Below are 56,926 nucleotides of genomic sequence, written 5' to 3' on the forward strand. Positions count from 1 at the left end.
GGCCTGGATCACCGCGGGTCGCTCGATGGTCTTGAGACGATGCAGTTCTTGCTTGAGTTGTTCCGCGCCTTTGCGCGTCATGGGGGTCGCCATGATTGGGCCTCCGTTTAACCAGGAAAAAAACGAGCACCGCAGCCTGCGGCGTCGAATCGCCTGGGTGCGGTGCTCAGATGGAACTGATTTTACGCGTTTGCGAATGATTGCAAGGGGTAAACCGCGATTTTCTGCAGTTGTTTCATCCCCTCGACCGCGGCAAGTGCGCCGGAAATGGTGGTGTAGGTCGTAACCCGCGCGGCCAGTGCCGAAGTGCGGATGGCGCGCGAGTCGGTGATGGCATTGCGGCGCTCTTCCACCGTGTTGATCACCAGCACGATCTCGTTGCTCTTGAGCATGTCCACGATATTCGGGCGCCCCTCGGTGACCTTGTTGATCACCTGCACTTCCACCCCCGCCTCGGCGATGGCGGCCGCGGTTCCGCGGGTAGCCACCACGCCAAAACCCATGGCCACCAACTGACGCGCGACTTCAACGGCGTCCGGCTTGTCGCTTTGCTTGACCGACAGGAACACCTTGCCGCCGGCCTGCGGATCGGGCAGGCGGGTACCGGCCGCGAGCTGCGACTTGACGAAGGCCTCGCCAAAGGTTCGGCCCACACCCATGACTTCGCCCGTCGATTTCATTTCAGGCCCGAGGATGGGATCGACACCCGGGAATTTGTTGAACGGAAACACCGCCTCTTTCACGCAGTAGTAGGGCGGCGTGATTTCCCTCGTGATGCCTTGCTGCGCCAGCGTCTGGCCGGCCATGCAGCGTGCGGCGATTTTGGCGAGTTGCAACCCCGTGGCCTTGGAGACAAAGGGCACGGTGCGCGAAGCCCGCGGGTTCACTTCCAGCAGGAAGATGCGATCCTCCCCGTCGAGCTGCTGAATGGCGAACTGCACATTCATCAGGCCGACGACCTTGAGGCCATGCGCGAGCTTGACGGTCTGCTCCTTGATGCGTGCCACCGTGGCGGCCGATAGAGAGTATGGCGGCAGCGAGCAGGCCGAGTCGCCGCTGTGCACACCGGCCTGCTCGATGTGTTCCATCACCCCGCCGATGAACACCTCAGTGCCGTCGCAGATGGCATCGACATCGCATTCGATGGCGTCATTCAAAAAGCGGTCGAGCAGCACCGGCGAATCGTGACTCACCTTCACCGCTTCGCGCATATAGCGTTCGAGGTCGCGCTGTTCGTGCACGATTTCCATGGCGCGGCCGCCCAGCACATAGCTGGGACGCACCACCAGCGGGTAGCCGATTTCCTCAGCCTTGGTCAGCGCTTCAGCTTCCGAGCGCGCGGTGCGGTTGGGCGGCTGCAGCAGGCCGAGTTGTTCGACCAAGTGCTGAAAGCGCTCGCGGTCTTCGGCCATGTCGATCATGTCCGGGCTGGTGCCGATGATGGGCACGCCGTTGGCTTCAAGATCGAGTGCGAGCTTGAGCGGCGTCTGCCCGCCATACTGCACGATCACACCCGTCGGCCGCTCCTTATCGACGACTTCCAGCACGTCTTCCAGCGTGAGCGGCTCGAAATACAGTCGGTCGGAGGTGTCGTAATCGGTCGACACCGTCTCCGGGTTGCAGTTGACCATGATGGTTTCATAGCCGTCGGCCCGCATGGCCAGTGCCGCGTGCACGCAGCAATAGTCGAACTCGATGCCCTGGCCGATGCGGTTGGGCCCGCCGCCGAGCACCATGATTTTTTTGCGCGTGGTAGGCGCGGCTTCGCACTCTTCGTCGTAGGACGAGTAGAGATAAGCCGTTTGCGTGCCGAACTCGGCCGCGCAGGTATCGACCCGCTTGAACACCGGCCGCACCTGCAGCGAACGGCGGCGGTTGCGCACCGCCGTCTCGGTGGTGTGCAGCAGCTTGGCAAGGCGGCGATCAGAGAAGCCCTTTTGCTTGAGCGCGTAGAGATGCTCGCGATCGAGCTGGTCGAGGGTGAAGTTGCGCTCCAGCTCCAGCTCGGTCTGCACGATGTCTTGAATCTGCGCCAGAAACCACGGGTCGATGCGGGTGAGCTGGTGCACTTCGTCCAGGCTCATGCCCTGCGCGAACGCGTCGCCGACATACCAGATGCGCTCGGAGCCGGGCTCGCCCAGCTCCTTCTCCAGCACCTCGCGGTCTTGCGTCTTTTCGTTCATGCCATCGACGCCCACTTCGAGCCCGCGCAGCGCCTTCTGGAAACTCTCTTGAAACGTGCGGCCCATGGCCATCACTTCGCCGACCGACTTCATCTGCGTGGTCAGACGCGAGTCGGCTTGCGGGAATTTCTCGAAGGCGAAGCGTGGCACCTTGGTGACCACGTAGTCGATGGTCGGCTCGAACGAGGCCGGGGTGACGCCGCCGGTGATGTCGTTGCGCAGCTCGTCGAGGGTGTAACCGACCGCCAGCTTGGCGGCGATCTTGGCGATCGGAAAGCCCGTGGCCTTGGACGCCAGCGCCGAAGACCGGCTCACCCGCGGATTCATCTCGATGACGATCAGCCGTCCGTCCTTGGGATTCACCGCGAACTGCACATTGGAGCCGCCGGTATCGACCCCGATCTCGCGCAGCACCGCGATGCTGGCGTTGCGCATGATCTGGTATTCCTTGTCGGTCAGGGTCTGCGCCGGGGCGACGGTGATCGAGTCGCCGGTGTGCACGCCCATCGGGTCGAGGTTTTCGATCGAGCAGACGATGATGCAGTTGTCGGCGCTGTCGCGCACCACTTCCATCTCGAACTCTTTCCAGCCGATCAGCGATTCCTCGATCAGCAGTTCGCTGGTGGGCGACGCCTCGATGCCGCGCTTGCAGATGGTCTCGAATTCCTCAGGGTTGTAGGCGATGCCGCCCCCAGTTCCGCCCAGGGTGAAGCTGGGTCGGATAATGACCGGAAATCCAATGGTCTTCTGCACGCCCCAAGCCTCTTCGAGGGTATGCGCAATGCCCGAACGCGCCGAACCCAGACCGATGCGGGTCATGGCCTGCTTGAACTTCTGACGGTCTTCGGCCATGTCGATGGCTGCGGGCTTGGCGCCGATCAGCTCCACCCCGTACTTGCCCAACACCCCGTTGTGGTGCAGATCGAGCGCGCAGTTCAGCGCGGTCTGCCCGCCCATGGTCGGCAGGATGGCGTCGGGCCGTTCTTTCTCGATGATGGTCTCGACCACCTGCCAGGTGATGGGCTCGATATAGGTGACATCGGCCGTTTCCGGGTCGGTCATAATGGTCGCCGGATTGCTGTTGACCAGAATGACCTTGTAGCCCTCTTCGCGCAGCGCCTTGCAGGCCTGGGCGCCGGAGTAGTCGAACTCGCAGGCCTGGCCGATGACGATGGGGCCGGCCCCGATGATCAGAATGCTTTTAATGTCGCTGCGCTTGGGCATGGGCGAGTCTCTTTATGCGGTTGAATCAGGTGAAAAATCAGTGTGTTCTTGCGGTAGCCGCCAGCGCCAGTTTCACGCCGAAGCCAAAAAATCCGGCCCCGGTCGCGCCCATCGTCAGCGCGGAAAGGCGTCGGCGGCGGCGGAAGGCATCCGCCACACGCACGCCGCCAAAGATCAGCACCGACAGATAGAGCAGGCTGAAGAACTGGACGATAAGGCCCAGCAGCAGAAACGACAGCGCCGGATGCGGGTAATGCGGATCGACGAACTGGATGAAAAACGACACAAAAAACAAAATCGCCTTGGGGTTGAGCAGACTGATGAACAAGGCTTTTTGAAACGGGTTTTCCAGCCTCTTTCCGGCCTGCGCGGTGTGGGCATGAGGCTGCGGCGCCTGGGCATGCAGCCCGGTGTCAGGCGTATGCCAGCGCTTCCAGGCCGCGCGCAGCATATTGATGCCCAGCCAACCCAAATACAGCGCTCCCGCCGCTTGAACCAGGTGATACAGGGCCAGATTGGTTTCCAGCAACGAGGCTGCCCCGGCTGCGGCCAGCACCATCAACACCGTGTCGCCCAGAAACACCCCGAACGCCCCCCGATAGCCCTGGCGAACCCCGCGCTGCGCCGCCACACTCAGCACATAGAGCGAGTTCGGCCCGGGCAGCAGGACGATGAAGATCACCCCGAGCACATAGGTCCACAGATTGACGACGCCGAACATGTGATCCATGGGCAGTCTCAGGCGCGATCCATCAGAGCGACAAAACGGTCGAACAGGTAGCCGATGTCATGCGGCCCGGGACTAGCTTCCGGGTGGCCCTGAAAGCAGAAAGCCGGTTTGTTTTTCCAGGCCAGCCCTTGCAGCGTGCCGTCGAACAGCGAGACATGCGTGGTGCGCACGGTGTCGGGCAGGCTGGCCGCGTCCACCGCAAAACCGTGGTTCTGGCTGGTGATGGACACGCGGCCGCTATCGAGGTCTTTGACCGGGTGATTGGCGCCGTGATGGCCGAATTTCATCTTGAAGCTCTTGCCTCCAGCGGCCAGCCCCATGATCTGATGGCCGAGGCAAATGCCGAAGGTCGGCATATCGGCGGCGATGATGCTCTGGGTCGCGGCAATGGCGTAATCGCAGGGTTCGGGGTCGCCCGGGCCGTTGGAGAGGAACACGCCGTTGGGCCGCAGCGCCAGCACGTCGGCGGCAGAGGTTTGCGCGGGCACCACGGTGACGCGGCAGCCGCGTGCCGCCAGCAGGCGCAGGATGTTGAACTTCACGCCGAAGTCGTAGGCCACGACATGACGCAGCGGCTGGGTCATGTCGCCATAACCTCGCTCCAGCGACCAGTCGGTCTGCGTCCACTCGTAGGGTTGCGACGTGGTGACGACGCGGGCCAGATCCAGACCGGCCAGACCGGCAAAGCCGCGCGCGCCATCGAGCGCCGTCTGAATCACGGCATCGGTGATGTCTTGCCCCGCCTCCAGGGCAATGACGCAGCCGCTCTGCGCGCCCTCGGTGCGCAAGTGGCGCGTCAGCCTGCGGGTGTCGATCCCGGCGATGGCGACCGTCCCGTTTTGGCGCAGATAGGCGTCGAGCGTCTGTTCGCCGCGATAGTTCGACATCTGCAGCGGCAGATCCTTGATGATCAGCCCGGCGGCATGCACCTGGGCCGCTTCCACGTCCTGTGCGTTGGCGCCGACGTTGCCGATATGCGGATAAGTCAGGGTGACGATCTGGCGGCAGTAGCTGGGATCGGTCAGGATTTCCTGATAGCCGGTCATCGCGGTGTTGAACACCACTTCGCCAACCGTCTGCCCACTCGCGCCAATGGAAAGGCCGCGAAAGATCGAGCCGTCGGCGAGAACCAGAACGGCTTTGGGCAGCATGGACAGCATGAGAATTCTCCGGTGAGCGCCCGGATATTGGAATGGATCGCCAGCCTGGCCGACAATCTGGGGCGCGGCGCGCAAATAGCTGTGAGGCCAATTTGCCCGACCATCACGCCCCTTGGGGGTCACCGCAGGGCGGCAACACTTCAGGCGCACAAAATTTGTCAGATTATATTCATGAGGTTTGTCTGCGCAGCGTCTCAAGGAAACGCTGGGCCGCCCTAAGTTTCCTTGACCCCCACGGGGGGCGGGCTGGGCCTAGCCCGGCCCAGGGGCCGCTCAAAGCGCCCGGACACGCCGACTTGTCGTAATGAACACCCTTCCCTCTCTGACGCCCCCGCCTCGGCTCATCCCCCTGCTCGCCCTCGCACTTGGCGTTCTGCTCGCGCACGCCTTGCTGCTCGCCTGGCTGGTGTTCACGCCCACCCAGGCGCCCAACAAGCCGGAACAGCGGATTGAATGGATCACCTTGCAGAAAGCACCGCTGCCTGCCGCGCGGCCCCCTGCGCCCCCCCAGGCGGCTGCGGCCGTGCCGCCACCCGAAAAAACGCAGCCCGCCCCACCGAAAAAGCACTTCACCCGCCCCGCTCCGCCGCATCCGACCTCGCAGATCCCACCGGCACCCCAGCGCCCGCAGCCAACGAAGCCCGTCTTGCCACGCGCGAACACGCCGTCGATCGAGCCGACCGTAGCGCCTGCGGTCCCTCCTGCTCCCGACCTCCCGGCGATAGCTGCCACGCACAGTGCGGCCCCGCAGGTCGCCACGCCGACAGTGGCACCTGGCCCGCCCCATCCCGGGGCGGCGGCCTCCGCTGCGCCCGAGCCCGTCATGGAAACTGCCGCCTCGTACAAGGCGGAGTATCTCGACAATCCGCCGCCGCCTTATCCCCGGCTGTCGCGCCAATTGGGTGAGGAGGGCACGGCCCTGCTCAAGGTGCAGGTTGGCCCGAATGGGCGCCCGCTGCAGATCAAGCTCATGTCGTCCAGCGGCTATCCGCGGCTGGACGAGGCCGCCGAGGCGACTGTGGCGCAATGGCGCTTTGTGGCCGCCACGCGCAACGGTCAGTCGGTCGCATCCTGGGTGCTAGTGCCGATCAAGTTCCGCATTTTGAATTGAGACCACCCCGAAAACCTTCGCTTCGCTCGGCTCTCCCCTCAAGGGGCAAGAAGCTCTAGGGGCGGCCCAGCGAGCCTCTTGAGATCTCTGCTCACGCCGTTTGCAGCGCTCGACTGAGCAGCAGATCGAAATCCGTCGCCTTACTCAAGGTGCCGAAGCCTCCGCCCCACTCACCCCCGAGCCGGGATGCGCAGAAAGCCTGGGCGATCGGCTCCGGTGCGTGCCGCAGCAGCAAAGCGGCCTGCAGAGCCAGCACGAGGTCGTGGGTCAGCGCCCGGGCGCGCGATTGCTGCGCGTCGGTATCTCGCAGAGCCGCCGAGAAGCGCTGCAGGTGCGCGTCGAAATGGGCGTTGCGCCCCTGCGCCTGGGCGAGTTCAGCCATCAGGGCATCGGCGGTGCGCGGGTTTTTTCCCAGGGCGCGCAGCACGTCCAGACACATCACATTGCCCGATCCTTCCCAGATGGAATTCACCGGCATCTCGCGGTAGATGCGCGCCTGCATATCCTCTTCGACATAGCCGTTGCCGCCCAGCACCTCCATCGCCTCGGCGGCGAGTTCGGCGCCGCGTTTGCAGATGCGAAACTTGCCCGCCGGCGTGAGCAGGCGCCGCAGCAGCGACTGCGCCTCGTCGTGCTGCGAGTCGAAGGCCTGCGCCAGCCGCAGGGCCAGCGCGATCGCGGCTTCGACCTCCAGCGCCATGTCGGCCAGCACATTGCGCATCAGCGGCTGATCGATCAGCGCGGCGCCGAAAGCCTGGCGGTGCCGCGCGTAGTGCACCGCCTGGCTCAGGGCCTGGCGCATCAGCCCGGTGGTGCCGAGCACGCAATCCAGCCGGGTATAGGTGCCCATTTCGAGAATGGTCGGCACACCGCGCCCTTCTTCGCCGAGCAGATGCCCCCAGGCCCCCTGAAATTCCACTTCGGACGAAGCGTTGGAACGGTTGCCCAACTTGTCTTTGAGCCGCTGGATCAGCACCGGGTTCTTGCTGCCGTCCGGCGCCCAGCGGGGCACGAAAAAGCAGCTCAGGCCGCCCGCGGTCTGCGCCAGTACGAGATGGGCGTCGCATTGCGGCGCGGAAAAAAACCACTTGTGCCCAGTCAGGCGGTAGCCGCCCGCGCCGTCGGGTTCGGCGCGGGTGGTGTTGCTGCGCAAGTCCGACCCGCCCTGCTTTTCGGTCATGCCCATACCGATCAGGCCGCCGCGCTTTTGCGCCGGCGGCAGATCGCGCGGATCGTATTCCGGGCGCATTAGCGTAGGTAGCCAGTCGCGCGCCAGCAGGGCGTCGCGCGACATCGCGGGAATCGCGCCGTAGGTCATGGTGGTGGGACACATCGACCCGGCTTCGATCTGCGTTTGCAGAATGAAGCCCGCCGCCCGCGCCACATGCGCCCCCGGCTGCGGCCGCGCCCAAGGGCCGGTGTGCAGGCCGCGCCGGGCGATGTCGCTCATCAGCGCATGCCAGGCCGGGTGAAACTCGATCTGGTCGCGGCGAAAGCCCCTGGCATCGAAAGCGCGCAGAACTGGCGTGTTCTGGTTGGCCAGTCGCCCCTGCTTGTAGCTGGCGGCGGTGCCAAGCTCCGCGCCCTGCCGCGTGAGTTGCTCCTCCGCCCAGCCGCCGCCAGCACGGGCGAGCGCCTCGCGCAGCGCGGGATCGGCGGTGAACAGGTTGTAATCCTGCAAGGGCGGGGCTTGATTGGTCACATCATGGGTGGGCCAGGTCATGAGAGTCTCCGGTTCAATTTCGTGTGCTCTGCATTGCAGCACCGACCCACAGTGGCGTGCAAGGAACAGCCCGTTACCATGCTCGACTATCCGTCCGAGCCTCACCCATAACACGCTTGCCCCATGTCGCAATCCACACAAGACTTTTCCGATTCAGACACCGGCCCCGGCCGCGGCCTGACCAGGCTGCTGTTTGCCGCCCTCGTCGTTCTCTGGCTGGGCACGCTGGGCTGGCGCGATCTGGTTCCGACGGACGAAGGCCGCTACGCCGAAATTCCGCGGGAAATGGTGGTGACGGGCGACTGGGTCTCGCCCCGGCTCGACGGTTTCAAATACTTCGAAAAACCGCCGCTGCAATACTGGGCGACTGCGGTGACTTATGAAGTGTTCGGCTTCGGCGAATGGCAGGCGCGTCTGTGGACAGGGCTCACCGGCCTGTTCACGGTGCTGTTCACCGGCTGGGCCGGAACACGGCTGTTCAACCGGCGCACCGGGGTGTTTGCCGCAGGCGTGCTGGCGAGCATGTTTTACTGGAACGCGATGAGCCACATCAACACGCTGGACATGGGCACCGCAGCCACCATGTCCGCGAGTCTGATGGCCTTTCTGCTGGCGCAGCGGCCAGGCGCCAGTCGCGCCCAGACCCGTTGGTGGATGTGGGCCACCTGGGCCTTCATGGCGCTTGCCGTGCTGTCCAAGGGACTGATCGGCATTCTGCTGCCCGGCGCCGCGCTGGTGCTCTACACCCTGATTTACCGCGACTGGAAGCTGTGGACGCGGCTTTATATCTTCAGCGGTCTGCTCATTTTTCTGGCCATTGCCGCGCCCTGGTTCGTCTGGGTGCAAGCGCGTAATCCCGAGTTTTTCGACTACTTTTTCATCTATCAGCAGTTCACCCGATTTCTCACCAGCGAACTCAAACGTCCCGGTCCGTGGTGGTACTTCTTTCCCATCCTGATCCTGGGCGTGCTGCCCTGGCTGGGCAGTCTTGTTCCCGCTCTCTGGCGCGGCGCGGCGCGGCCCGCGCAGCGCGGTGCGGCATTTGGCAGCGCACAGGGGCGCACCCTGCATGCACAAGGCATGCTGGTGATTTGGGTGGTGTTCATTTTTGTGTTTTTCAGCATTTCCAAATCCAAGCTGCCGTCTTACATCCTGCCCATCTTCCCGGCCATTGCACTATTGATCGGCGACTATCTCGACCGGGCGCGGCCCAGAGTGCTGCGCTGGCAGTTTGCTCTGCTGGCGCTGCTCGGGCTGGCGGCGGTGATCGGCTTCACGCAGTTGTACCGATTGGGCAACGCCACCACGCCCGGCGCGCTGTATCAGCAGTTCGGCTGGTGGCTCGAAGGCACCGCAGCGCTGGCGCTGATCAGCGGGCTTGTGGCTTGGCGCTGGGAGGCGCAGGGGCGGCGCACCGCGGCCGTGCTGCTGGTCAGCGTGGCGATGACGCTGGGGTTCTCGCTGGGCATCCAGCAGTTCCAGATTCTGGGCCGCACCGCATCGACCAAGGATGTGGTCCACGCCATCCGGCCCTGGATTCTGCCGGGCCAGCCGTTCTACGCCGTGGGCACTTATGACCAGACTTTGCCCTTCTACATCGACCGCACCGTCACCTTGGTTGAGTATCAGGGCGAGCTGCATTTCGGCATTACTCAGCAGCCCGGTCTGTGGGTGCCGACCTACGCCGATTTCGCCCGGCGCTGGAACGAGGACAAGCAGCCTCTGGCGCTGATGTCGCCGTCCACCCTGCCCGCGCTGCAGGCGCTGCATATGCCGATGACGGTGATCTACCGCACTTCCCGCTTCGTCGTCATCGCCAAACCGGGGCAAGACTACGCCGCGGCCGCCCAAGCGGCAGCGGCGCTGCTGCCCGCAGATTGGAACGCAGGGCCGTCGCTGGTTTCCCCGCAAGCTGAAGCCGGAGCCCAGCGATGAGCGCGGTCGCCTTTGGCCTGGTGCTCACCGGCGTGCTGCTCAACGCGGCGGCGCAGTTGCTCATCAAATCTGGGGCCGAAACCGTGGGGCGCTTCAGCTTCACCGCGAGCAATATCTGGCACGCCGGGCTGCACTTCGCCCTGCAATGGCAGATTCTGCTGGGGTTGACGTTCTACGCGGTCTCCGTGGCGGTGTGGATCCTGGCGCTCACGCGCGTGCAGGTCTCCATCGCCTATCCCATGCTGTCGCTCGGCTATGTGGTGACCGCCTTTGCCGCGTGGTGGCTGTTCGGTGAGGCACTCACCGCGCAGAAACTCGTCGGCATTGCCGTCATCATCGTGGGCGTCATCATCGTCGCCCGAGCCTGAATTCAACTGTATGAATCCGCAAGACATTCTTCCCTTCACCCGCCCGGACATCGACGAAGACACCATTGCCGGTGTCGTCGAAGTGCTGCGTTCGGGGTGGATCACCACCGGCCCCTGGTGCGCTCGCTTCGAGCAGGCACTGTCCGATTACTTCGGCGGACGCCCGGTACTCGCCTATTCCTCCGGCACCGTCACCATGGAGATCGCGCTCAGGCTGCTGGGCGTCGGCCCGGGCGATGAAGTCATCACCACGCCGCTGTCCTGGGTGGCGACGAGCAATGTGATTCTGGCGGTGGGCGCCACACCGGTTTTCGTCGACATCGATCCCGCCACCCGCAATATCGACGCCAACCGCATCGAAGCGGCCATCACGGCGCGCACCCGGGCGATCCTGCCCGTTCACCTCGCCGGCTTGCCGGCCGACCTGGATGCGATCTATGCCATCGCCGCCCGCCACGGTCTGCGCGTCATCGAAGACGCGGCTCAGGCCATCGGCAGTCTGTGGAAACACCAGCGCATCGGCAGATTTGGCGACTTTGCCTCGTTCAGCTTCCATCCGAACAAAAACATCACCTCCATCGAGGGCGGCTGTCTGGTGCTTCCTGCCGACGCCGACGTCGATCTGGCCCGCCGCCTGCGCCTGCAAGGTGTGCAGCGCAGCGGCCTGGACGGCATGGACGTCGATGTAGTGGGCGGCAAGTCCAATCTCACCGATGTGGCCGCGCGTGTGGGCTGGGGGCAGTTGCAGCACATCGAACGCTTCAACGCCCGCCGCCGAGATCTGGCGCAGCGCTATTTCGCCGCGTTCGATGCGCTGGGCGTCGAGGCCAGGGGCGTGCAACTGCCGCCGCGTGATTTCATTCAGAGCAACTGGCATATGTTCCAGATCGTGCCGCCGCCGCAAGTGCAACGCGCCGCCCTGATGCAGGCGCTCAAAGACCGCGGCATCACCACCGGCGTGCACTATCCGCCCATCCACCTGTTCAGCCTATACCGCAAGCGAGGCTTCCAACCCGGCGGCTTTCCACACGCCGAAACCGTGGGCGCTTCCATTCTCACCCTGCCGCTTTTTCCTGGGATGCAAGACAGCGATGTGACCCGGGTAACTGACGCCCTCGACGCCGTGCTGCGACAATTCGGCCTATGACTCTGCATGCTCACCCCGCCGTTTCGGTGGTCGTTCCCGTCTACAACGAAGAGGCCGGACTCGCCGCGCTGTTCTCCCGCCTCTACCCCGCTCTCGATGCGCTGAACGAGCCCTACGAAATTCTGTTCGTCAACGACGGCAGCCGCGACCGCTCGGCCGCGCTGCTGGCCGCGCAGCAACGTCTGCGCCCGGATGTCACCCGCGTGGTGCTGTTCAACGGCAACTACGGTCAGCACATGGCCATCCTCGCGGGCTTCGAGCACACCCGCGCGCCTATCGTCGTCACCCTCGACGCCGATCTGCAGAACCCGCCCGAAGAGATCGGCAAACTCGTCGCCAAAATGCGCGAGGGCTACGACTATGTCGGCACCATTCGCCGCATGCGCCAGGACAGCCGGTTTCGCCGCTATGCCAGCCGGGCGATGAACTGGACGCGCGAAAAAATCACCAACGTGCGCATGACCGACCAGGGCTGCATGTTGCGCGCCTACGGCCGCGACGTGGTCGATACCGTCAACCGTTGCACCGAGTCCAACACCTTCGTGCCCGCGCTGGCCTACACCTTCGCGCTCAAACCCACCGAAATCGAAGTGGCGCACGAAGAGCGGCAGGCGGGCGAGTCCAAATACTCACTGTTCAAGCTCATCCGCCTGAACTTCGATCTGGTCACCGGGTTTTCTCTGGTGCCGCTGCAGCTCATGTCTTACTCGGGCATCTTGCTGTCGCTCGCCTCGGGCGCGCTATTCCTCTACCTCATGGTGCAGCGCTTCGTCGAAGGTTCGCAGGTACAGGGGGTCTTCACCCTGTTCGCCATTACCTTCTTCCTGCTCGGCGTGGTGCTGTTCAGCATCGGCCTGCTGGGGGAATACATCGGCCGCATTTATGAGCAGGTGCGCGGACGTCCGCGTTATCTCGTTCAGGCCGTGTTACAGGATCTGCCCCCCGAGCCCGGCGTGTTCGTGCCGCATATCGCGCAGGCGGCCAACGCTACGCAACGAACCCCCGCCCCGCTGCCGTGAACGCCGTCGTCTTCGCCTATCACAACGTCGGCGTGCGCTGCCTCAAAACGCTGCTCGCGCGGGGTGTGCAGGTGCAACTGGTCGTCACCCACCCGGACAGCCCGACCGAAACCCTGTGGTTCGATCGCGTGGCCGACGTGGCGGCAGAGGCCGGCATTCCCGTGGTCTATGTGGACGACGCGGTTGACGCGGCGCTCATCGACCGGGTCGCGGCGCTTTCGCCCGACTTTCTGTTTTCCTTCTACTTCCGCCGCATGCTGCCCGCGCGGTTGCTGGCCGCCGCAAAAATCGCCGCGCTCAATATGCATGGCTCGCTGCTGCCCAAATACCGCGGCCGGGTTCCGGTGAACTGGGCCGTGCTGCACGGCGAAACCGAGACCGGCGCCACCCTGCACATTATGGAAGCCAAGCCGGATGCGGGCGACATCGTCGCGCAGCAGGCCGTACCCATCCTGCCTGACGACACCGCCAAGGAGGTGTTCGACAAGCTCACCGTGGCCGCCGAAATCGCGCTGTGGAACGTCCTGCCGCAGTTGATGCGCGGGGAAGTGCCGCGTCGCCGCAACGATCTGTCCGTCGGCAGTTATTTCGGCGGTCGCAAGCCCGAAGACGGTCGCATCGACTGGAACCAGTCAGCGCAATCGGTTTACAACCTCATCCGCGCCGTGGCCCCGCCCTACCCCGGCGCATTTTTCGATCACCAGGGCCGGCGTTTCATCGTGGCGCGCGCCCGCATCGCGTCACCATCACTGCGTGCGCGAATCGCCGACAAAAGTACGGTCGGCCTGCATATCGCAGAGGGGCAACTATTGGCCCGAACCGGCGATGGCGGCGCACTCCACATCGTCGAACTATGGGATGCCGACCAACCTGGCATTCCCCTGAACGATCTACAAATTTCGGAACTCGCAACACAGCAATCATGAAAAAAGTCCTCATCCTCGGCGTCAACGGCTTCATCGGTCATCATCTCTCCATGCGCATCCTCGCCACCACCGACTGGCAGGTGTACGGCATGGACATGAACGCCGACCGCGTGGAAGACCTCACCGCCAACAAGCGTTTCAAATTTTTCGAAGGCGACATCACCATCAACAAGGAGTGGATTGAGTACCACGTGCGCAAATGCGACGTGATCCTGCCCTTGGTGGCCATCGCCACGCCGGCGACTTATGTGAAGGCGCCGCTGCGGGTTTTCGAGCTCGACTTCGAGGCCAATCTGCCCATCGTGCGCGCTGCGGTGAAACACAAGAAGCATCTGGTGTTCCCGTCCACCTCCGAGGTGTACGGCATGAGCGGAGATGCCGAATTCGATCCCGAGAACTCGCCGCTGGTCTACGGCCCGATCAACAAGCCGCGCTGGATCTACGCCTGCTCCAAACAGTTGATGGATCGCGTCATCGCGGGTTACGGCCAGCAGGACGGCCTGAACTACACCCTGTTCCGCCCGTTCAACTGGATCGGCGCCGGACTGGACAATATTTTTTCGGCGAAGGAAGGCAGCTCCCGCGTCGTCACCCAGTTCTTGGGCCATATCGTGCGCGGCGAAACCATCAGCCTGGTCGATGGCGGTCACCAGAAACGCGCCTTTACCGACATTGACGACGGCATCGACGCGCTGATGAAAATCATCGAAAACAAGAACGGCGTGGCCAGCGGCCAGATCTACAACATCGGCAATCCGGCCAACAATCATTCGGTGCGCGAACTCGCCGACATGATGTTGCGCCTGGCTGCCGACATGCCCGAATACGCCGAATCGGCCAAGAACGTGAAGGTGGTGGAAACCAGTTCGGGCGCGTATTACGGCGCGGGTTATCAGGACGTGCAAAACCGCGTGCCCAAAATCACCAACACCATGCGCGACCTCGACTGGGCGCCCAAGGCCGACATGCAGACCGCACTGCGCAAGATTTTCGAGGCCTATCGCGGCCAAATCGCCCAGGCGCGGGCGTTGATGGAAGAAACGGGCGATTGACTCGGCGCCCCGCCACACGCGCTGCAGTGATGGCCCTGCGATTGCCCCTACAATACCAATCGACGGGCCGCCTCGCATCGCGGCGCGGTGAACTTGGTCAGGTCGGGAACGGAGCAGCCACAGCCGTTTACCGTGAGTGCCGGGGGAACGGCTCGTCACCCCAACACTCTGCCTGCCCGCTGCGTCTGATGCGCGCTTGTTCATCGGCAACCCAAAGGCTTTTTGTCGCAGCGCTGATTCCGCAGCCACCACACGCGTTCAGCGCCACAGCGGCAACTTGTGTCAAAATCCCCATCAAATCTTTCTATCGAGGTGACCATGGCTAGCGAACTGATCAAACACACCAATGACGCCGATTTCGAGCAAGACGTGCTGAAGTCCGGCGTTCCCGTTCTCGTGGACTTCTGGGCCGAGTGGTGCGGGCCTTGCCGCATGATCGCGCCCACGCTCGACGAGATGGCCAGCGAATACCAGGGCAAGCTCGCCATCATGAAGGTCAATGTGGACGAGAACCGCAGCATCCCCGCCAAGTTCGGCATTCGTGGCATTCCCACCCTGCTGCTGTTCAAGAACGGCGAACTGGCTGGCAACAAAGTGGGCGCTGCCTCCAAGTCCCAATTGACAGCTTTCGTCGACGCCCATCTATAATTTTTTATCGCGCGGTGCAGTTCGCAATCCTCAAGCATCGCACCGCGCAACAGTCAGGTTGAACCGCCGCGCCAGGCAATTCAATCGCCGTGACACCCCGCCGTGCACCCTTGGCACGGCCCACATTCCCTCACGATTCTTTTAGCTGCTTGCGCGTGCTGCTCTGATGCACGCACCGTCTGACGACGGATATTGCGCAGCCTCCCCTTCCCGAGTTTTTCATCATGCATCTGTCCGAACTCAAAGCGACGCACGTCTCCAAGCTGCTTGAAATGGCGCAGTCGTTCGAGATTGAAAACGCCAGCCGCCTGCGCAAGCAGGAACTGATGTTTGCCATCCTCAAAAAGCACGCCCGCACTGGCGAGCAGGTGTTCGGCGACGGCTGCCTTGAAGTTCTGCCAGACGGCTTCGGCTTTCTGCGGGCGCCCGAGTCGAGCTATATGGCGTCACCCGACGACATCTACATCTCGCCCAGCCAGATCCGCCGTTTCAATCTGCACACTGGCGACTCCATCGAGGGTGAGGTACGTGTACCCAAGGATGGCGAGCGTTACTTTGCTTTGGTGAAGGTCGACCGCGTCAACGGCGTGACCCCTGAGGAGAACAAGAACAAGATCATGTTCGAGAACCTCACGCCGCTGTTCCCCACGGAGCACATGCGTCTGGAGCGCGACATCAAGGGGGAAGAGAACATCATCGGCCGTGTGATCGACATCGTGGCCCCGATCGGCAAGGGGCAGCGCGGCCTGCTGGTCGCCCCGCCCAAAAGCGGCAAGACCGTGATGCTGCAGGCGCTTGCGCATGCCATCACCAACAATCATCCTGAAGTGGTGCTCATCGTGCTGTTGATCGACGAGCGCCCGGAAGAAGTGACTGAAATGCAGCGCTCGGTGCGGGGAGAAGTGGTCAGTTCCACTTTCGACGAGCCCGCCGTGCGGCACGTGCAGGTCGCCGAAATGGTGATCGAAAAGGCCAAGCGTCTGGTAGAACTGAAAAAAGATGTGGTCATTCTGCTCGACTCCATCACTCGCTTGGCGCGGGCATACAACACCGTCATTCCAACCTCCGGCAAGATTTTGACCGGTGGGGTCGATGCCAACGCCCTGCAACGCCCCAAGCGCTTTTTTGGCGCGGCACGCAATATCGAAGAGGGTGGATCGCTGACCATCATCGGCACCGCGCTGGTCGATACTGGCAGCCGCATGGACGAAGTGATCTACGAAGAATTCAAGGGCACCGGCAATATGGAAATCCATCTGGATCGCCGTCTGTCGGAGAAGCGCGTTTATCCCGCCATGCTCATCAACCGCTCGGGCACACGCCGCGAGGAACTGCTGCTCAAGCCTGAAATCCTGCAAAAAGCCTGGATTCTGCGCAAGCTGCTCTATCCCATGGACGAGATTCAGGCGATGGAATTTCTGCTCGATAAGATGAAGCAGACCAAGAACAACGCCGAATTCTTCGATCTGATGCGCCGAGGCGGTTGATCGCCCGAAAAATCTGCGACAATGTTGCATTTTGCCAAGTACCGACTGTTTGCAACAGCCGCATGCAGCGCTCGTTTGCAACAAGCCCAGGCGTCGGCGGCTAGCGTTTGATCGTCAAGATCGTTACCCAAGGAACCCCCATGAAATCAGGAATCCACCCCCAGTACCGCGAAGTCTGCTTCCTCGACCTGTCCACTGGTTCGCAGATTCTCATCTCGTCCACCGCGCAGACCCGCGAAACCATCAAGCTCGACGACGGCCGTGAGGTTCCCCTGTACAAGGTGGAAACCAGCGCCGAATCGCATCCGTTCTATACCGGTCAACAAAAGAGCATCGATACGCTGGGCGGCCGCGTCGAGAAGTTCCGCCAGAAGTTCGCCAAGGCTGCGGGCAAGGCCTGAGGCGCATCGCGCGCCTTTCGCGCCACGGGGTTGTACGCAGCAACCCCTGAGTTTCAACCCATAACGGGCAGCCTGGCTGCCCGTTGTTGTTTCCCACGCATCCGCCCTTCTCATCCGCCATCGCACTCGCCATGAGTTCGCCGTTTTCTCACGGACAGACCCGCAGACCGCGGGTGCGCCCCTCGCTGCAGCCCGGTGCGGTGGGCAAACTGTCGCGGCCGCTGCTTCTGCTTCTGTGTGCGGCCTACCTTCTTCCGGGATTCATCGGTCGCGATCCCTGGCGCACGGATGGCCTGAGTTTTGCGGTGATGTGGCAGATGGCGCAGGGTCTCACGTCCTGGGTTCATCCCACGCTTTACGGGCAGGCGGTCAGTGGAGGCTGGCTGGCCCACTGGCTGGGGGCGGGATCGATACAACTCCTGGGTTCCTGGCTGGGACCGGTGCTCGCGTCGCGGCTGCCGTTCATGCTGGCATTAGCGGCGAGCATGAGCCTGACGTGGTACGCCGCCTTTCACTTCGCCCGCCACGACGACGCCCAACCGGTGCGGCCCGCGTTTGGCCCGCCCATCGCTCCCAACGACTATGCCCGCGCCATTGCCGATGGGGTGCTGCTGACCTTGCTGGCCACGCTGGGCCTGTTGGGGCGCGGTCACGAAGCCTCGACCCAGGTCGTGCAACTCGCCGCGGTGAGCGGCATCTTGCTGGGGATATCACTGCTGCCGCGAAAACCCTGGAAATCGGCCAGTCTGATCGCCACGGGCTTGCTGTGTCTGGCGCTGACGGCGGCGGGATGGTTTGCCCTGCTGCTGAGTTTTACGCTCGGTCTCGTGCTGTGGGGCAGTCTGCGCCGCGCCAACTGGGCACTCATGCTGGCGTTGGCGATCGGTGTGTTGTCAGCGCTGTGGGCCGAATCGCAGATGGGGTGGATGCTGCGAGGCAAATGGCCTGATCTGGATACTCTGGCCAACTTCTTTCGCATCGGGCTGTGGTTCACCTGGCCGGCCTGGCCGCTGGCCGCGTGGGGTTTGTGGCGCTGGCGTGAGTCCCTGATGGCCTGGCATCTGCGGCCCGCCTGGGCTCTTGCAGCCCTGGCCTTGCTGAGCGCACTGGCGCTGGGCAACAACGACAAGGTTTTTCTGTTGGCCCTGCCGCCCCTGGCCATTCTGTCGGGATTCGCGCTGCCGGTGTTGCGCCGCGCGGGCCTGGCAGCGATCGACTGGTTTGCCGTGCTGTTCTACAGCCTGCTGGCCTTGGTGGTCTGGGTCATGTGGCTGGCCATGTTTATCGGCTGGCCGGCCAAGCCGGCCGCCAATATTGCACGGCTGGCGCCCGGCTTTCAATTCAGTCTCGACCCCGTCGCCCTGGCGATTTCGCTGTTCGCCACTCTGGCCTGGGGTGCGGTGGTTGTTTGGCGTACCGGCCGCCACCGTCACCCCTTGTGGAAGGGCATGGTGTTGTCGGCCAGCGGCGTGACCCTGGCCTGGGTGCTGGTGGGCAGCTTGTGGATGCCAGTTCTGAACTATGCGAGCACCTACCGCAACGTGGGGCGCGAGGTCGCGCATGCAGTGCAGAGCGCCAGCGCGCTGTCGATGCAGGTCGGCTCGCCCTGCTTGCAGCCTGTGGCCATCGATCTGACCACGCAGGCGCTGATCGGCTACTGGAGCCGGCTCGATTTCTCCGCCTCACGCAAGGCGCAATGCACCTATGCGCTGGGGGCACGCGCGCCGCTGCCTGCGTCGCAGTGGCGTCTGATCTGGCGTGGCGGCCGTCCGGGGGATCGCGGCGGCACGCTCTATCTGTACCAACGTCTCGCGCCTTCACGCCCCTGAGCCGTTTCCCATGCGTCCTCTGCGCAATCTGTTGCGGCTGGCGGTGAGTGTGCTCATCGGCCAGCTTGCCGTCATCGGCTTCGGTGTGGCCGATACGGTGATGCTGGGGCACTTCGCCTCCACGGCCAGTCTGGCCACTCTGTCCATCGGGCAGGCAATTTACATCACCTTATTCGTCTCGCTCTCCGGCGTCACCCAATCCCTCTTGCCCACGCTCGGGCGAGGGTTCGGGGCGGGTCAGCCCGGCGCGGTGGGGGCCAGTTTCCGCCAGGGACTCTGGCTGGCCGGAGGTCTTTGCGCTCTGGGCATCGCGGTGCTGCTCTGGCCGCAGCCACTGCTGGCGTTGACCAGTCAGGCGCGCGATGCGACGGTTGATCGCTATCTGGCGATTCTCGCTCTCGGCCTGCCGGCGGCTCTCGCCTTTCGGGTGCACGCCGCGCTCAGCCAGGCCATTTCGCGCCCCTTGCTCACCGCCGCGCTGCAGATCGGAGGCCTGGGCGTCAAGCTGTTGCTCAATGCTGTGTTTCTATTGCCCGGTCAATTTGGCCTGCATGGCATGACGCCGCTGGGTGCGCAGGGCTGCGCCGCCGCTACCGTGTTGACTCAATATGGGCTGCTTGCCGTGGCGCTGCTGCAGCACCGCTACAGCGCCGCGCTGCGCCCCTATGCCGCGCTCTCGCGTTGGGAGTGGCCCAACTGGAAGGCGCAAGCGCATTTGCTGCGTCTGGGCGGGCCGATCGGTCTGAGCCTGCTGGTCGAAGTGTCGGCCTTCACCTTCATGGCGCTGTTCATCGCCCGGCTGGGAGACACCGTGCTCGCGGCCCACCAGATCACCGCCAACTTCGCCACCGTGCTCTATATGTTGCCGCTGTCCATTTCCATCGCTACGGGCTCGGTAGTGGCCCAGCATCTGGGCGCCGGCCATACCCGGGCCGCGCGGCACACGGCCTGGAGCGGCGTGGGGGCTGCTGCGCTGCTCTCTGTCATCATCGGCCTGGTCGTCTGGCTGGAACGTGGGCGCATCATCGGCTGGTACACCTCCGACCCGCAGGTGCAGGCCGTGGCTTATCACCTATTCCTGTTCATCGCGCTCTATCAGGTGTTCGACGCGGTGCAGTCCACCAGCGCCTTCATCCTGCGCTCGTACCACATCGCTCTGCTGCCCAGCATGTTGTACGCGCTGTCACTATGGGGGGTCGGCCTGGGGGGCGGCTATCTGCTGGGATTCAACACGCTGGGCATCACCCCGCCCGCGCTGCAAGGCGCCGCCGGATTCTGGATGGGCAACACCACGGGATTGGCGATCGCAGCAAGCTGCTTTTCCGCGCTGTTGTGGCGCGCGGCTCGCAGGGCTCCAGGGTAGTTTTTCGGCACACAAAAAAACGCCGCGGACTTCGCAGTCGCGCGGCGCCTTGGTCAGGCTGAAAGGGCCGGAGCCGACATCAGTCTTTGTTGTGCAGGCCCTTGGTCCAGGCTTCCATGGCTTCGTTGGCAGGGGCCATCGGCGCCTCGAGGAAGGTGACCACAAACTTGTCGCCCATATCGGCAATGCCGATGGAGCGGGGACGCACCGCCAGCACCATGGGATTGGGCAGCGCGATGCCGAAGCAGAAAATCACTTCGGCTGCGGCCTTGATCTCCGGCGCAATGGTGCCGCCGATGTTGGTGGTGTGTTCGAAATGGTCGAACACGGCGATGAATTTCACCTTGGGGTTGGCCGCGATCTTTTCCTTGAAATACGCCACCACTTCATCGACCGTGGTGTAACGCGTTTCGGATTTGGAAACTTCGGCAACGTAAACGGGGTATTTTTCCTGCAGCAGGGTTTGTTTCATGGGTACTCCGGGATGGCGCGCAGACAGGTCGGCGCTGAGGTGAATGAACAACCGAGTAATTTACTCGGATAGAAACGTCCGCATATCAGCATGGATCAAATTTCGCGGCGGGCGCGCATGAGAAAACGTAGGGCCGTCCCAAGTTTTCTTGCCCACCTCGCGGCTTGCAAGCCGCTCGGATTCGGCTCCGTCCAAGCTGCCGCAGGGCAGCTTGGAGCCGCGGGCCTCATCCCCCTCGGGGGGCCTGGCGCGAAAGCGGCAGGTCTGGGGGCTCTCAAACCGATTGCAAAGACTCCAGCTGTTCGCCCAGTTCGAGCCAGCGCTCTTCCAGCGCGCCGATGCGCTCGGCCAGGGCGTGATGCCGCCGACCCTGCTCCACCCGTTCGGCAGCTGGCGTGTCCGGGTGCGCCAGCGCGGCCTCGATGGCGGTGCGCTCGGCTTCGAGTTGACGCAGCTCTTGTTCGACCCGAGTGAACTCAGCCTTGACCGGCTTGAGCTGTTGCGCGCGCTGCTGCCGCTGCTCGGCCTGCAGGCGGCGCGCTTCTTTGCGGTCGGCGGCGGGCAAGGGTTCGTCTGCGGCGGCGCCAGACGGCTGCGGCCTGTCTTGCGCCGCGCTCTGCCGCTGCGCGGTGCGCGAGAGCGCCCATTGCTGATAGTCGTCGAGACTGCCGTCGAAATCTCGAACCTGACCGTCGGCCACCAGCCAGAATGCGTCGCAGGTGGCGCGCAGCAAGGCCCGGTCGTGCGACACCAGCAGCACGGTGCCCGCGAAGTCCTGCAAGGCCATGGCGAGCGCCTCGCGGGTGGGGAGATCGAGGTGGTTGGTCGGCTCGTCGAGCAGCAGCAGATTGGGTTTGCGCCAGATCACCAGGGCCAGCGCCAGCCGCGCTTTTTCGCCGCCGGAAAAGCTGCCGCAGGCACGGGTCATCATGTCACCGTCGAACTGATAGCGTCCGAGCCAGTTACGCCATTCCTGCTCCGTGGTGTTGGGGGCGATGTCGCGCGCCAGATGCTGCATGTGCTGCAGCGGCGACTCATCCAGCCGCAGCACATCCACTTCCTGCTGCGCGAAGTAGCCGATCACCAACCCTTTGCCTTCTCGGCGGTGCCCGGCCCGCAGGGGCAACACCCCGGCCAGCGTTTTCACCAGCGTGGACTTGCCCTGCCCGTTCGCCCCAAGAATGCCGATGCGCAGCCCACCGGTGATGTCGCGCGCCACCGAGCGCAACACCGGCGGATCGCCGTAGCCGCAATCGGCCTCGCTCAAGGTGAGCAACTGCTGCGGCAGGCTCAGCGGCTCCAGCAGTTCGATGCGCAGCGCCCCGCTCAGATAGACCGGCGCCAGCCGCTCCATGCGCTCGAGCGCTTTCATGCGGCTCTGCGCCTGCCGCGCCTTGGTCGCTTTGGCGCGGAAGCGTTCGACAAAGCGCGTCAGCCGCGCGATGTCTTGCTGCTGGCGGGCAAACGCCGCTTGCTGCTGCATGAGTTTTTCGGCGCGCTGCTCTTCGAACAGGGTGTAATTGCCGCCGTAGCGGGTGAGCTTGCCGCCGTCGAGATGCACGGTGACGCGGCACACCGCGTCGAGAAATTCGCGGTCGTGCGAAATGACCAGCAGCAGACCGGGATAGCGCGCCAGCCATTGCTCCAGCCAGACCAGGGCGTCCAGGTCGAGGTGATTGGTCGGCTCGTCGAGCAGCAGGCAGTCGCTGGGCGCGAACAGCGCCTGCGCCAGGGCCAGCCGCATGCGCCAACCGCCGGAGAACTGCATCACGGGCTTGCGCAACTCGGCCACGCTGAAACCCAGGCCGAGCAGCAAGGCTTCGGCGCGGGCGCGGGCGGTATAGCCGTCGGCCAGTTCAAACGCATGCTGCGCTTCGGCCAGGGCATGACCCGAGGCTTCGTCATGTTCGGGCGCGGCCATGGCGGCCTGCAGCGCCTGCTGCGCGGCTTGCAGGGCCACATCGCCTTGCAGCACGAAATCGGTCGCGGTGCCGTCGGAGTCGGGAACGTCTTGCGCCACCGTGGCTAGGCGCCAGTTCGCTGGCTTTTCCAACTTGCCCGCATCTTCATGCAGGCCGCCGAGCAGCAAGGCGAACAAAGACGTTTTCCCCGCGCCGTTCACTCCCACCAGGCCGACCTTGTCGCCGGGGTGCAGGGTCAGGCTGGCGTGATCGAGCACCACCTGAATGCCGCGGCGCAAGACGATGTCGGTGAGCCGGATCATGTCCCTGCTCCGGGCGCGAAGGCGAGTCGCAAATCGTCCGCCAGCAGCACGCAGACGCCTTCGGCATGCAGCTCGGTCTCCAGCCAGATCGCCGGTAGCGTGGGAAACGCGGCCTCGAAAGCCGCGCGCTCGTTGCCGACTTCCAGCACCACGATGCCCCGCGCTGAAAGGTGCGCGGGCGCGTCGTGGAGAAAACGTCGCACCAGATCCATGCCGTCCGCACCGCCCGCCAGCGCCATCTCCGGCTCATGGCGATATTCTTCGGGCAGGGCCCGCATGCTGGCGGTCGGCACATACGGCGGGTTGCACAGCACCAAGTCGTAGGCCTGGGATGGTGCAGCAGCGAGCGAGGCCCAGAGGTCGGAGGCGACAAGCCGCAGCCGGTGCTGCAGGGCGTAGGCCTCGCGGTTGATCTCGGCTACAGCCAGCGCGTCGGCAGAAAGATCGACGGCGTCTACCTGCGCATCGTCCCAGACGAGCGCGGCCAGAATGGCCAGGCAACCAGAGCCGGTGCACATATCGAGCACGCGGTGAGGCGGTTCAGTCAGCCAGGGGTCGAGCGCGCCTTCATCGAGCAGTTCGGCAATGAATGAACGCGGCACGATGACGCGCGGATCGACCACGAAGCGCAAGCCCACCAGCCACGCCTCGCCCAGCAGATAGGCCAGGGGCTGTCGGGTGGCGATGCGTTGCGCCGTCACCGTCTCGATCTGAAGCGCCTGCTGCGCGGTCAGGGATTGATGGGCGTAAGTAGCAAAATCACCGGCCTCGCTCGCAGGCAAGCCCGCGGCGTGCAGCACCAGCCAGGCGGCCTCGTCTTCTGCGCTGGCGCAGCCATGTCCGTAGTCGAGATCAGCGGCTTGCAGCGCCTGAGCCGCCAACGCCCAGGCTGTGCCCAAGGTGCGAACGGCTGAAATCGCCCCCGTTCGTTGCTCCAGCGGCGTCATGCCACCAAGGCCTCGAGGGTGCGGCGATAGATATTTTTGAGCGGGTCGATGGCGTCTACTTCGACCCATTCGTCGATCTTGTGAATGCTGGCATTCACCGGCCCGAACTCGACGACTTGCGGGCAGATCTTGGCGATGAAACGGCCGTCGGAGGTGCCCCCGGTGGTGGACAGCTCGGCCGCGTTGCCGGTCTCGGCGTGAATGGCCGATTGCAGCGCGGCGGAGAGCGCGCCGGGCGCCGTCAGGAAGGGTTCGCCGCCCAGCGTCCAGTCGAGCGTGTAGTTCAGCGCGTGGCGGTCGAGGGTGGCGTGGACGCGCTGCTTGAGCTGATCGGGCGTTGACTCGGTGGAAAAGCGAAAGTTGAAATCCACCACCAGTTCGCCCGGAATGACATTGGTCGCCCCGGTGCCCGCATGAATATTGGACATCTGCCAGGAAGTCGGCGGGAAGTAGGCGTTGCCTGCATCCCAGGTGAGGCCCGCCAGCTCGGCCAGGGCGGGCGCGGCGAGATGAATGGGATTTTTCGCCAGATGCGGATAGGCGATATGCCCCTGCACGCCACGCACCGTGAGCCGACCGGAGAGCGAACCGCGCCGCCCGTTCTTGATCACGTCGCCCAGCTTCGCGGTGGAGGTAGGCTCGCCCACGATGCACCAGTCCAGACGCTGGCCGCGCGCCGCCAGCAGCTCGCACACCTTGACCGTGCCATCGCGCGCCGGGCCTTCTTCGTCGCTGGTGAGCAAAAAGGCGATCGCATGGCTCGGTTGGGGATGCGCCGCCAGAAACTCCTCCACCGCCACCACCATGGCGGCCAGCGAGGTTTTCATGTCTGCGGCTCCGCGGCCATACAGCTTGCCATCGCGCACCGTCGGGGTGAACGGCGGGCTTTGCCACTGATCCAGCGGCCCGGTGGGCACGACGTCGGTATGGCCGGCAAACACGAGCACGGCGGCATCCGCCTTCGAACCCGGGCGCAGGGCCCAGAGATTGGTCACGCGAAAGTCGGGCGGGCCGCTTTCCACCGTTTCGCAAACAAAGCCCAGCGCTTGCAAACGGTCGCGCAGCACCTGCTGACAACCTTCGTCTTGCGGAGTGATGGAGTGGCGGGAAATCAGGTCATGGACCAGGGATTGAGTGGGAGACATGCGGCAAATGGGGAGCGCCCGGCCTCGCCTTCAGCGCGGCGAGTCCAGGTCGAGGGTGATTTCAGTGAATGAGGGCGTATCGTCCTCGATTGCCTCGGCGGGCGCCGCCTGCTTGCGCAGCGTCGAGTCGTTTTCCAAACGCCAGAGCAGATTGGTCGGCGAATCGGCGTAGGCCAGGGCTTCTTCGCGGCTGACCACGCCGTCGATCACCATGGTGGCCAGCGCCTGCTCGAAGGTCTGCGAGCCTTCGGCCATGGACTTTTCCATCGCTTCCTTGACGCCGGAAAAGTCGCCCTTCTCGATCAACTCGCGCACGAGCTGGGTGTTGAGCATGATTTCCACAGCGGGCGTCAGCCCTCCGGCGGTCGCCCGCAGGAGCCGTTGCGACACAATGCCCCGCAGGCCCGAAGCCATATCGTTGAACAACGCGGCGCGCTGATCCATGGGATAGAAGCCCACAATGCGATTGAGCGCCTGATAGCTGTTGTTGGCGTGCAGTGTGGCCAGGCAGAGATGGCCCGAGAGCGAGTACTGCAGGGCGGCACTCATCGTGGCCTGATCGCGGATTTCGCCAATCATGATGCAGTCGGGCGCCTGCCGCAGCGCGTTTTTCAGGCCCACCGCCAAAGACTCGGTGTCGATGCCCACTTCGCGCTGGTTGACGATCGACTTGCGATTGGAGAACAGATATTCGATGGGCTCTTCAAGGGTGAGAATGTGCCCGGTTTTGTTGGCATTGCGATAGTCGATCATCGCTGCCAGCGTGGTGCTCTTGCCCGCGCCGGTCGAGCCCACCATGAGCAGCAGGCCGTGCTTTTCCATCACCAGATCGGCCAGCACGCCGGGCAGGTTGAGCGACTCCAGCGCCGGAATTTCTCCGGGGATGTAGCGCACCACCATCGCCACGCTGCCGCGCTGGCGGAACGCGCTGATGCGAAAGCTCCCCAGCCCCGGCCGCGGCAACCCCAAGTTGAGTTCGCCGGTGCGGGTGACCTCCGCGGCCCGCTCATGCCCCACGGCTTCAGCCAGCAGCCGGAAGGGCTCCTCTGGAGTGAGAACCTGCCGGTTCACTGCCACCGCATGACCATTGATGCGGATGAGGATGGGAGCATGCGGACTGATGTAGATGTCGGAGGCTTTCTTCTCCGCCATCAGCTTGAACAAGCGCTCCATTGCCGACATACACCCCCCCTAGTTGTTTGAAACTGCAGATTCGCGCAGGCTGCGCTCAGGTCCGCAGCAGTTCGTTGATGCTGGTCTTGGAGCGCGTCTGCGCATCCACCCGTTTGACGATCACGGCGCAGTACAAGCTGTATTTGCCATCGCTGCTAGGCAGGTTGCCGCTGACCACCACTGAACCCTCGGGAATGCGGCCATAGCTCACTTCGCCAGTGGCGCGGTCGTAAATCTTGGTCGATTTACCGATGTAAACGCCCATCGAAATGACACAGTTGTCTTCGACGATCACACCCTCCACCACCTCCGAGCGCGCGCCGATGAAGCAGTTGTCGCCGATGATGGTCGGGTTGGCCTGAATGGGTTCGAGCACGCCGCCGATGCCCACGCCGCCGGACAGATGCACGTTCTTACCGATCTGCGCACACGAGCCCACGGTGGCCCAGGTATCGACCATCGTGCCCTCGTCCACATAAGCGCCGATGTTCACATACGACGGCATGAGCACCACATTGGGCGCGATGTAAGAGCCATGCCGGGCCACGGCCGGCGGCACCACGCGCACCCCGGTGGCGCGCATCTGCGCTTCGTCGAGGTTGTGAAACTTGGTCTGCACCTTGTCGAAAAAGTGCAGATCGCCGGCCTGCATGGCCACGTTGTCGTGCAGACGGAAGCTCAGAAGCACGGCCTTTTTCAGCCACTGGTGCGTCACCCACTCGCCGCCCACGCGCTCGGCCACCCGCAGTTTGCCCACGTTAAGCTGGTCGATCACATGGCTGACCGCCTCGCGCAGTTCCGCCGGTGCATTGGCCGGGCTGTATTCGGTGCGGTTTTCCCAGGCCTGGTCGATAAGGGTCTGCAGTTGTTGCGTCATGGTGAAGGTCTTTGTGAGTGGATCGGTTCAGAACAATAGGCGGCAATACGGCGGGCGGCTTCGACGCATTCTTCCAGCGGGGCCACCAGCGCCATACGAATACGACCGCGCCCCGGATTGACGCCGCCCTGCTCCCGCGCCAGATAGCTGCCCGGCAAAACGGTGACATTGTATTTTTCGAGCAGCCCGCGGGAAAACTGCGCATCATCGCCCGGCGTAGCCGCCCAGAGGTAGAACCCGGCATCGGGCAATTGCACGTCGAGTACCGGCTGCAAAATCGGCAGCACGGCGGCGAATTTTTCGCGGTACAGCGCGCGGTTGTGCTCGACATGCGTTTCATCGTTCCAGGCCACGGCACTTGCGGCCTGCACAGCCGGCCCCATCGCGCTGCCGTGGTAGGTGCGATAGCGGGTGAAGGCCGCGATCAGCTTGGCATCGCCCGCGACAAAGCCGGAGCGCAGACCGGGCACGTTCGAGCGCTTGGAAAGCGAGGTGAAAAACAGCAGGTTGCGAAAGTCCGTCCGCCCCAGTTGCCATGCGGCTTCCAGTCCGCCTAGCGGAGGCTGCGCGCCGAACCAGATTTCTGAATAGCACTCGTCGCTGGCAATGACAAAACCGTGCCGGTCGGACAGATCGAACAGCAACTTCCACTCTTCCAGGGGCATGACCGCGCCTGTGGGATTGCCCGGCGAGCAAACGTAGAGCAACTGCGTGCGCTGCCACACCGCCTCGGGCACTGCCGCCCAATCGACCGCGAAATTGCGCTGCGCATCCACCGCGGCGAAATACGGCTGCGCGCCAGCGAGCAACGCAGCACCTTCATAGATTTGATAGAACGGATTGGGACAGACCACCGTGGCCCCGGCCCGGCTCGCGTCCACCACGGTCTGCGCGATGGCGAACAGCGCCTCCCGCGATCCGTTGATCGGCAGCACCTGCGTCTGCCCGTTCAGCGGCACACCGTAGCGCCGGCTCGCCCATTGAGCGCACGCCTCCCGCAGTTCCACCGTGCCGGCCGTACTCGGATAGACCGCCAGGCCATCGAGATGGGCGGCCAGGGCGTCGCGAATAAAGGTCGGGGTGGGATGCTTGGGTTCGCCTATACCCAGGCTGATCGCAGGCCACTGCGCGGGCGTCGTCACTCCCTGGTGGAGCGCGCGCAGTTTTTCAAACGGATAGGGCTGAAGCAGGTCGAGGCGAGGGTTCACGGCAAGCGCTGGGACGGGATGGCGAAAGGCGCTGCCATTCTACGGAGCCCTGCGCAGGCGCAAACCGGGCGGTGTCACAGAAATTTTCAGTCTGGCGAGCGAATCCGCTGTCATCACGGCACCTGGAACGGCGTTACAGAGGCTAAGACCCCGTTTTCGACCGAAACCCACCCGCCAGAACTGGCCCACTATGCTATGGATCATGCTTATGCCCTCTCCCCAGCGCTCGTGATCGACACCTCGCAACACGATTCGGTCGCGCTCAACCGCTTTTGCGCCGAGGTGCGCGTGCGCGCCACGCGTATGGCGCTGATCGAATTGCGCGACGCCGCCCTGGCTGCCGATGTGGTGCAGGACAGCCTGCTCAAACTGGTGAGCAACTACAAGCTGCGACCGGCGGAGGAATGGGCGCCGCTGTTCTACAGCATTCTGCGCAACCGCATCACCGACATGCACCGTCGGCGCAAGGTGGAGAAGATTTTCGATTTTTTCTTCTCCAGCGACGAAGAAGAGGATCAACCGCCCAGCTGGGAACAGATTGCCGACACCGCCCTCGGCCCGGAGCAGGAAGTCGCCAACGGCCAGCTTGCCGGACGTATTGCCGATGCCATTTCCGCCCTGAGCCCGCGGCAGCGCGAGGCGTTTCTGCTGCGCGAAATGGAAGGTTTGTCCATCGTGGACACGGCGGCGGCGATGAAAGTCAGTGAAGGCAGCGTCAAAACGCACCACATGCGCGCGCTCACCCGCTTGAGGGAATTGCTTGAATCCGACCATCCCGCTAAAGTTTGAACTGCCTGAATCAGGTGACATCATGACGACCCGCAACCATCTCACTTCCGCTCAGATCGACCACTATCGCAGTGGTCTAGCGTCGGCTGAACAGGCGGCGCATATCGAAGCTCATCTGAAAAATTGTCCGCAGTGCCAGCAAGAGTTGCAGTTCGGCCAGCAGCTGAGCCAACTTCTGGCGCCCCTGCCCCAGCTTGCTGCACGTCTGCCGCGCCGATCTTCTCGCTCCGTGCGCTGGCCCCGGGTGTTTGCCGCAGGCATGGCCACCGCTTCGCTGGCCTTGGCGGTGTTCATCAGCGTGCCGCACCTCGCAGGCAACATCGCAGGCAGCAACGGGGCTTATCCGGGTGGATTTGACTCCCAGTCACTCAGCCCGCAGGTGGCTGACGCGGTTCAAAACATCGAGTTTTATCAGTGGCTTTCCAATCACCCGCAAATGCTGCAACAAGGGCTGCAAAATGGCAATCCGGCTTGAGTGCCATTCGACCCAATCGCGCGCCCAATTTCGCGCCCAACTGCGTAAGGCAAGACTGACCGCGGCGGCCATCGCCATCTCTGCGTTTGGAGTGATGGTGATGGCGCCGACGGCCTCTGCAAATCAGCGCGATGGCCAAGGCGCATACCAGCAGTGGGAGCGCATGCCGCCACAGCAGCGCGAGCGCATTCTGCAGGAGCAAGAGCGCTTCAAGCGCCTTCCGCCCAGCGAGCAGGAGCGGCTGCGGCGTGAGTACCAGCAGCGGCGCCAATAAAGCGAGTTTGAATAACCTGCCGTCCTTGAACCACCCGCAGCTATTCGCTGCGTTGAGTCAGACTCAGTGCTGGGCGTGCGGGAAAAACAGAAAGACTTCCTGCCCGTCGCGCAGCACATGCGTGCGAACCCCGTGGGGCAAGGTCAGTTTGGTGCGCACATGACCGAACGGCAACCCGGTCAGCACGGGCACGCCATGCGGTTTGAGCTGCGCACGCAGCCAGTCCACCGCGGCGTTGAGGTCGTAGCCGGCATCGTGGGCACTGAGTTTGTAGGCTGTGAACTGCCCGAGCAACACCGCCTTCTGGCGCTGGGCCACACCGGCATGCAGCAGCTGGCTGAACATGCGCTCGACGCTGTAGGGATGTTCGTTCACATCTTCCAGAAACAACACCCCTTTGGCGCGAGGGAGGTAAGGCGTGCCGATCAGGCTGGTCACCATGGCCAGATTGCCGCCCCAAAGCACGCCCTCGACGTCAAGACCGCGCGGCGCATCGTCGCAGGCAAAACCCACCGCTTCCAGGGTGCCGTCGGCCGCATCCAAAAAGCTGTCTACCGTGATGTCATCGGGCTTCTTGTCGCCAAAGTCGTAAGAGGCCATCGGCCCGCTGAACGTGACCGCGCCCGTTTTTGCGAGCAAGGCCAGTTGCAGGGCGGTGAAGTCGCTGTGCCCGACCCACATCTGCTTGCGCCCTTTGATGGCTTCCGCCAGCAGCTCATAGTCAATCGCTTGCAGCAGACGGCTCAGACCATAACCCCCGCGGGTCATCATCACCACTTCGGCCTTGCTGCGCGCCGCATCGTGGAGCGCGCGCAGACGCTGCGCATCGGTCCCGGCAAAGCGCTGTACGCGCGCCACCACCTGCGCACCGGCCTGTACGCGAAAGCCCAACGCTTGTAGATGGGCCTTGGCCACCTCCAGACGCGGCGGCTCCTGCACGGCGCCCGCGGGTGAGACGAGGCGCAGCAAACCGCGACGGGGTTTCAGGTCGGGGACGGATTCGATATCTGGCATGAACAAGGCCGCAAAGGGTTGAGGATGAGAAAAGGCGAGAAATCAGCAAAGCGGCGGCTCGATGTCCAGCTCGGTCACCTCGATGCCCGAGAGGCAGGCGTCGTGTACAGATTCCTCCGGCCGCTTTTGCTCCTTGCGACGAGCCCGGAAGAAATCCTGGAGCAGCGCGCTGCAAGCCTCTTGCTCGATCTCGGGCGTGATGTCGCAATGGTGGTTCAGACGGGGCTCGGCAAACAGATCCACCACACTGCCGGCCGCTCCCGTCTTGGGGTCTCGCGCGCCGAACACCACGCGAGCAAAGCGTGCATGCAATAAAGCCATGGCGCACATCGCACAGGGCTCCAGCGTGACGTATAGCGTGCACTCCGGCAAACGGTAGTTGCCCAGCAGATGGGCCGCCTGCCGAATCGCCACGATTTCTGCGTGAGCCGTGGGGTCGTGGTCGCCGATCGGCCGGTTGTAGCCTGTGGCAATGACCTTGCCGTCCTTCACGATCACGGCGCCCACCGGCACTTCGCCCAGCAGCCAGGCATTCTGCGCCTGGTCGAGCGCCAGACGCATGAACGCGCGGTCAGCCTCGAGATCGGGGGCAAACGTCGGCGTCATAGGCTTCACTCGGGCACGCTGGCAGGCCGCGCTTTCAGCGCCTTGTCGAGCGATTGCTTGAATTGCTTGAGCGCGGCTGACGCCGGCTGCCCCTCGTCACCACGCGCACCGGCAGCAGACGGCGACGTCGCCACCCCGGCCTGTCCGGTGAGTTGGGTGCGCACCAGCCAGACGATGATCAGCAGCGTCAGCAGCAAACCGATGAGTCCGAACAGCAGGCGCATCAGGCTTCACTCCCACTCGATGGTCGCTGGCGGCTTGGAACTCACGTCGTAGGTCACGCGGTTGATGCCGCGCACCTCGTTGATGATGCGGCTGGACACTTTTTTGAGCAGCGCATAGGGCAGCTCGGCCCAGTCGGCGGTCATGAAGTCGCTGGTCTGCACCGCGCGCAGCGCGACCACATAGTCGTAGGTGCGGCCATCACCCATCACACCCACGCTCTTGACCGGCAGGAACACGGTGAAGGCCTGGCTGGTCAGCTCGTACCAGCTCTTGCCGGAATCTGGATCAAGGGTCGAACGCAACTCTTCGATGAAGATGGCGTCGGCCCGGCGCAGCAGGTCGGCGTACTCCTTCTTCACCTCGCCCAGAATGCGCACGCCCAGCCCCGGGCCGGGGAAGGGATGGCGGTAGACCATGTCGGGCGGCAGGCCCAGCGCCACGCCCAACTCGCGCACTTCGTCCTTGAACAGTTCGCGCAGGGGCTCCAGCAGTTTCAGGCCGAGTTGCTCGGGCAGGCCACCGACGTTGTGATGGCTCTTGATGGTGACGGCCTTTTTGCTCTTGGCGCCGCCCGACTCGATCACGTCGGGGTAGATGGTGCCCTGCGCCAGCCACTTCGCGCCCTTGGCGCCGTCGCCTTTGAGCTTGGCCGCCTCAGCCTTGAACACATCGACGAACAGCCCGCCGATGATCTTTCGTTTTTTCTCGGGATCGGTCACGCCCGCCAACTGGCCCAGGAACAGCTCGCTGGCGTCCACACGAATCACCTTGGCGTGCAGCTTGCCCGCGAACATGTCCATCACCAGGTCGCCCTCGTTCAGGCGCAGCAAGCCGTGATCGACGAACACGCAGGTGAGGTGGTCGCCGATGGCGCGGTGAATCAGCGCTGCCGCCACCGAAGAATCGACTCCGCCCGACAGACCGAGGATGACCTCCTCATCACCGACCTGCGCGCGAATGCTCTGCACCGCTTCAGCGATGTAATCGCCCATGACCCAGTCGCCACGGCAGCCGCAGATCTCTCGCACAAAACGTGTGAGCATGGCCCTGCCCTGCACGGTGTGAGTGACTTCGGGGTGAAACTGCACGGCGTAGTAACCGCGCGCCTCGTCGGCCATGCCCGCGATGGCGCAACTCGGCGTGGACGCCATGAGCTTGAACCCCGGGGGCATATCGGTCACCTTGTCGCCGTGGCTCATCCACACTTTGAGCATGCCGTGGCCTTCGGCCGTACTGAAATCTTGGATGCCGTCGAACAGCCGGGTGTGACCGCGGGCGCGCACTTCGGCATAACCAAACTCGCGGTGGTCGCTCCATTCCACCTTGCCGCCCAGTTGCGCCGCCATGGTTTGCATGCCATAGCAAATGCCCAGCACGGGCACGCCCAAATCCCACACGGCTTGCGGCGCGCGCAGTTCGTGGTCTTCGTAAGTGCTGCCGTGGCTGCCCGAGAGAATGATGCCCTTGGGCGCGAACTCGCGCACGAAAGCATCGCTCACATCGCAAGGGTGAATTTCGCAGTACACCTGCGCCTCGCGCACGCGGCGGGCGATGAGTTGCGTGACCTGGGAGCCGAAGTCGAGGATGAGAATTTTGTCGTGCATGAAAGCAAGCGTCGGCGCGAAGCCGACGATGGGGATGGGAGTTCAGTCGACGTGATAGTTGGGCGCTTCCTGCGTGATCTGCACGTCGTGGACATGACTTTCACGCATGCCCGCCGCAGTGATCTGCACAAACTCGGCCTTGCCGCGCATCGCCTCGATCGTGCCGCAGCCGCAATAGCCCATGGACGAACGCACGCCACCGACCAGTTGGTAGATGATGGCGATCAGCGGCCCTTTGTGCGGCACGCGCCCTTCGATGCCCTCGGGCACGAATTTTTCGTTGCCTGAGGCGGAAGTCGTCTCGGCGCCATCCTGAAAATAACGATCCGCCGAGCCCGCCTTCATCGCCCCGATGGAGCCCATGCCCCGGTAGGCCTTGTACGCGCGACCCTGATAAAGAATGGCCTCGCCCGGCGCCTCTTCGGTGCCTGCGAACATGCTGCCCATCATGACGGTGTACGCGCCCGCGGCGATCGCCTTGGCGATATCACCCGAGTAGCGGATGCCGCCGTCTGCAATCAAGGGCACACCGCTGCCCTCGAGCGCCTTGGCGACATCGGAAATGGCGGTGATCTGCGGCACGCCCACCCCGGCGATGATGCGTGTGGTGCAGATCGAGCCCGGTCCGATGCCGACCTTCACCCCATCCGCCCCAGCCTCGACCAAGGCGAGCGCCGCAGCGCCCGTGGCGATATTGCCGCCTATGACCTCGATCTGCGGGAAATTGCGTTTCACCCAGCGCACCCGGTCGAGAACGCCCTGGCTGTGTCCGTGCGCGGTATCGACCACGATCACATCGACCCCAGCGTTGGCCAGCGCCTCCACGCGCTCTTCGGTGCCCTCGCCCACGCCCACCGCAGCGCCCACGCGCAGCTTGCCTTGCGGGTCGCGGGCGGCATTCGGACGCTCGGTCGCCTTTTGAATGTCTTTGACGGTCATCAGCCCGCGTAATTCGAATTCGGCGTTGACCACCAAGACCCGCTCCAGCCGGTGCTGGTGCATCAAGGCCTTGGCCTGTTCCAGCGGCGCGCCTTCAGGAACGGTCACCAAGCGCTCGCGCGGCGTCATGACATCGCGCACCGGGGTATCGAGACGGGTCTCGAACCGCAGGTCGCGGTTGGTCACGATGCCCACCACCTTGCCGTTTTCGATCACCGGAAACCCGGAAATGCCATGCTGGCGCGACAGCTGCATCACATCGCGCACTTTGACGATTGGCGAGATGGTGATCGGATCGCGCAGCACGCCCGACTCAAAACGCTTCACCCGCGCCACTTCGGTGGCTTGCGCCTTGGCGGTGAAATTTTTGTGAATGATGCCGATGCCGCCCTCCTGCGCCATGGCAATCGCCAGACGCGACTCCGTCACCGTGTCCATCGCGGCGGACACTAGAGGAATGTTGAGGGAAATATTGCGAGTCAGGCGAGTCGCAAGGCTGGTGTCTCTGGGTAACACCTGGGAATATGCGGGGACCAACAACACATCGTCGAAAGTCAGCGCTTTTCCTACAAGACGCATAGATGCCTCCGTGCAAAAGGAAATTATAGGGGTGTGCGTCACCGCGACGCTCGGGACAGCAGCGAACCGACCGATGAGCTGCACAACCGCGCTAAGCTAGCAGCCTGTTTTGACCACGGCGACTTTGGGAATCCTTATGCGCACTCTCGCACCTGCTCCGCTATTTCGCGTTTTCAGCAGCGCACTGTTTCTGGCCATGGCCCTGATGGGGATGACGTCTGCCCACGCCGCGCAGTGGAAATGGCGCGATGCCAGCGGCGTGGTGCATTACAGCGACCAGCCGCCCCCGGCCAACATTCCCGCCGGCAACATTCTGCAGCGCCCTGCCGCGAACGTCGCCGTTCCAGCCACCGCAAGTCACTCGGCATCGCAGCCCCAGGCCAGCAACGAGTTGGAAAAGAAAATCGCGGAACAGAAAAAGGCCGAGCAAGCCGCGCAGGAACAGGCCAAACTACAGCAGCAACAGGCCCAGGCGCTTGTAAACCAGCAGAACTGCCTGCAAGCGCAAAAGCAACTCCAGGTGCTCGATAGCGGTCAACGCATGGTGCAAATCGACGCCCAAGGCCAGCGGGTCATCATGGACGATGCGCAACGCGCCGCAGAACGCGCCAAGATCGCCGGGCTCATTTCGCAGTATTGCCGCTGAGTTGCTCTTGAGCTGCTGCCCATGAGCTGGCAGCGACCTCCGACTCAGATTTTCCAGCGCTCGGCCAGACGAGTCGGACGTAGCACGTCGTACTCTTCAAAGGGCTGGTGTATCCAGGGGCTCGTGGGCAGCATGTCCACGTAGTACTCGGGCAGATAGGTCGAAATGCCCTTGACCCAGATGACGGCGCTGCGCAGATCGGTAATTTTTCCGGCGCTGCGCAAATGGTTTTCAACGGCTTTCAAGGTCTCGCCCGAATCGGCCAGATCATCAACGAGCAGCACGCGCCCTTCAAGCTCCCCGCGCGGCAGGGTGATGTAGCGGGCGATGTCGAGGCGGCCCTGCACCGTTCCGGCGCTTTCGCGGTAGGAACTGGTGGACATGATGGCCAGGGGTTTGTCGAAAATGCGAGAAAGAATGTCTCCAGGCCGCACCCCGCCTCGCGCCAGGCAGAGGATCTGATCGAACTCCCAGCCCGAGGCATATACCTTGAGGGCGAGTTTTTCAATCAGGGCGTGGTATTCGTCCCAGGAAACATAGAGATGCTTGCCGTCCTCGCTGAGCATGGCCGAACCTTTGTGAACGTGTGGAAAATGAAATCTGCCGGAACGCACTGAACGCTCAAGCCTGAAACGGATGCCGCAGCACGATGGTGTGATCGCGGTCGGGGCCGGTCGACACCATGTCGATCGGCGCGCCGATCAACTCGCCCACCCGCTGCAAATAGCTGCGCGCCGCAGCAGGCAGTTGATCCCAGGTCGTGAGGCCCTTGGTGCTTTGCGTCCAGCCCGGAAAATCTTCGTAGATCGGTTCGCAGCGCTCGATCTCGTCGGCATCGAGCGGGAGCACGTCACGCCGTTCGCCGTCGAGCATATAACCCACACAGGCGCGGATGGTCGGCAGGCCGTCGAGCACATCGAGCTTGGTGATGCACAGCCCCGACACGCCGTTGATGATGACCGCCCGCTTGAGCGCCGCAACATCCAGCCAGCCACAGCGGCGCGCACGCCCCGTCACTGTGCCGAACTCCTGACCCACGCTGGAGAGGTGATGCCCCACGCTGCCCGCCTCCGTGGTGGGCAACTCCGTCGGGAAGGGGCCGCTGCCCACCCGGGTGGTGTACGCCTTGGTAATGCCCAGCACATAGTGCAGCATGCCGGGGCCGACGCCCGATCCTGCCGCGGCCGTACCGGCCACGCAATTGCTCGAAGTCACGAAGGGATAAGTACCGTGGTCGATGTCGAGCAGCGAGCCTTGCGCCCCTTCAAAGAGCAGGCGATCACCGCGCAGATGGGCCTGATGAATCAGGTAGCCCACGTCGGCCAACAGGGGCCGCACCTGCTCGGCGGACTGGAGCAGTTGATCCATCACCATTCCTGCATCGAGCGGACAGGTGTGCAAATAATTCTTCAAAACAAAATTGTGCAGATCGAGCACTTCAGCAAGCTTGGCCTGCAGGCGCTTCGGATGCTTGAGGTCTTGCAGACGGATGGCGCGGCGGGCCACCTTGTCTTCGTAAGCCGGCCCGATGCCCTTGCCGGTGGTGCCGATCTTGCCGCTGCCGTCGTTTTCGCGGCGCACCTCGCGCGCTTTGTCGAGCGCCACATGGGTAGGGAGCACGACTGGGCAGGACTCGCTGATGTGCAGCCGTGAGCGCACATCCACTCCAGCCGCTTCGAGGCGACCAATTTCAAGCAACAGGTGTTGCGGATCGACCACCACGCCATTGCCGACATAACAGGCCACGCCCGCGCGCATCACGCCTGAAGGAATGAGCTGCAGCGCGGTTTTCTGCCCGTTGATCACCAGCGTATGCCCCGCGTTGTGACCGCCCTGAAAGCGCACCACGCCCTGAGCATGATCGGTCAGCCAATCGACGACCTTGCCTTTGCCCTCATCTCCCCATTGGGTGCCCACTACGACCACATGACGACCAGTATTCACGCGTGTGTTCTCTCAAGTAAATCAGTCTATCCAACGATAGCGTTAGGGAAGATCAGCCGCGATCTTCAACCAACCAGGCGCCGCCTCGCTGCACAAGCTGGCGGCTGAAGGCGCTTGCTTCGTGCGCCTGACCAGGGGGTAATTGCACCACGGTTTCGCCCCGGCGTCGCAAATTGGCGACCGCCTCCGGCAAACCAGAGGCTGTTGACCACTCCGCAGCAATGGCGGCGCTGGCCTGCGGCGCGGCGGCGAAGCCCGCCACTTCGCGCAAGTCCATGGAGAATCCGGTGGCAGCGCGCGGCCGACCAAAGCTGGCACCGACTTCGTCGTAACGCCCACCACGCGCCACGGCATTGGCATAGCCTTGTGCGTACACGCTGAAAATCACCCCGCTGTGATAGCGATAGCCGCGCATATCGGCCAGATCGATCTGCACCTGCGCGCCCTGCTGCTGGTGGTGGCGGGCCAGCGCCGACAGATCGTCGATCGCCTGGGAAATGAGTGCATGCTGCGGCAACACGCGCCGCGCCTCAAGCAGCACGTCCGCATCGCCGTACAGCTCGGGCAGGGCGAGAATGGCTGCGCGCTGGGTTGGCGTGCAGTCGCGAGTCAGCAACCGCAGTTCTCCAGCATCCTTGCTGGCCAGTGCATCGAGAATCGCTTCCATGTCTTGCGACCCGAGCAGCAAGCCTGACAACACGCCACGCACGATGCGGTTGTCGGCCAGATCGAGCGCAGCCCGATCCACCCCGGCCAGTCGCAGGCAGTCCAGCGCAAGCTGCTGCACTTCGAGATCGGCTTCCAGTCCGGCATGCCCATAGAGCTCGGCGCCGAATTGCAGAATTTCCCGGCTGGCGTGCACGCCCTCGGGATGCGTGCGCACCGCGCTGCCGCAATAGCAAACGCGCGTCACGCCGTCCTGATTCAGCAAGTGAGCGTCGATACGGGCGGCCTGCGGCGTCATGTCGGCACGCAAGCCCAGCGCCCGCCCGGAGATCTGGTCAATCAGCTTGAAAGTTTGCAGATCAAGGTCTTGCCCGGTGCCCGACAGCAGCGAATCGACGAACTCCAGCAACGGCGGCATGACCAGGGCATAGCCATAGCCCCGCGCCGTATCGAGACAGGCGCGGCGCAGGTGCTCGATCACCGCCGCCTCACGCGGCAACACATCGGAAAAATATTCGGGAAGACGCCAGTTGCTCATAAGACGCGCAGAAAAATGGGGCACGGTCAGCCGTGCAACATCCAAGCTTACTTGAGGAGGAACACCAGGAGAAGGCCGATCGCAACGGCGATCAGACCGACGAAGCGTAGTTGACCGTCGGTCAGTGCCATGACCTGCCGGAACATGTCTCGCCACTGGCGGGGGAAAAACAGCGGCATCAGGCCTTCGATGACCAGAACCATGCCAATGGCAAGGAGCAAGACGTTCTGCATCGCAGATACCGCATTCTGACCGCCAGAGACCGCCGGTTAAGACGGTCTCTGTTGCGGATTTACTTGCCCGGCTTCAAGGCCGCTCCACCCGGCCCGCGGAAGAACTGGAAGAACTGGCTGTTCGGGTCGAGCACCAGGACATCGGACTTGCTGTTGAAGCTGGCGCGATAGGCCTCGAGGCTGCGATAGAACTCGGCGAATTGCGGGTTCTGTCCGAACGACTTGGCATAGATCGACGAGGCTTCGGCATCGCCCTGGCCCTTGATGGTCTGCGCCTTGCTGTACGCCTGAGAAATCACGATTTCACGCTGCTTGTCGGCCTCGGCGCGAATCTTTTCCGCCTCGGCGTAGCCGGTCGAACGCAATTCGTTAGCGACGCGCTGGCGCTCGGCCTCCATGCGGCGATAAACCGACTGGGTGATGGAGGAAACGAAGTCGACGCGGGTCAGTCGCATGTCGACGATCTGGATGCCCGTACCCTTGATGTCTTTCGCAATGCCGGTCTGCACGTCCTTCATGACCTGGTCGCGCTGCGAAGACAGCACCTCGCGCACGGTGCGACGCGTGATCTGCTCGTTCAGCGCCGCTTTGACGATCTGCGAAAGCCGGTCGCCCGCGCGTCGCTGATCGCCGCCGTAACTGCGAATGAACTCGGTCGGATTGGTGATGCGCCATTTCAGATACCAGTCCACCACCACGTTTTTCTTCTCGGCCGTGATGAAACGATCGGTATCAGGGCTTTGCAGGGTCAGGATGCGCTTGTCGAGAAACACCACATTCTCGAAAGGCGCCGGAATCTTGAAATACAGGCCAGGGGTGCTGATGACCCGTTTGATCTGCCCCAAGCCGAACACGGCGGCGAACTGCCGTTGATCGACCACGAACAGGCTGGAAGACAGCAACAGAATGGCTACGACCAGCGCCACGAGAGCCAGAATGATCTTGTTCATTGCTCAGCCCTCACTGGAAGTTGCGCTCACGCAGGGTATCGCGCGAGGTTCTTGAACTGGAAGGAGCGGTTCCGTCCGGCGCGGACGCTGAACTATCGGCCGTCGCAGGGGCGGTGCCCACGGAGGCCGCCGGCAAGGTCGGCACGGTGGTGGGAGCAGCGGGCGCGGCCGAGACACTCGTGGGGGCCTTGCCTGCGGATTGCTGCAGCAATTTATCCAGTGGCATGTAGAGGAGGTTATTGTTGTTGCGCGAATCCACCATGACCTTGGAAACGCTGGAAAGAATGTCTTGCATGGTTTGGAGATACATACGCTCGCGGGTGACTTGCGGCGCCTTTTCGTATTGCTGCAGGATCTGATCGAAGCGAGAGGTATCGCCTTGCGCCTGCGCCACAACCTGCGCCTTGTAAGCCTCGGCGTCCTGGATCAAGCGCGACGCGGTGCCCTGCGCACGGGGAATGACGTTGTTGGCGTAGGCCTGGGCTTCGTTCTTCAGCCGTTCACGGTCTTGTCCCGCTTTGATGGCGTCATCGAAAGCGGCCTGCACCTGTTCCGGGGGCTGCACGTTCTGCAGCGTGACAGTGGTGATGATGATGCCGGTCTTGTAGCGATCAAGAATTTTTTGCGTCAAAACCTGCACGTCGCTGGCCACTTGCTCGCGACCCTCATAGAGCACATAGTCGAGCGTCTTGTTGCCCACGACCTCGCGCACCGCGGTTTCAGCCGCCTGCGATACCGCGTCGTCCGGACTGCGGTTGTTGTAGAGGTAGTCCACCACGTTGTCGATGCGGTACTGCACGGCGAAGCGAACGTCGACGATATTCTCGTCTTTGGTCAACATGGCCGACTCGGGCAAACCCGTTGCCTTCACCTCGCCGCCGCGCCCGACCTCGACCGACCGAACCTGCGAGACGTTGACAATTTCATCGGCCTCGAACGGATAGGGCAGGCGCCAGTGAAAACCGGCGTCGGTGATGTAGGCCAGTTTGCCAAAACGCGTCACCGCAGCCTGCTGACCTTCCTGCACGATGAAAAAGCCGGAAGACAGCCAGCCCAGCACCCCGATGACCACCAGAATGATGACCCCCACGCCCATGCCCTTGGCTGAGGGATAGAGGTCGGGGCGTTGCGGCGGCGTGCCGCCACCGTTGCCTGAGCCGCGCTTCTTGCCGAACAGGCCGTTGAGCTTGCGGTTGAAATCACGCCAGAGTTCATCGAGATCGGGCGGGCCGCCGCTGCCAGGACGCCGGTTCGGATCTTGGTTGTTATTGCTTTGCTGACCGTTCGTGCCGTCGTCCTTGCCCCAACGCGGGTCATTGAGGTTGAACATGCGCGAAAAAGGCCACACACGAGGCCAAAAACGTAAGGGAGTCATGCGGAAATTTGAGTAGTGTCCGACAAAGCTGAAGCAGAGGATTGGAAGCGGGGATCAGCCAATACCGCTTCCAGCAGCGCACTTTTGAGGGAAGCAACACCAGCGCCGGTCAAGGCACTTACGACGAGCCGAGGCATGCTAGCACGCGCTTCGATGCCCTCGGATTGAGTGTGACCATTTGTAACCTGAAGGTTCACTGGCAACAGATCAGATTTGTTGAAGATCAAGAATTGCGGAATATCGTCCGCGCCGATCTCGCGCAGAACGGCGTGAACTTCATCCATCTGCTCGCGCAACATGGGCGAACTCGCATCCACGACGTGCAGCAGCAAATCGGCCTGAAGCGTGTCTTCGAGCGTAGCCTTGAAGGCCTCGATCAAGGTGTGGGGCAGATCGCGGATGAAACCCACCGTGTCGGACAGGGTGACGTTGACCTGCGGGCCCAGGTAGAACTTGCGCGTGGTGGTGTCGAGGGTCGCGAAAAGCTGGTCGGCCGCGTAAATTTTCGACTTGGTGAGCGCGTTGAACAGCGTGCTTTTGCCCGCATTGGTGTAGCCCACCAAGGCCACGCGAAACGCGCCGGTGCGCCTGCGCGCACGGCGTTGCGTCATGCGCTGGCGCCCCAGTTTGCCCAGACGTGTACGAAGCATCTTGATCTTGTCGTCGAGCATCCGGCGGTCGAGCTCGATCTGCTTTTCGCCCGGGCCGCCACGCACGCCGATACCGCCGGTCTGGCGCTCCAGGTGCGTCCAGCCACGCACGAGGCGCGTGGCCAGGTGTTCGAGACGAGCGAGTTCGACCTGCATCTTGCCCTCGGCGCTCTGCGCGCGGCGGGCGAAGATTTCGAGGATGAGGCCCGTACGGTCGATGACAGGTTTGCCGAGGGCTTTCTCCAGATTACGCTGCTGGATAGGGCTCAGTGCATTGTCGAAAATGATGGCATCCGCCGAAGTGGTGCTGACCAGTTCGCTCAATTCATCGAGCTTGCCCGAACCGATGTAAGTCGCCGCGTCGGGCCTCGCACGCACGCAAGACATCTCTCCCGCCAGTGCATAACCAGCGGACGTGCTGAGTTGCTCCAACTCAGCCAGCGCGTCGTCGGATGAGGGACGTCGCTGCTGGACGCTGACCAATGCAGCGCGCTCAGGCCCCTGAGACTGCCCTTCAGGCTGCGGGTGCTTCTTGCTCACCGGTTTGGAATGAGACGGGACGTGCCGGAACGACCGTGGAAATGGCGTGCTTGTAAACCATCTGGGTGACGGTATTGCGCAGCAACACCACGTATTGATCGAAAGATTCGATGTGACCTTGCAACTTGATGCCATTGACCAGATAAATCGACACCTGGACGTGCTCTTTGCGCAGCAGGTTCAGAAAGGGGTCTTGTAGCAACTGCCCTTTGTTACTCATCTTATTCTCCATTGGGGTGAGGAAAGCTTAAATGGCATTCATGGTCTGGAATGCAAGAGGCTGGAAAATACCATAGTGCCAGCGCAGGCCGCCGCACCGGGGCCATCAGTCGTCGCGCGCATAGGGGTTGGTGCTGCTGCGGTATTCCACCCGCAAAGGGGTGCCCGTTAAGTCGAATTTTTCACGCAATTGGCCTTCCAGATAGCGCGTGTAGGTAGCGGGCACCCGGTCGAGCGCGCTGCCATGAATGATGATGATCGGCGGGTTGGTGCCGCCCTGGTGCGCGTATCGCAACTTGGGTCGCACCGGGCCGGAACGCGGCGGCTGTTGCTGCGCCACCGCTTCGATAATGGCGCGCGTGAGTTTAGGGGTAGGCAATTTGCGATAGGCCGCGGCGTGTGCGGCGACGACCGACTTCATCAGCCCGTTCAGACCTGAGCCTGTGCGGGCGGAAATGCTGTGAAATTTCGCAAAGCTGACGAAGGGCAAACGCTGACGGATGGCGACCATCAGACGTTCGCGCCCGTAGGTGTCCACCGCATCCCACTTGTTGGCCGCCAGCACGAGCGCCCTGCCCGCCTCAACGGCAAAACTGGCGATATGCGCATCCTGGTCTGAAACGCCTTCGGTCGCGTCGAGCAGCAGCACGACAACGTTGGCCTGCTCGATGGCTTGCAGCGTCTTGATGACCGAAAACTTTTCCACCGCCTCGAACACCTTGCCTTTGCGCCGCAGTCCGGCGGTGTCGATCAGGATGAACTTGCGACCGTCGCGCTCGAACGGCACTTCGATCGCGTCGCGGGTCGTGCCGGGCATGTCGAAGGCAATCACCCGTTCTTCACCGACCAGCGCATTGACCAGTGTGGACTTGCCCACATTGGGCCGCCCGGCAATGGCCAGACGCAGGCTGTGCTCGCGCGGCTTCGTGGTCTCGGCGCCGGGGTCGGGCGCGGTCTCGGCGGCGACTTCGCTTGCCGCCTCGGTCTCGGGTATCCCCTCGGAAGGCTCGGAGGGCAGCGCTTGCAGAATACGATCCAGCAAATCGGGCACCGAGTCACCGTGGGCGGCGCTGATGGAAAAGGGCTCGCCTAGGCCGAGTTCGTGGAATTCGGCCAGCGCCGGATGGCCATGCCGACCTTCGGCCTTGTTCACGGCCAGAAGAATGGGCTTGCCGGTCTTGCGCAATTCGGCGGCGATATGCAGATCTTGCGGACTGAGCCCAGTGCGCAAATCGACCAGAAACACCACCAGATCGGACTCAGCAATGGCTTGGCGCGTCTGCCGCGCCATCTGGTGCACGATGCCAGTATCGACCACGGGCTCGAAGCCGCCGGTATCGACCACGATGACCGGCCGATCCGCCATGCGCAGCATGCCGTAATGACGATCGCGGGTAAGGCCCGGCATGTCGGCCACGATGGCATCGCGTGAACGTGTCATGCGATTGAACAGGGTGGACTTGCCAACGTTCGGTCGGCCAACCAGCGAAACGATAGGGGTCATGTCAGAGGGTGTGAATGGATTCGGCGTGGCCGAGCAGCGCGTCCAAGCGCCCCGGATCAAGGCGCAAAGCACAGCCGTGCCCCTCGGCACGGCGAGCATTTGTAACGCCGAGCGGGGGTGTTTGGGCGCGATGAGCGGACATGGCGGATTTGTTCACACCCTCTCAGTCCGGCACGAAGGCGTAGACCCCGCCCTTGGCCGTGACCGCCACCAGGGTCTTGCCCACGACCACGGGCGCCGACTGGATCGCGGTGCCGTCGGTCGCCACGCGGCCGACGATGCTGCCGTCCTTGGCGGAAAGAAAGCTGATATAGCCCTGATAGTCACCCACCGCCGCCGTGCGACCGACCAAAAGCGGCGCGCTCAGCCTGCGCCATTTCATCTGGGCATTGGTCCAGCTCGGTACGCCATCGGTGGCCGAATACGCCTGCACGTCGCCGTTCGCCTGCGTTCCGACGACTTCCTGATCGTTCATGCTCAGCGCGGTGTAGCCGTTGGCGGTGCGCGTCCAGAGCATGCGGCCGGTATCGGCGTCTACGCAGCCGACGGCGGATTGGTAGGCACGCGCGCACAGCACCGAGCCGAGGAGTGACGGTTGGCCGGTAATGCCCACCACGCGCTCGACCTCGGTCACGCCACGGGGGCGTGCGAGAGTGGCCTGCCAGCGCGGCAAACCGTTGTCCAGGTCGTAAGCATCGATGCGCCCGAGGCCGGTGCCGATCATCACCACGCCGTTGCGCTCCACGATACCGCCGGCCTGTTGCACCAGCAGCGAAGCGGCGCGACTGTCGGCTTGCCACAAACGCTTGCCGGTCGCCGCGTCAAAGGCAAACACGCGCTGATCGGCTGCCTGGATGATGATGCGACCATCGAACACGGAAGGCGGTGTGAGCACCGTGGCCGGTAACTGATAGCGCCACAGCAGCTGGCCCTTGGGGCCGATCGACACGAGGCCGTTGTTCTTGTCGACCACGGCGGTAAAGGTGCCGTCGCTCCCCGTCCCCGCGCTGATGCCCGCAGTCACCTTGGCCGACCAGACCACTTGCCCGGTGGCGCTGTTCAGGCGCATGACCTGCCCGTCTGCCGAGGCCACGACGACGGCGTCCGGCAGTGTTGCGGTCTGGAACCACGCGGGCACCGCGCCAATATTCTGCGTCCAGGCTTGCTTGACAGTCAGAATGTTGACCACCGGGGTCAGCGGCATCGGCTCAGGCGGTTTGGAGCCCGAAGCGCAGGCGCCCAAGCCCGCGACGAGCAAGAGAGGCAGAGCCAGACGCGCCAGACGCACGAAGCGTGGCGCCACAAAGCGGGAACTCTGACGGGTCGCGCTCATGCCGCACCTCCGCCGACCGACTGCAGTTTTTGCTCCACCGCAGCGCGCTGTGATGAATCGGCAGGCAGCGCCTTGAGTGCGGCTTCGTAAGCGGTACGGGCCGCGTCGCGCTGGCCTTGCAGCATGGCCAAATCGCCACGGCGGATGTCAAACAGGGCGGCGAATGTCGGCTCGGGCACGTCAGCCAGGGTTTTGATCGCCTCTGCATATTGCTTGGCATCGATCTGCAAGGCCGAGAGATTCAGCCGGGCCACTGAGCGCGCGCTCGGTCCGGCCGCGTGCTCGGAGGCCCACTTGAGCGCGGCGATGGCCTGTTCGTTTTTACCCGCGTCGTGCAAGGACTTGGCGACGGCCAGCGCGGCCATGCCGGCATAGGCACTGCCTGGAGCCTTGCTCTGCATGACGGCCCAGGCCTGCTCGATCTTGTCAGGGTTGTTGCTCTGGATGGCGGCCTGCACCTGCTCGAACACCACTGCCGCCTTCGCCCCTTGGTTGCGTTGCCACCATTGCCAGCCGTAATAGCCGGCGAAACCCACAGCGACGGCCAGCACGCCCGCGGAAATCTGGGTGCCCCAACGCTCCCAGAAATGGCGCATCTGGGCGATCTGCTCTTGTTCTTCGAAGTTGTAGCTCATGGGTCGATGGGGGACGAAAAGCGGCTATTTTAGGTTGGCCATTCAGAGCAGAGCGCAAACCAGCGTCTGCAAGGGTTCCAGCGGGAGCATGCGCTGCTGCTGCGCGTCCTGCGCGCCGCGCAGATCCTTGATGCCGACCTGCCCGGACTGCAATTCCTGTTCACCGAACACCAGCGCCCAGCGCGCGCCGGAGGCGTCGGCCTTTTTCATTTGCGACTTCATGCTGCCGCCGCCCATGTGCAGTTGCACCCGCACTCCGGCAGCACGCAAAGACTCGCACAGGGGCATGACACGCGACATCAACTCAGGGCTGGTCATCACGGCGTAGGCATGAGGGGCGCTCACGGGCGCATTCTGACCCGCTTCGATCAGCAGTTCGAGCACCCGCTCCATGCCCAGCGCCCAACCGCAGGCGGGCGTGGGTTTGCCGCCGATCTGCTCGATCAGCCCGTCGTAGCGCCCGCCCGCGCAGACCGTGGCCTGCGCGCCCAGCCGGTCGGTCACCCACTCGAACACCGTGAGGTTGTAATAGTCCAGCCCGCGCACCAGTCGCGGGTTGAGGGTGAATGACTGCCCCGCCGCGCGCAACAGCGCCTGCACCCCCTCGAAATGCGCCAGCGACGCTTCGCCGAGGTAGTCGATGAGCTTGGGAGCCCCCTCAACCAGCGCTTGCATGGCCGGATTCTTGGTATCGAGCACGCGCAGCGGATTGCTGTGCAGGCGGCGGCGCGTATCTTCATCGAGTTGATCGATGTGTTGTTCGAGATAGGCGATGAGCGCCACGCGATGCCGCGCCCGCTCGTCGGCCTGACCGAGACAGTTGATTTCGAGCGTGACCAGTTCACTCAGGCCCAGACGCGCCCAGAGCTGACGGGCCATCAGAATGAGCTCCACGTCCACATCCGGCCCGGCAAAACCCAGCGCCTCGGCACCGACCTGATGGAACTGGCGATAGCGCCCGCGCTGTGGCCGCTCGTGGCGGAACATCGGCCCGGTGTACCAGAGCCGCTTGCCGCCGTCATACAGCAGCGAATGTTCGATGCACGCGCGCACCACGGCCGCCGTGCCTTCGGGCCGCAGCGTGAGCGGTTCGCCGTTGAGCGCGTCGGTGAAGCTGTACATCTCTTTCTCAACAATGTCGGTCACTTCGCCGATGCCGCGCACGAACAGCGGGGTGTATTCGAGTATGGGCGTGCGCAGATTCTGGTAGCCGTAGCTGCCCATGAGCGCGCGCACCTGCTCTTCAAACCACTCCCACGCCGCCGATTTGGGCGGCACGATGTCATTCATGCCTTTGACGGCACTGAGTTTGTCTGCCATGAAATTCAAGCCACCTGTTCAGGATAGCGATGGGGCGCGCCGTAGCGCTGTTGAACGTATTGCTCGACGATGGCCTGGAACTCGGCGGCAATGTTGTCGCCGCGCAGGGTCATGCGCTTCTCACCATCGATAAACACCGGCGCCGCCGGCGCCTCGCCGGTACCGGGAAGACTGATGCCAATGTCGGCGTGCTTGCTTTCACCCGGACCATTGACGATACAGCCCATGACGGCCACGCGCAGTTGCTCCACGCCGGGGTAGCGGGTACGCCAGACGGGCATCTGCGCACGCAAAAACTGGTCGATGCTCTGGGTCAGTTCCTGAAAAAAGGTGCTGGTGGTGCGGCCGCAGCCGGGGCAGGCGGTGACGCTGGGTGTGAAAGCGCGCAGGCCCAGAGCCTGCAGGATTTCCAGCGCCACCACCACTTCCTGGCTGCGCGGCGCATTCGGCTCGGGCGTGAGCGACACGCGGATGGTGTCGCCGATGCCCTCTTGCAACAGCACAGCCAGCGCCGCAGTCGACGCCACGGCGCCTTTGGTGCCCATGCCGGCCTCGGTCAAGCCGAGATGCAGGGGATAGTCGCAACGCGCCGCCAGGGCGCGGTACACCGTGATGAGATCCTGCACATTGGAAACCTTGCACGACAGCAGGATTTGCGCCGGATCCATCCCCAATTCATGTGCACGCTGAGCCGATTCCAGCGCCGAGAGCACCAGCGCCTGCGCCATAATCTGGCGCGCCTCATAAGGCTGGGCGCGGCGGGCATTGGCGTCCATCAGGCTGGCGAGCAGTTCCTGATCGAGACTGCCCCAGTTCACCCCGATGCGCACGGGTTTGTCGTAACGCTGGGCGATGTCGATCATCTGACCGAACTGCTTGTCTTTCTTGTCGCCCTTGCCCACATTGCCCGGGTTGATGCGGTACTTGGACAGCGCGCGGGCGCAATCGGGAAAGTCGGTCAACAGCCGATGGCCGTTGTAATGAAAGTCGCCGATGAGCGGCACCGAAACGCCCATGCGGTCGAGCTGCTCGCGGATGGCAGGCACAGCCGCTGCGGCCTCGGGCGTATTAACCGTGATGCGCACCAGTTCCGAGCCCGCCACGGCAAGCTCCTTGACCTGAATGGCTGTACCGATCGCGTCGGCCGTATCGGTATTGGTCATGGACTGCACGCGCACCGGCGCGTCACCGCCCACGGTCACCACATGATCGCCCCAGACCACTCGGGCCTGGCGTGTGCGGTGGCGGGCGGGCACGGCTTCGGAAATGGGGGGGTCGAGCAATTCCATGAATGAGCGATTTATTTCAGGGTGAAGCGCGCGACATTCGCTCGCGTATCCGGGGTGAGATCGACGGGCTTGCCTGCATAGCTCACTGTGGTGTGCGGCGCGTTGCCCACTACGATGGCCAGCGGCGTGCTTCCCGCAGGCACCTGAATGCTTTGCGGCGCACCGGGTTGCATGAGCTGCGAAAAAATCACCTTGCCGTTGCTGGCGGTGACTTGCACCCAGCTCGGCGCGCTCGCCGCCAGTTGCAGCAGATTGCCCGAAGCAGCGCTGGTTGTTACAGAGGCTACCGGCGCAACTGGCACCGGCGCCGAGCCTGCGATGGCGGGCGTACTCTGCAGGGGCAGCGGCGACGAACCGGCATGTGCGGGATGCGACGCAGGTTGCGACGCGGCATGCGAGGCCGACTGTGAAGCGGCAGGCAGCACGCTTTCCACCGAGCCCGGCGCGGGTTGTTGGGGCTTCGCCGCGCTTGGCATCAGCCCCTCGGTCAAACCCCGCAAGGCGGGCCAGAAAAACACCACGGCGGCCAGCGCAACGATCAGCACCGCCAGCCAAAGCAGACCGTACGATTTACGAGTAGCACTCGCCGAGCGCGGCAAAGGACGCTCTGGCACGCGTGCGGCCAACTCCGCGCCCTCCTCGTCCGGCACCGGACTGTGCAGCACCGGGGCGCCCGGAAGCAGGTCGAGCAGGGGTTTCGCATCGATTTTCAGTGCCTTGCAGCAACTCCGCAGCAGCGCACGGCCGAAAGTGTCGTCGGGCAGCGCCGACCAATCACCTGCCTCCAGCGCAGCGATTTTTGCAGGGGCCACCTTGAGCTGTGCGGCAAGCTCTTCGACATTGCGCCCGGCTCCCATGCGCGCCTCGCGCAGGGCAGCCCCCGCCTTGGCACGGCTGGCAATCAGTTCCGGAGTGGGTTCAGTCATACGGAATCAGTAGTTCAGCAGGGCGGAATCATCAAACTTCCCCTGCTGCGCGGCGATGGCTTCACGCGAGTCTGGAAAGCGCTGTACGAGTTGATTGGTCCACAGCGCAGCGTCCATCGCATTACCCGCCTTGCGGGCAATCAGAATGCCGACCCAAAGCGACTGGGCGCTGGCGTACTGACCACTGTTGACGCGGGCAATGTAGAACAGCGCTTCCTTGGGCTTGCCCATGCGGTCGAGCACGACAGCCAGATTGGTGGACAACGCAGGATTGCCCGGATCGAGCGCGAAGCCCTTTTTGAGCGTGCCTTCCGATGCAGCCAGATCACCAGCGCGGTATTGGCACACACCCAGCGCCAGATAAGTGCGCACCGGATAACGGTAATTCTGGATGGCCAGGGCCTTGTTGAACTGAACGAACGAGTCCGGATAGCGACGCTGCTGACAAAGGAACCAGCCATAGTTGTGCAGCGCATCGGGATTGTCCGGCGAGAGCCGCAGCGCCTCGCGGTAATTGGCCTCGGCCTTGGCGGTGTCGTTCAACGCGGTATAGATGAGCGCGCGCATGGTGTAGGCGGGCACGAAATCAGATTTCTCTGCCAGCGCCTTGTTCACCTCTTCGAGCGCCACGGTGAACTGCCCGCGCTGGTAGTAGCCCTCGGCGAGTTCCAGACGCAACTGAACACGCTTGAGAACATCGGTCTGCTGGGTGCTCAAAGTCGCGCCCGAGCCCATCTCTGCCGCACGCTGCGTCTGCGTGGCGCAGCCGCCGAGCAACGCGGCGCCTGCCATCAGCAAACCGAGTACGGCTACCCGCCAAGCCGAAACGTGGGACCGCGCACAAAGATTCAGGAACATGGGCAAAGTCTCCCTCAATGACCCAGGCGGGCCGCATTGGGCACGGCAGCAGCCTGCTGCATGCGGATGACGCGGCGGGTGCGATCCTGCACCTCGCCCGCCAGTTGACCACAAGCGGCGTCGATATCGTCGCCGCGGGTTTTGCGCACCGTGGTGACCAGGCCCGCATCGAGCAGCACCTGGGCAAACGCCGCGACCCGCGCCGCGGAAGATCGCTTGAGCCCGGACTGGGGAAACGGGTTGAACGGAATCAGATTGAACTTGCAGTTGACCTGCGCAGCCCGCACCAGCCGCACCAAATCTTGAGCCAGTGCCGGGGTGTCGTTCACACCGTCGAGCATGCAATATTCGAAGGTGATGAAGTCGCGCGGGGCAAAGTCGAGATAGCGCTTGCACGCCGCCAGCAGTTCGTGCAGCGGGTACTTGCGATTGAGCGGCACCAGTTCGTCGCGTAGCGCATCAACGGGCGCATGCAGCGAGACCGCCAGCGCCACCGGACAATCCTGCGACAACCGGTCGATCATGGGCACCACACCCGAGGTGGACACCGTGACACGGCGACGCGACAGACCGTAACCATCGTCGTCGAGCATGGTGCGCAGCGCGGGAACCAGCGCGCTGTAGTTTTGCAGCGGCTCGCCCATGCCCATCATCACCACGTTCGAAATCGCGCGCTCGCCGCCCGGCAGACCCAACTCGCGCCGCATGGTGAACTCGGCGTGCCAGAGCTGGGCAAGAATTTCCCAGGTTTGCAGATTGCGGCTGAAGCCCTGATGCCCGGTGGAGCAGAACTTGCAGTTCACCGCACAGCCGGCCTGAGACGATACGCACAGCGTGTTGCGCTGCGCCTCTGGAATGAACACCGCCTCGACGGCGTTGCCCTGCCCGACATCGAACAGCCATTTCACCGTGCCATCGGCCGAGCGCTGTTCGCTGAGCACAGGCAGCGCGGCGATGTGCGCGTGCTCCCGCAAGAATTGGCGCAAGGGCTTGGCCAGATCGCTCATGGCCTCGAAATCGGCCACGCCTTTCTGGTGCATCCAGCGAAAGACCTGCCGAGCGCGAAACGCCGCATGGCCGTGACGCCCGAACCACTCCACCAGTCCGTCGCGATCGAACTGGAGAAGATTGGTGGAGGTCAGTTCGCCAGACATGGGCGCGGCATCAACGGGGAATCGACGGGGAGATCAGCAGACTAATCAGCAAACGATCAGCAAACGATCAACGGGAATAGATCGCCATCGCCGGGAAGAAGAAAGCGATTTCCTGCGCCGCGGTTTCCGCCGCGTCGGAGCCATGCACGGCATTGGCATCGATGCTGTCGGCGAAGTCGGCGCGGATGGTGCCGGGGGCGGCTTTTTTCGGGTCGGTTGCGCCCATCAGGTCGCGGTTCTTGAGAATGGCGCCTTCGCCTTCAAGCACCTGGATCATCACCGGGCCCGAGATCATGAAATCCACCAGATCCTTGAAAAACGGACGGGCCTTGTGCACCGCATAAAAAGCTTCGGCCTCGGCGCGCGACAGATGCGCCATGCGCGCAGCGACAATTTTCAGACCGGCCGACTCGAAACGGGCGTAGATCTGGCCGATCACGTTTTTGGCAACGGCGTCGGGTTTGATGATGGAGAGCGTGCGCTCAATGGTCATACTTTGCTCCTGAAATCAAAGGGTTAATTCATCATTGTAGACAGCACCGAACTTGTGCTGCGGGTCACACACTGGGCTCAGCGCCCGCCGCGATTGCCACCGCCACCGCCACCTCCACCGCCGCCGCTGCGTCGGCGCCCTCCCGAGGGGCCGCCCCCACCGCCCGTGCGATGCGGCCCAGCATCTTTGTGGATGTAACCGAAACTGGTTTTCATCGGATCGGGCTGCGAACTGCCCTGCTTGCCGCCCGATTTGCGGCGCGATTGTCCGCCGGGCTTGTTTCCGGTCGAGAAATTGCCTGCGCCCCCCCAGGAACCGCCGCCGCTGCGCACCACCGGGCTCTTGCCGAACAGCGCCTCGACCGTGGTGCGGGCATAGCTATCCGGCCCGGGCTGCTGCTGGTCGCCGCCCTGCCCCTTGCCGCGTCCGCCGCGGCCACTGCCACGGCTGTCGTTGCGCCGTCCGCCCTGGTTCTGTCCGTTCGGGCGGCGCGCGGGGCGGTCTCCCGCACCTGAAGGTGCCTCGCCGCTGCGACCTTGCAGCGCCTGCACCAGCGATTTGTCGAGCTCGACAAAATCGCCGCGGCGCAGCCCCGCAGGCAGCACCACACTGGCATAGCGCACCCGGATGAGACGGCTCACCGTCAGCCCAACCGCCTCGAACATGCGACGCACTTCGCGGTTGCGGCCCTCGGAGATGACCACGCGCCACCAGCGATTGGCGCCCTCGCCGCCCGCCTCTTCGAGACTCAGAAAACGCGCCGGGCCATCGCCCAACTGCACGCCCTCTAGCAATTCGTCGCGGGCTGCCGCGTCAAGCTCGCCCAGAACCCGCACGGCGTATTCACGCTCGGCACCGTAGCTCGGGTGCATCAGCCGGTTGGCCAGGTCGCCCGAGGTGGTAAACAGCAACAGGCCTTCGGTGTTGATATCCAGCCGCCCGACTGCAGTCCACTTGGCCCCTTGCAGCTTGGGCAGATGCTGAAACACCGTGGGACGTCCTTCCGGGTCTTTGAACGACACCACTTCACCCGTCGGCTTGTGATAGGCCAGCACGCGGGCCTGGGCCGGCCGCAGGCGGCGCTTGATGATCTTGCCGTTGACGCGAATCTGGTCGGTCGGCAGGATGCGCTGGCCCAGATGCGCCGGTTCGCCGTTGACCGAAACCCGCCCGGCCAGGATGAGGTCTTCCATCTCGCGACGTGAACCCACGCCGCTTTGTGCCAGCACCTTATGCAGCTTGGGCGCGTCTTCGGCCGGGGCCAACACGCGGCGCACGATCTCGGCGGTTTCCGCCGACTGATCGTAAGTGCCCGAAATCACATCCTGAATCTGCACGCCCACCAGCGGCGCGGGCGCCGCGGCGGCGGGTGTCGTCGCCTCAAGCTGCGGCGCCTGCGGCTCGGTCTGGTGACGCGGGCTTTTCGGTGAACGTGGCGGACGCGCCGTGCGCTTGGGCTCAAGCGACCGCAGCGGCTCAGCCTGCGGGCTCGCCTCGGCGGCCTCTGCCACGCCGGCGTCTGCACTCTCGGCGGTTTGCGTATCAGGTTCGGCCGACAAAGCAGCCGCCGCTTCAACCGCGGGCGGCGCAACAGCTTCGCCAGACTCCGGCGCTGTGCCCTCTTCGGTGCTTGCAGCCGCGGTCTTGCGCGGCGTGCGGCGAGGGGCGGCGCGTGTCTTGCGCGCTGGCGGCGTATCGGCCACGGCCTCCACGGCCTCGGGCGCGGGGTTGAGTTCGGGGGAATCAGGCGAGTCGGTAGAGCTCATGGTGCTGTCCGTTCAAGGTCAGTCGTTCGGCAGCGCACCTTCGGGCGCACTGCGGGGCATAGAGGCCGGCTGCACGACTTCGGTCGTTTCAGACGGAGGATGGTGTTCACCGGGTTCAGCGTCGACCGCGGCAGGGTCTGGCGCTTCTTGCCGTGGGGTTGCTTGCGGGGCTTCCAGACTCTCGATTTCAGGCAGGCGCTGCTGAAGGCCGTCGAAATTCGGCAGCATGTCGCCGCGCTCGCCCAACGGGGGCAGGGCGTCGAGGGTTTTCAGTCCGAGATCGTCGAGAAATTGCGCCGTGGTGGCCAGCAGGGCCGGTCGGCCCGGCGCTTCGCGGTGGCCGATCACCTCCACCCAGCCCCGGTCTTCAAGCTGACGGATGATCTGGGCATTGACCACCACCCCGCGAATCTCTTCGATGTCGCCCCGGGTCACGGGCTGACGGTAGGCGATGATGGCCAGCGTTTCCAGCACGGCGCGCGAATACTTTTGCGGCTTCTCGGGATAGAGCCGGTCGAGAAAAGGCTGCATCTCCGCCCGGCTTTGAAAGCGCCAGCCCTGCGCCAGCCGCACGAGCTCGACGCCGCGCTCCTGCCAATCGCCGCGCAATTCATCGAGCAGCGCGCGCACGGTGTCGGCGGCGATCGTGTCGTCGAACAGGCGTCGCAGTTCAGCGACGGAAAGGGCTTGGGAAGCACAGATCAGCGCGGTCTCGAGGACCCGCTTGGCCTCTTGCGTGTTCATAGATACCCGGTAAAGGGCGGTATCAGCCGGAACTCGTCCGCTGTGCCGCAGGTGCCCGAAGGCGGGCGCGATGTGTCAATGCGTGGCGCTCAATCAGCGCCCCCAGAGCCAGGCTGCACCTGACCCGCCCCCCCCTTTTGGGGTCAAGAAAACTTGGGACGGCCCCGCGTTTCCCTGAGAGTTGTGAAGTGATTTTAATACGTCTGCGCAGCGCACTTGCCGCTCACGCTTCAGGCGGCAGGGGCAAGCTCTGCTGTTACGGGCGGGTAGAACGCGTCGGCGTGCAGATCTTTCTCCGGCAGGCCCCGTTCCAGCAGTGACGCGCTGATGGCCTCGACCATGCCCGGCGGCCCGGCCAGATAGACCTTGGAACCGGCAAAGTCGGCCACCTGCTCCAGCAGATGCGCGGCCAGCGGGCGATGCACGGCCTGCGGCGGATCTCCCGGTTGCGCCTCGTCCAGCGCAAGGTGATAGCTGAAGTTGCGATAGCTGCGGCGCATCTGCTCCATCTGCTCCAGACCGTACACATCGGCCTGATTGCGAAATCCGGCAAACAGCACCACGGGTTCGAGCTTGCCGTTGTCGAGCGCGGTCTGCGCCACACTGAGCATGGGTGCCAGGCCCGTGCCGCCGCCCACGGCGTAGAGCGGCCCTTGGTGGCGCGGGCGAAAGTAACTCGTTCCCATCGGCCCACGCACCAGCAGCTGCGCGCCAGGACGAATCACGCCACCCAGCAGGCTGCTCAGCGCCCCGGTCGGGGTGCGGCGGATGTGAAACTCCAGCAGATCGTCATATTCCGCATCGACAGGCGTGCTGGCCATGGAGAAATCGCGCGCGATTTCCTGCCCATCCACCTCGACCACGATCTGGACATACTGGCCGGCCGAAAAAGTGAAGGGAATGCCCTCCATGTCGGCGAACTCGATGTGCAGCCGCAGCGCGAAAATATCCTGCGTCAACGGCTCCAGCGCCACCACGCGGCACAGCAATTTTCGCTCGGGGTGCGCGATCAGATCGTCGCTATCGGTCAGCCGGATGGTGATGTCTTCGCTCAGAATGGCACGGCAGGCCAGAATGATGCCGCTGTCCCGCTGCGCATCCGGCAGTGCCTTGGGGTCGTATTTTTTCAGCTTGACCTGACCCGATTCGAGCACGCACTTGCACGAACCGCATTCCCCCGACTTGCAAGAATAACGAATCGGCACCTGATGCCGCCTGAGCAGCTTCAGCAGATTCTCGTCGGGGTCGGCAAGAAGATCGGTTTCTGCCGGGAGGATGTGAACGCGGGGCATGGAGTGAATGCTTTCAAGAAACTCGCCAGGCCGCCCCAAGAGTTTCTTGTCCCTTGAGGGGAAAACTGAGCGAAGCGAAGGTTTCGGGGTGGGCTTAAACCGCGACTTCGCCCGTCTCGCCGGTGCGAATGCGCACGACCTGCTCGACGCTGGTGACAAAAATCTTGCCGTCGCCAATTTTGCCGGTACGCGCCGCCTTGACGATGGACTCGATGGCCCGCTCGACCTGGTCTTCCTTGATGACGGCTTCGACCTTGACCTTGGGCAGGAAATCCACCACATATTCGGCGCCGCGATACAACTCGGTATGCCCCTTCTGACGGCCAAAACCCTTGACTTCGGTCACTGTCAGGCCGGTGACGCCAATCTCCGCCAAGGCCTCGCGTACCTCGTCGAGTTTGAACGGCTTGATGATGGCGGTGATGAGTTTCATGTCAGGGCTCCTCGGTGTGATTGAAGACGGAATTTAACTGGGGATGCGCGAATCGGCAGAATTCAGAACGATTCCCGGAATTTTGAGGTGATCGGATAGCGCCAATCGCGGCCGAATGCGCGGTGGGTGACGCGGATGCCCGGAGGGGCCTGCCGCCGCTTGTACTCCGACAGTTTGAGCAGGTGTACCACGCGCTCGACATCGGCCCGGGCGTAGCCTGCGGCCAGCACGGTTTCCACCCGTTCGTCCTGCTCCATATAGCGCTGCAGAATGCCGTCGAGCACGTCGTACGGAGGCAGACTGTCCTGATCGGTCTGATCGGCGCGCAGCTCGGCGCTGGGCGCCCGGGTGATGATGCGCTGCGGAATGACCTCGGCCTCGCCCATTGCGGCCGCGTGCGCGTTGCGCCAGCGCGCCAGCTCCCAGACCAAGGTCTTGGTCACGTCCTTGATGACGGCGAAACCCCCGGCCATATCGCCATAGAGCGTGGCGTAACCCATGGCCATCTCGCTCTTGTTGCCGGTGGTCAGCACGATGCGTCCGCTGTTGTTCGACAGGCCC

General features: G+C 63.6%; 56 protein-coding genes and 1 other RNA gene (2 of these 57 only partly in view). 17 read left to right on the top strand and 40 right to left on the bottom strand.

The features are described from left to right. From greA to carA, 4 genes are all read right to left on the bottom strand, one after another. Positions 1-93, bottom strand: the start of a protein-coding gene (greA, locus tag THI_RS09850) for a transcription elongation factor GreA (RefSeq protein WP_013106110.1). 381 nt of this gene lie to the left of the window's left edge; only the first 93 of its 474 coding nucleotides appear in the window; its start codon is at positions 91-93; the stop codon falls past the left edge of the window. Positions 94-182: 89 nt separating this feature from the next. Then, positions 183-3,407, bottom strand: a complete 3,225-nt coding sequence (gene carB, locus THI_RS09855; RefSeq protein WP_013106111.1) for a carbamoyl-phosphate synthase large subunit — start codon at positions 3,405-3,407, stop codon at positions 183-185. 37 nt (positions 3,408-3,444) lie between these two features. Continuing rightward, entirely contained in the window at positions 3,445-4,137 is a 693-nt protein-coding gene (gene leuE / locus THI_RS09860) for a leucine efflux protein LeuE (RefSeq protein ID WP_013106112.1), read from the bottom strand. An 8-nt stretch (positions 4,138-4,145) separates the two neighbouring features. Beyond that, positions 4,146-5,297 (bottom strand): glutamine-hydrolyzing carbamoyl-phosphate synthase small subunit, encoded by a 1,152-nt coding sequence (gene carA / locus THI_RS09865; protein ID WP_013106113.1) that lies wholly within the window; start codon positions 5,295-5,297, stop codon positions 4,146-4,148. Between the two features lie 304 nt (positions 5,298-5,601). Between carA and THI_RS09870 the strand changes: the two genes are divergently transcribed. Next, the gene (locus tag THI_RS09870) at positions 5,602-6,408 is read left to right on the top strand and encodes an energy transducer TonB (RefSeq protein ID WP_013106114.1); all 807 of its coding nucleotides are present in this window, start codon (positions 5,602-5,604) and stop codon (positions 6,406-6,408) included. Positions 6,409-6,499: 91 nt separating this feature from the next. On the opposite strand, the gene THI_RS09875 is transcribed toward THI_RS09870, so the two are convergent. Next, the gene (locus THI_RS09875; RefSeq protein ID WP_013106115.1) at positions 6,500-8,131 is read right to left on the bottom strand and encodes an isovaleryl-CoA dehydrogenase; all 1,632 of its coding nucleotides are present in this window, start codon (positions 8,129-8,131) and stop codon (positions 6,500-6,502) included. Between the two features lie 123 nt (positions 8,132-8,254). On the opposite strand from THI_RS09875, the gene THI_RS09880 reads away from it, so the two are divergent. From THI_RS09880 to THI_RS09930, 12 genes are all read left to right on the top strand, one after another. Further along, positions 8,255-10,066 carry an ArnT family glycosyltransferase gene (locus tag THI_RS09880; protein WP_013106116.1) on the top strand — a complete coding sequence of 604 codons (1,812 nt, stop codon included), beginning with the start codon at positions 8,255-8,257 and terminating at the stop codon, positions 10,064-10,066. Continuing rightward, positions 10,063-10,434 carry an SMR family transporter gene (locus THI_RS09885; RefSeq protein WP_013106117.1) on the top strand — a complete coding sequence of 124 codons (372 nt, stop codon included), beginning with the start codon at positions 10,063-10,065 and terminating at the stop codon, positions 10,432-10,434. The genes THI_RS09880 and THI_RS09885 overlap by 4 nt, the downstream gene beginning before the upstream one ends. Positions 10,435-10,444: 10 nt before the next feature. Next, the gene (locus THI_RS09890; RefSeq protein ID WP_013106118.1) at positions 10,445-11,581 is read left to right on the top strand and encodes a DegT/DnrJ/EryC1/StrS family aminotransferase; all 1,137 of its coding nucleotides are present in this window, start codon (positions 10,445-10,447) and stop codon (positions 11,579-11,581) included. Beyond that, the gene (locus THI_RS09895; RefSeq protein ID WP_013106119.1) at positions 11,578-12,600 is read left to right on the top strand and encodes a glycosyltransferase; all 1,023 of its coding nucleotides are present in this window, start codon (positions 11,578-11,580) and stop codon (positions 12,598-12,600) included. Before THI_RS09890 ends, THI_RS09895 begins: the two co-directional genes overlap by 4 nt. Then, positions 12,597-13,526 carry a formyltransferase gene (locus tag THI_RS09900; RefSeq protein ID WP_013106120.1) on the top strand — a complete coding sequence of 310 codons (930 nt, stop codon included), beginning with the start codon at positions 12,597-12,599 and terminating at the stop codon, positions 13,524-13,526. Before THI_RS09895 ends, THI_RS09900 begins: the two co-directional genes overlap by 4 nt. After that, positions 13,523-14,578 (top strand): bifunctional UDP-4-keto-pentose/UDP-xylose synthase, encoded by a 1,056-nt coding sequence (locus THI_RS09905; protein ID WP_013106121.1) that lies wholly within the window; start codon positions 13,523-13,525, stop codon positions 14,576-14,578. The genes THI_RS09900 and THI_RS09905 overlap by 4 nt, the downstream gene beginning before the upstream one ends. A gap of 61 nt (positions 14,579-14,639) precedes the next feature. Continuing rightward, positions 14,640-14,738, top strand: an RNA gene (gene ffs / locus THI_RS18455) — signal recognition particle sRNA small type. A 158-nt stretch (positions 14,739-14,896) separates the two neighbouring features. After that, the gene (gene trxA / locus THI_RS09910) at positions 14,897-15,226 is read left to right on the top strand and encodes a thioredoxin TrxA (RefSeq protein WP_013106122.1); all 330 of its coding nucleotides are present in this window, start codon (positions 14,897-14,899) and stop codon (positions 15,224-15,226) included. Between the two features lie 224 nt (positions 15,227-15,450). Beyond that, positions 15,451-16,713, top strand: a complete 1,263-nt coding sequence (rho, locus tag THI_RS09915; RefSeq protein ID WP_013106123.1) for a transcription termination factor Rho — start codon at positions 15,451-15,453, stop codon at positions 16,711-16,713. Positions 16,714-16,853: 140 nt separating this feature from the next. Next, entirely contained in the window at positions 16,854-17,114 is a 261-nt protein-coding gene (locus THI_RS09920) for a type B 50S ribosomal protein L31 (RefSeq protein WP_013106124.1), read from the top strand. 131 nt (positions 17,115-17,245) lie between these two features. Continuing rightward, on the top strand, positions 17,246-18,943 hold the full coding sequence (locus tag THI_RS09925) for a hypothetical protein (RefSeq protein WP_050986047.1): 1,698 nt from the start codon (positions 17,246-17,248) through the stop codon (positions 18,941-18,943). 10 nt (positions 18,944-18,953) lie between these two features. Beyond that, a complete protein-coding gene (locus tag THI_RS09930) occupies positions 18,954-20,306 on the top strand; it encodes an MATE family efflux transporter (RefSeq protein ID WP_013106126.1) in 1,353 nt (450 codons plus the stop codon). 79 nt (positions 20,307-20,385) lie between these two features. On the opposite strand, the gene THI_RS09935 is transcribed toward THI_RS09930, so the two are convergent. The 7 genes from THI_RS09935 to dapC all read right to left on the bottom strand — a co-directional run bounded on the left by THI_RS09935 (position 20,386) and on the right by dapC (position 28,352). Continuing rightward, positions 20,386-20,778 (bottom strand): DUF6858 family protein, encoded by a 393-nt coding sequence (locus THI_RS09935; RefSeq protein ID WP_013106127.1) that lies wholly within the window; start codon positions 20,776-20,778, stop codon positions 20,386-20,388. A gap of 274 nt (positions 20,779-21,052) precedes the next feature. Then, positions 21,053-23,002 (bottom strand): ABC-F family ATP-binding cassette domain-containing protein, encoded by a 1,950-nt coding sequence (locus tag THI_RS09940; RefSeq protein WP_013106129.1) that lies wholly within the window; start codon positions 23,000-23,002, stop codon positions 21,053-21,055. After that, positions 22,999-23,949 carry a 50S ribosomal protein L3 N(5)-glutamine methyltransferase gene (gene prmB, locus THI_RS09945; protein ID WP_013106130.1) on the bottom strand — a complete coding sequence of 317 codons (951 nt, stop codon included), beginning with the start codon at positions 23,947-23,949 and terminating at the stop codon, positions 22,999-23,001. The genes THI_RS09940 and prmB overlap by 4 nt, the downstream gene beginning before the upstream one ends. After that, positions 23,946-25,094, bottom strand: coding sequence for a succinyl-diaminopimelate desuccinylase (gene dapE / locus THI_RS09950; RefSeq protein ID WP_013106131.1), 1,149 nt, complete (start codon positions 25,092-25,094; stop codon positions 23,946-23,948). The genes prmB and dapE overlap by 4 nt, the downstream gene beginning before the upstream one ends. Before the next feature lie 30 nt (positions 25,095-25,124). Further along, the gene (locus tag THI_RS09955) at positions 25,125-26,276 is read right to left on the bottom strand and encodes a PilT/PilU family type 4a pilus ATPase (RefSeq protein WP_041608979.1); all 1,152 of its coding nucleotides are present in this window, start codon (positions 26,274-26,276) and stop codon (positions 25,125-25,127) included. A gap of 46 nt (positions 26,277-26,322) precedes the next feature. After that, positions 26,323-27,144, bottom strand: a complete 822-nt coding sequence (gene dapD, locus THI_RS09960) for a 2,3,4,5-tetrahydropyridine-2,6-dicarboxylate N-succinyltransferase (RefSeq protein WP_013106133.1) — start codon at positions 27,142-27,144, stop codon at positions 26,323-26,325. Beyond that, complete coding sequence (gene dapC / locus THI_RS09965) at positions 27,141-28,352, bottom strand: succinyldiaminopimelate transaminase (RefSeq protein ID WP_013106134.1); 1,212 nt, start codon at positions 28,350-28,352, stop codon at positions 27,141-27,143. The genes dapD and dapC overlap by 4 nt, the downstream gene beginning before the upstream one ends. A gap of 195 nt (positions 28,353-28,547) precedes the next feature. Between dapC and THI_RS09970 the strand changes: the two genes are divergently transcribed. From THI_RS09970 to THI_RS09980, 3 genes are read left to right on the top strand one after another with little or no spacing between them, the layout of a single operon-like run. Next, positions 28,548-29,141: an RNA polymerase sigma factor gene (locus tag THI_RS09970; RefSeq protein ID WP_013106135.1), complete on the top strand. Its 594-nt coding sequence runs from the start codon at positions 28,548-28,550 to the stop codon at positions 29,139-29,141. A 22-nt stretch (positions 29,142-29,163) separates the two neighbouring features. After that, positions 29,164-29,616, top strand: a complete 453-nt coding sequence (locus THI_RS09975; RefSeq protein ID WP_013106136.1) for an anti-sigma factor family protein — start codon at positions 29,164-29,166, stop codon at positions 29,614-29,616. Next, complete coding sequence (locus THI_RS09980) at positions 29,600-29,890, top strand: DUF3106 domain-containing protein (protein WP_041608980.1); 291 nt, start codon at positions 29,600-29,602, stop codon at positions 29,888-29,890. The genes THI_RS09975 and THI_RS09980 overlap by 17 nt, the downstream gene beginning before the upstream one ends. Positions 29,891-29,953: 63 nt before the next feature. Here the strand turns inward: THI_RS09980 and THI_RS09985 are convergent, their stop codons facing one another. The 5 genes from THI_RS09985 to guaB are packed head-to-tail and all read right to left on the bottom strand — an operon-like array spanning position 29,954 to position 34,857. After that, positions 29,954-30,904: an LD-carboxypeptidase gene (locus tag THI_RS09985; protein WP_013106137.1), complete on the bottom strand. Its 951-nt coding sequence runs from the start codon at positions 30,902-30,904 to the stop codon at positions 29,954-29,956. 42 nt (positions 30,905-30,946) lie between these two features. Further along, a complete protein-coding gene (gene tadA / locus THI_RS09990) occupies positions 30,947-31,510 on the bottom strand; it encodes a tRNA adenosine(34) deaminase TadA (RefSeq protein WP_013106138.1) in 564 nt (187 codons plus the stop codon). Positions 31,511-31,515: 5 nt separating this feature from the next. After that, positions 31,516-31,734 (bottom strand): hypothetical protein, encoded by a 219-nt coding sequence (locus THI_RS09995; RefSeq protein ID WP_013106139.1) that lies wholly within the window; start codon positions 31,732-31,734, stop codon positions 31,516-31,518. A 6-nt stretch (positions 31,735-31,740) separates the two neighbouring features. Next, positions 31,741-33,339, bottom strand: a complete 1,599-nt coding sequence (gene guaA / locus THI_RS10000; RefSeq protein WP_013106140.1) for a glutamine-hydrolyzing GMP synthase — start codon at positions 33,337-33,339, stop codon at positions 31,741-31,743. Positions 33,340-33,381: 42 nt separating this feature from the next. Further along, entirely contained in the window at positions 33,382-34,857 is a 1,476-nt protein-coding gene (guaB, locus tag THI_RS10005; RefSeq protein ID WP_013106141.1) for an IMP dehydrogenase, read from the bottom strand. A gap of 136 nt (positions 34,858-34,993) precedes the next feature. On the opposite strand from guaB, the gene THI_RS10010 reads away from it, so the two are divergent. Then, positions 34,994-35,503: a DUF4124 domain-containing protein gene (locus THI_RS10010; protein WP_013106142.1), complete on the top strand. Its 510-nt coding sequence runs from the start codon at positions 34,994-34,996 to the stop codon at positions 35,501-35,503. Between the two features lie 44 nt (positions 35,504-35,547). Here THI_RS10010 and THI_RS10015 read toward each other — a convergent pair whose 3' ends face one another. From THI_RS10015 to THI_RS10120, 23 genes are all read right to left on the bottom strand, one after another. Beyond that, positions 35,548-36,069: a phosphoribosyltransferase gene (locus THI_RS10015; protein WP_013106143.1), complete on the bottom strand. Its 522-nt coding sequence runs from the start codon at positions 36,067-36,069 to the stop codon at positions 35,548-35,550. Between the two features lie 55 nt (positions 36,070-36,124). Beyond that, entirely contained in the window at positions 36,125-37,447 is a 1,323-nt protein-coding gene (locus THI_RS10020) for an adenylosuccinate synthase (protein WP_013106144.1), read from the bottom strand. A gap of 52 nt (positions 37,448-37,499) precedes the next feature. Further along, entirely contained in the window at positions 37,500-38,651 is a 1,152-nt protein-coding gene (locus THI_RS10025) for an ATP phosphoribosyltransferase regulatory subunit (RefSeq protein ID WP_013106145.1), read from the bottom strand. Between the two features lie 47 nt (positions 38,652-38,698). Then, positions 38,699-38,884, bottom strand: coding sequence for a DUF2065 domain-containing protein (locus THI_RS10030; RefSeq protein ID WP_013106146.1), 186 nt, complete (start codon positions 38,882-38,884; stop codon positions 38,699-38,701). A 59-nt stretch (positions 38,885-38,943) separates the two neighbouring features. Next, the gene (gene hflC, locus THI_RS10035) at positions 38,944-39,834 is read right to left on the bottom strand and encodes a protease modulator HflC (RefSeq protein ID WP_013106147.1); all 891 of its coding nucleotides are present in this window, start codon (positions 39,832-39,834) and stop codon (positions 38,944-38,946) included. A 10-nt stretch (positions 39,835-39,844) separates the two neighbouring features. Beyond that, complete coding sequence (gene hflK / locus THI_RS10040) at positions 39,845-41,164, bottom strand: FtsH protease activity modulator HflK (protein WP_013106148.1); 1,320 nt, start codon at positions 41,162-41,164, stop codon at positions 39,845-39,847. Between the two features lie 41 nt (positions 41,165-41,205). Then, positions 41,206-42,399, bottom strand: a complete 1,194-nt coding sequence (hflX, locus tag THI_RS10045) for a GTPase HflX (protein ID WP_064135056.1) — start codon at positions 42,397-42,399, stop codon at positions 41,206-41,208. Next, positions 42,374-42,619: an RNA chaperone Hfq gene (gene hfq / locus THI_RS10050; protein ID WP_013106150.1), complete on the bottom strand. Its 246-nt coding sequence runs from the start codon at positions 42,617-42,619 to the stop codon at positions 42,374-42,376. The genes hflX and hfq overlap by 26 nt, the downstream gene beginning before the upstream one ends. Before the next feature lie 105 nt (positions 42,620-42,724). Beyond that, positions 42,725-44,122, bottom strand: coding sequence for a ribosome biogenesis GTPase Der (der, locus tag THI_RS10055; protein WP_013106151.1), 1,398 nt, complete (start codon positions 44,120-44,122; stop codon positions 42,725-42,727). A 1-nt stretch (position 44,123) separates the two neighbouring features. After that, on the bottom strand, positions 44,124-44,264 hold the full coding sequence (locus THI_RS18855; RefSeq protein ID WP_157096559.1) for a hypothetical protein: 141 nt from the start codon (positions 44,262-44,264) through the stop codon (positions 44,124-44,126). Between the two features lie 21 nt (positions 44,265-44,285). After that, positions 44,286-45,455, bottom strand: a complete 1,170-nt coding sequence (gene bamB, locus THI_RS10060) for an outer membrane protein assembly factor BamB (protein WP_013106152.1) — start codon at positions 45,453-45,455, stop codon at positions 44,286-44,288. After that, on the bottom strand, positions 45,452-46,090 hold the full coding sequence (locus tag THI_RS10065; protein WP_013106153.1) for a YfgM family protein: 639 nt from the start codon (positions 46,088-46,090) through the stop codon (positions 45,452-45,454). Before THI_RS10065 ends, bamB begins: the two co-directional genes overlap by 4 nt. A gap of 42 nt (positions 46,091-46,132) precedes the next feature. Then, entirely contained in the window at positions 46,133-47,410 is a 1,278-nt protein-coding gene (gene hisS / locus THI_RS10070) for a histidine--tRNA ligase (protein WP_013106154.1), read from the bottom strand. A gap of 5 nt (positions 47,411-47,415) precedes the next feature. Beyond that, a complete protein-coding gene (gene ispG, locus THI_RS10075) occupies positions 47,416-48,699 on the bottom strand; it encodes a flavodoxin-dependent (E)-4-hydroxy-3-methylbut-2-enyl-diphosphate synthase (protein WP_013106155.1) in 1,284 nt (427 codons plus the stop codon). An 11-nt stretch (positions 48,700-48,710) separates the two neighbouring features. Then, entirely contained in the window at positions 48,711-49,625 is a 915-nt protein-coding gene (locus THI_RS10080; RefSeq protein ID WP_013106156.1) for a RodZ domain-containing protein, read from the bottom strand. Between the two features lie 6 nt (positions 49,626-49,631). Then, entirely contained in the window at positions 49,632-50,483 is an 852-nt protein-coding gene (gene pilW / locus THI_RS10085; RefSeq protein WP_013106157.1) for a type IV pilus biogenesis/stability protein PilW, read from the bottom strand. Between the two features lie 14 nt (positions 50,484-50,497). Further along, positions 50,498-51,637 (bottom strand): dual-specificity RNA methyltransferase RlmN, encoded by a 1,140-nt coding sequence (gene rlmN / locus THI_RS10090; protein WP_013106158.1) that lies wholly within the window; start codon positions 51,635-51,637, stop codon positions 50,498-50,500. A gap of 67 nt (positions 51,638-51,704) precedes the next feature. Next, positions 51,705-52,130, bottom strand: coding sequence for a nucleoside-diphosphate kinase (gene ndk, locus THI_RS10095; protein ID WP_013106159.1), 426 nt, complete (start codon positions 52,128-52,130; stop codon positions 51,705-51,707). Between the two features lie 77 nt (positions 52,131-52,207). Continuing rightward, positions 52,208-53,896 (bottom strand): 23S rRNA pseudouridine(2605) synthase RluB, encoded by a 1,689-nt coding sequence (gene rluB, locus THI_RS10100; protein ID WP_013106160.1) that lies wholly within the window; start codon positions 53,894-53,896, stop codon positions 52,208-52,210. 18 nt (positions 53,897-53,914) lie between these two features. Continuing rightward, a complete protein-coding gene (gene scpB / locus THI_RS10105) occupies positions 53,915-54,640 on the bottom strand; it encodes an SMC-Scp complex subunit ScpB (protein ID WP_013106161.1) in 726 nt (241 codons plus the stop codon). Between the two features lie 230 nt (positions 54,641-54,870). Beyond that, positions 54,871-55,932, bottom strand: a complete 1,062-nt coding sequence (locus THI_RS10110) for a 2Fe-2S iron-sulfur cluster-binding protein (protein WP_013106162.1) — start codon at positions 55,930-55,932, stop codon at positions 54,871-54,873. A gap of 94 nt (positions 55,933-56,026) precedes the next feature. Further along, positions 56,027-56,365, bottom strand: a complete 339-nt coding sequence (locus THI_RS10115; RefSeq protein WP_013106163.1) for a P-II family nitrogen regulator — start codon at positions 56,363-56,365, stop codon at positions 56,027-56,029. A gap of 62 nt (positions 56,366-56,427) precedes the next feature. After that, positions 56,428-56,926 carry the 3' end of an NAD+ synthase gene (locus tag THI_RS10120; RefSeq protein ID WP_013106164.1) on the bottom strand. The gene runs 1,184 nt beyond the window's last position, so 499 of the gene's 1,683 nt are visible here — the last part of the coding sequence; the start codon falls outside the window, past its right edge; it ends in the stop codon at positions 56,428-56,430.

The sequence above is a fragment of the Thiomonas arsenitoxydans genome (genome assembly GCF_000253115.1).
Lineage (GTDB): Bacteria > Pseudomonadota > Gammaproteobacteria > Burkholderiales > Burkholderiaceae_C > Thiomonas > Thiomonas arsenitoxydans.

Coding starts and splice junctions, on each gene's coding strand:
- THI_RS09875 (WP_013106115.1), bottom strand. CDS start 8,131: ATGACCTGGCCCACCCATGATGTGACCAATCAAGCCCCGCCCTTGCAG.
- guaB (WP_013106141.1), bottom strand. CDS start 34,857: ATGCGTCTTGTAGGAAAAGCGCTGACTTTCGACGATGTGTTGTTGGTC.
- THI_RS09890 (WP_013106118.1), top strand. CDS start 10,445: ATGAATCCGCAAGACATTCTTCCCTTCACCCGCCCGGACATCGACGAA.
- THI_RS10025 (WP_013106145.1), bottom strand. CDS start 38,651: ATGAGCAACTGGCGTCTTCCCGAATATTTTTCCGATGTGTTGCCGCGT.
- THI_RS09975 (WP_013106136.1), top strand. CDS start 29,164: ATGACGACCCGCAACCATCTCACTTCCGCTCAGATCGACCACTATCGC.
- hflK (WP_013106148.1), bottom strand. CDS start 41,164: ATGTTCAACCTCAATGACCCGCGTTGGGGCAAGGACGACGGCACGAAC.
- hisS (WP_013106154.1), bottom strand. CDS start 47,410: ATGGCAGACAAACTCAGTGCCGTCAAAGGCATGAATGACATCGTGCCG.
- THI_RS09880 (WP_013106116.1), top strand. CDS start 8,255: ATGTCGCAATCCACACAAGACTTTTCCGATTCAGACACCGGCCCCGGC.
- THI_RS09980 (WP_041608980.1), top strand. CDS start 29,600: ATGGCAATCCGGCTTGAGTGCCATTCGACCCAATCGCGCGCCCAATTT.
- THI_RS09925 (WP_050986047.1), top strand. CDS start 17,246: ATGAGTTCGCCGTTTTCTCACGGACAGACCCGCAGACCGCGGGTGCGC.
- carA (WP_013106113.1), bottom strand. CDS start 5,297: ATGCTGTCCATGCTGCCCAAAGCCGTTCTGGTTCTCGCCGACGGCTCG.
- dapE (WP_013106131.1), bottom strand. CDS start 25,094: ATGTCTCCCACTCAATCCCTGGTCCATGACCTGATTTCCCGCCACTCC.
- THI_RS10115 (WP_013106163.1), bottom strand. CDS start 56,365: ATGAAACTCATCACCGCCATCATCAAGCCGTTCAAACTCGACGAGGTA.
- THI_RS10065 (WP_013106153.1), bottom strand. CDS start 46,090: ATGAGCTACAACTTCGAAGAACAAGAGCAGATCGCCCAGATGCGCCAT.
- THI_RS09885 (WP_013106117.1), top strand. CDS start 10,063: ATGAGCGCGGTCGCCTTTGGCCTGGTGCTCACCGGCGTGCTGCTCAAC.
- dapD (WP_013106133.1), bottom strand. CDS start 27,144: ATGACGCAACAACTGCAGACCCTTATCGACCAGGCCTGGGAAAACCGC.
- bamB (WP_013106152.1), bottom strand. CDS start 45,455: ATGAGCGCGACCCGTCAGAGTTCCCGCTTTGTGGCGCCACGCTTCGTG.
- ndk (WP_013106159.1), bottom strand. CDS start 52,130: ATGACCATTGAGCGCACGCTCTCCATCATCAAACCCGACGCCGTTGCC.
- pilW (WP_013106157.1), bottom strand. CDS start 50,483: ATGTTCCTGAATCTTTGTGCGCGGTCCCACGTTTCGGCTTGGCGGGTA.
- der (WP_013106151.1), bottom strand. CDS start 44,122: ATGACCCCTATCGTTTCGCTGGTTGGCCGACCGAACGTTGGCAAGTCC.
- THI_RS09930 (WP_013106126.1), top strand. CDS start 18,954: ATGCGTCCTCTGCGCAATCTGTTGCGGCTGGCGGTGAGTGTGCTCATC.
- leuE (WP_013106112.1), bottom strand. CDS start 4,137: ATGGATCACATGTTCGGCGTCGTCAATCTGTGGACCTATGTGCTCGGG.
- THI_RS09940 (WP_013106129.1), bottom strand. CDS start 23,002: ATGATCCGGCTCACCGACATCGTCTTGCGCCGCGGCATTCAGGTGGTG.
- rho (WP_013106123.1), top strand. CDS start 15,451: ATGCATCTGTCCGAACTCAAAGCGACGCACGTCTCCAAGCTGCTTGAA.
- THI_RS09870 (WP_013106114.1), top strand. CDS start 5,602: ATGAACACCCTTCCCTCTCTGACGCCCCCGCCTCGGCTCATCCCCCTG.
- THI_RS09895 (WP_013106119.1), top strand. CDS start 11,578: ATGACTCTGCATGCTCACCCCGCCGTTTCGGTGGTCGTTCCCGTCTAC.
- hflC (WP_013106147.1), bottom strand. CDS start 39,834: ATGAACAAGATCATTCTGGCTCTCGTGGCGCTGGTCGTAGCCATTCTG.
- THI_RS09955 (WP_041608979.1), bottom strand. CDS start 26,276: ATGTCGGCAATGGAGCGCTTGTTCAAGCTGATGGCGGAGAAGAAAGCC.
- ispG (WP_013106155.1), bottom strand. CDS start 48,699: ATGGAATTGCTCGACCCCCCCATTTCCGAAGCCGTGCCCGCCCGCCAC.
- THI_RS09935 (WP_013106127.1), bottom strand. CDS start 20,778: ATGAAACAAACCCTGCTGCAGGAAAAATACCCCGTTTACGTTGCCGAA.
- prmB (WP_013106130.1), bottom strand. CDS start 23,949: ATGACGCCGCTGGAGCAACGAACGGGGGCGATTTCAGCCGTTCGCACC.
- THI_RS18855 (WP_157096559.1), bottom strand. CDS start 44,264: ATGTCCGCTCATCGCGCCCAAACACCCCCGCTCGGCGTTACAAATGCT.
- trxA (WP_013106122.1), top strand. CDS start 14,897: ATGGCTAGCGAACTGATCAAACACACCAATGACGCCGATTTCGAGCAA.
- THI_RS10080 (WP_013106156.1), bottom strand. CDS start 49,625: ATGACTGAACCCACTCCGGAACTGATTGCCAGCCGTGCCAAGGCGGGG.
- rluB (WP_013106160.1), bottom strand. CDS start 53,896: ATGAGCTCTACCGACTCGCCTGATTCCCCCGAACTCAACCCCGCGCCC.
- THI_RS09970 (WP_013106135.1), top strand. CDS start 28,548: ATGGATCATGCTTATGCCCTCTCCCCAGCGCTCGTGATCGACACCTCG.
- scpB (WP_013106161.1), bottom strand. CDS start 54,640: ATGAACACGCAAGAGGCCAAGCGGGTCCTCGAGACCGCGCTGATCTGT.
- guaA (WP_013106140.1), bottom strand. CDS start 33,339: ATGCACGACAAAATTCTCATCCTCGACTTCGGCTCCCAGGTCACGCAA.
- carB (WP_013106111.1), bottom strand. CDS start 3,407: ATGCCCAAGCGCAGCGACATTAAAAGCATTCTGATCATCGGGGCCGGC.
- THI_RS10010 (WP_013106142.1), top strand. CDS start 34,994: ATGCGCACTCTCGCACCTGCTCCGCTATTTCGCGTTTTCAGCAGCGCA.
- THI_RS10030 (WP_013106146.1), bottom strand. CDS start 38,884: ATGCAGAACGTCTTGCTCCTTGCCATTGGCATGGTTCTGGTCATCGAA.
- rlmN (WP_013106158.1), bottom strand. CDS start 51,637: ATGTCTGGCGAACTGACCTCCACCAATCTTCTCCAGTTCGATCGCGAC.
- THI_RS10015 (WP_013106143.1), bottom strand. CDS start 36,069: ATGCTCAGCGAGGACGGCAAGCATCTCTATGTTTCCTGGGACGAATAC.
- THI_RS10110 (WP_013106162.1), bottom strand. CDS start 55,932: ATGCCCCGCGTTCACATCCTCCCGGCAGAAACCGATCTTCTTGCCGAC.
- hfq (WP_013106150.1), bottom strand. CDS start 42,619: ATGAGTAACAAAGGGCAGTTGCTACAAGACCCCTTTCTGAACCTGCTG.
- THI_RS09905 (WP_013106121.1), top strand. CDS start 13,523: ATGAAAAAAGTCCTCATCCTCGGCGTCAACGGCTTCATCGGTCATCAT.
- tadA (WP_013106138.1), bottom strand. CDS start 31,510: ATGACGCCGACGTTTGCCCCCGATCTCGAGGCTGACCGCGCGTTCATG.
- THI_RS09985 (WP_013106137.1), bottom strand. CDS start 30,904: ATGCCAGATATCGAATCCGTCCCCGACCTGAAACCCCGTCGCGGTTTG.
- THI_RS09995 (WP_013106139.1), bottom strand. CDS start 31,734: ATGCGCCTGCTGTTCGGACTCATCGGTTTGCTGCTGACGCTGCTGATC.
- THI_RS09920 (WP_013106124.1), top strand. CDS start 16,854: ATGAAATCAGGAATCCACCCCCAGTACCGCGAAGTCTGCTTCCTCGAC.